Here is a 57,671-nt window from a genome sequence, read left to right as displayed (position 1 = left end):
ACAAAGTGCGGTCAAAAAACGTTGTATTTTTCCGATCGCACTTTTTTCACATTTTGCGTTACTTTTCGTTAGGCTAAACCGTAACGCACCAATAGAGGGTTTAATGATGAAATAGAGCTTTACGCAAAGATCAACGCACCCTACCCAAATAAATATTAGAAAAAGTCCGCTTAATCTCTAAAATTATTAAACTGGAACGGTTGTCCGAGTTCTGCGTTTTTTACTAATTGAATCACGGTTTGTAAATCATCACGTGATTTACCGGTTACACGCACTTGATCGCCTTGAATTTGGGTTTGAACTTTGATTTTGGCATCTTTCACTAATTTTGTGATTTTTTTTGCCGTCTCGGTTTCAATCCCTTGTTTGAGCTTAATTTCTTTCGTGTAAAGTTTACCGTGGTGTTCGCTTTCCGTTGGAATATCCAATGAGGCATGTTCAATCCCTCGTTTTACAAAAGCAGCGATTAAGATCTCAATCAATTGTTCAAGTTGGAACTCGGATTCGGTAGTCACTTTTACCGTTTCATTTTTTTCGTTAAGTTCGATGATGGCTTCGACTCCTCTGAAATCATAGCGGGTGCTTAAAACGCGGTTTGCATTTTCTACCGCATTACGTACTTCATGCATCGTAATTTCAGAGACAATATCAAAAGACGGCATAATGTTTCTCCCATTAAATAGTTAAATTTTATCGTTTGCACTTAGAAGACATAAAAGTGCGGTCAAGTCGGCGAAGTTTACCACAATTTGAGCTTGCTGTTGTACTTTCGGTTTGGCGTGAAAAGCGACGCCTAAACCCGCAACGTTCATCATCGCCAAGTCATTTGCGCCGTCTCCGATGGCAATCGTATTTTGGGGCTTGATTTTGTATTCATCACGTAAACGTTGAAGCGTATCGGCTTTGTATGGTGCATCGACAACTTCGCCTTTCACTAAGCCTGTCAATTTACCGTCCACAATATCGAATTGATTTGAAACGGCAAAATCCAGCTTCAACAATGTTTTTAAATAATCCGCAAAATAGGTGAAACCACCGGAGGCAATAGCGGTCTTCCAACCATATTGTTGCAAGGTTTGAATCGTTTCAACCAAGCCCGGCATTAATGGCAATGAGGATCGAACCGTTTGTAAAATGCTTTCAGGCGCATCTTTTAATGTGGCGACACGGCGGCGCAAACTTTGTTCAAAATCTAATTCACCACGCATTGCACTTTCTGTGATTGCCGAAACCGATTCGCCGGTGCCGGCAAGTTTTGCAATTTCATCAATACATTCAATTTGAATGGCGGTGGAATCCATATCCATTACCAATAGGCCTTTTTCTGATAATTTTGCATCAAAATCGAGAAGGGCAATGTCTAATCCAAGTTCGTGTGCGCTTGAAAGGCACGTTTCTTGCCATTCGCCTTTCAATAATACCACGGTATTTTGAGCCACGTTCCATACGTCAAAACATTGGAAATTTTGACCGCACTTTTGTTGAAATTCGGAAAGTGCGGTTAGATTTAAAGTTTTACCGTAAAGAATGAAAGCATCTTTGGTCGAAAGAATTGTTTCATTTGGCAAAAGTGCGGTCGGAAATGAGGAATATTTTTGCGTAATGCTTGCAAGGTTTTGAATTTGCATAGAAAATCCTGTAAATTGTAAAACTTGAAACTATTCTAGCCGATTTAATGGCTAATTGGGGAAAATAACTTGCGTTTAACCAAAGAAAAACTGACAAAATCGCTTATGCTTGCGCTAATCATCCTTCTTAGTTCGGGGGCATTGAGTGTGATTTTGTTCGGGGTGCAACAGTTTAAGATAGGCTCACAACTTGCCGGTATAAGTCAGGTTTCCAATTTATCCCATATTTTAGTACGTCAGCAGACAAATTTATTTTCCGTTTTATTGGTGAATAATGCGCAGTCTGAAAAACTAAGGGAAAATCTTGATAATTTGGTGCAAGAACATTTTGTCCTCGATGCTTCAATTTATGATGCGCAGGGAAAATTATTAGCACAAAGTACCGGTTCTGAAAATTTGCGAACGCATTTAGGACTCGCAGAGGAAGGCGAGAGAGAGAAGAACCGCCGACAAATTGTTGAGCCGATTTATTCAAATTTCGGTATTAAAGGCTTTTTACGTGTAACCTTTGATGCACAGTATGCCCAATCTTCCCAAAGTAAAATCAATCAAATTTTCAGCCGACTTTACGGAGAGTTAATCATTGTGTTTTTACTTGGCATCGTGTTGGCAAGTTCCGTCCATTATTTTATAAGTCATTATCGCCGTGCTTACCGTGTATCGCACGAGCCAAAAAGAGCGGTCAATTTACCGATTAAATCAAACAGCCAACGTTATCATTTAAGACGCCGTAGAACATAATTTACGATAGATCAAAACTATTACATAAAAATTGAATTAATTACCTCTGCCTTGCAGTAAATAGGGTAGAATAGCCGAAGCGATTTTTTCACACAGGAGAACAATATGGCAACTCGTAGACAATTAGCCAACGCAATTCGTTTTTTATCAATGGATGCCGTGCAAAAAGCAAAATCCGGTCACCCGGGAGCGCCTATGGGCATGGCAGATATCGCCGAAGTTTTATGGCGTGATTTTTTAAAACATAATCCGACCAATCCGAAATGGGCGGATCGTGACCGTTTCGTGTTGTCTAACGGACACGGCTCTATGTTGATTTACAGCCTATTGCACCTAACAGGCTATGATTTATCCATTGAAGATTTAAAACAATTCCGCCAATTGCATTCTAAAACACCGGGCCACCCGGAATACGGTTATGCGCCGGGTGTAGAAACCACGACAGGCCCGTTAGGTCAAGGTATCACTAATGCAGTAGGTATGGCGATTGCCGAGAAAACCCTTGCCGGTCAATTTAACCGTGAAGGGCATGATATTGTAGATCACTATACTTATGTGTTCTTAGGTGACGGTTGTTTAATGGAAGGCGTTTCACACGAAGCTTGTTCTTTAGCGGGAACACTCGGTTTAGGTAAATTAATCGCTTTCTATGATGACAATAATATTTCTATTGACGGTCATGTTGACGGCTGGTTTAGCGATGATACCGCAGCACGTTTTGAGGCTTATGGCTGGCAGGTGATCCGCAATGTCGATGGTCACGATGCGGAACAAATTCGTGCAGCAACCATATTAGCACAAGCGGAAAAAGAAAAACCGACTTTAATTATTTGCAAAACAATCATTGGTTTTGGTTCACCGAATAAATCAGGCTCACACGATTCCCACGGTGCGCCGCTCGGTGATGAAGAAATCGCTTTAACACGTAAAGCCTTGAATTGGGATTACGCACCATTTGAAATCCCTGCCGAATACTATGCACAATGGGATGCAAAAGTAAAAGGTGCGGAAGCGGAAAAATCTTGGGAAGAGAAATTTTCTGCCTACGAAAAAGCCTATCCTGAATTGGCTGCGGAATTTAAACGTCGCGTAACAGGCGAATTACCGGCGACTTGGGCGGCTGAATCCAAAGCCTTTATTGAAAAATTACAAGCTAATCCGGCAAGTATTGCAAGCCGTAAAGCCTCCCAAAATGCGATTGAAGCTTATGCCCGCCTATTACCTGAATTTTTAGGCGGTTCTGCGGATTTAGCAAGTTCTAACTTAACGTTATGGAGCGGCTCAAAACCAATTCGCGCACACGAAAATGTTGACGGTAACTACGTCAACTACGGTGTACGTGAATTTGGTATGTCCGCCATAATGAACGGTATCGCATTACACGGTGGTTTTATTCCTTACGGCGCAACTTTCTTAATGTTCTATGAATACGCTCACAATGCGGTGCGTATGGCGGCGTTAATGAAACAACGTGCATTATTTGTATATACTCACGATTCAATCGGCTTAGGTGAAGACGGTCCGACCCACCAACCGGTGGAACAAACCGCTTCGTTACGTTTGATCCCAAATCTTGAAACATGGCGTCCTTGTGATCAAGTTGAATCGGCAATTGCATGGCAACAAGCGGTTGAGCGTAAAGAGGGGCCAAGTGCCTTGATTTTCACCCGCCAAAACTTAGCGCAAATGGACCGCACTTCCGAGCAATTGGCAAATGTAGCACGTGGTGCATATATCCTGAAAGATTGTGTCGGCACACCGGATCTAATCTTAATAGCAACCGGCTCAGAAGTTGAACTTGCCGTGAAATCCGCCGAAGTGTTAAGTGCGGAAGGGAAAAATGTACGTGTGGTTTCTATGCCAAGTACGAATCGTTTTGATAAACAAGATGCGGCTTACCGCGAAAGCGTATTGCCGTCATCAGTGACAAAACGTATTGCAATCGAAGCCGGTATTTCGGATTTCTGGTACAAATACGTGGGCTTTAACGGTCGTATCGTGGGAATGAACGGCTTCGGCGAATCCGCACCGGCTGAGCAATTATTTAAATTGTTCGGCTTTACCGTAGATAACATCGTAGCCACAGCAAAAGAAATTCTTTAATATCTGATATATATTTATCCCGTTGTAACGCTATTGATACTTCGGGATAAATATGACTTTGTAAGTGCGCTCGTTTTGTTTAGCGTTTTTCCAAAATCGGTTTTAAGAACCGAGCGGTATGCGACCCGGCGACCCGAGCCACTTCTTCCGGTGTACCGGTGGCAATAATTTGTCCGCCGCCACTTCCCCCTTCAGGACCGAGATCAACAATCCAATCTGCGGTTTTAATCACATCCAAGTTATGTTCGATCACCACAATGGTATTACCTTGATTACGCAGGCGATGTAACACTTCAAGAAGTTGTTTAATATCCGCAAAATGTAAGCCTGTTGTCGGTTCATCCAAAATATACAGTGTTTTGCCGGTATCGCGCTTAGAAAGTTCTGTCGCCAATTTCACGCGTTGCGCTTCACCACCGGAAAGGGTGGTTGAAGACTGACCTAATCGAATATAAGACAATCCTACGTCCATCAAGGTTTGCAACTTACGAGCAATCATTGGAATAGCATCAAAAAATTCGCGAGCCTCCTCTACGGTCATATCCAACACTTGATGAATCGTTTTACCTTTGTAGCGAATTTCCAACGTTTCGCGGTTATAACGTTTTCCTTTACATTGATCACAAGGTACATACACATCCGGTAAAAAGTGCATTTCTACTTTCAGTACACCATCCCCCTGACAAGCCTCACAACGCCCGCCTCGCACGTTAAAGCTAAAGCGTCCGGGGTTGTAACCACGCGCACGAGCCTCCGGCACACCGGCAAATAATTCACGAATAGGTGTGAATAAACCGGTGTAAGTGGCTGGGTTAGAACGTGGCGTTCGACCGATTGGGCTTTGATTAATGTCGATCACTTTATCGAAATGTTCCAAACCTTCAATGGATTTATAAGGCGCATAATCCGTTTTATCCGCGCGATTTAACGCGTTTTGCGCCAATGGGAACAAAGTATCGTTTATCAAGGTCGATTTGCCCGATCCCGATACCCCTGTGATACAGGTAAATAAGCCGACCGGAATGTCTAAATTCACATTTTTTAAATTATTACCCGATGCGCCTTTCAGTTTCAGCCATTTTTTCTTATCAAGTGCGGTACGTTTTTGCGGAATTTCAATTTGCTCTTCGCCCGATAAAAATTTTCCCGTAATAGAACTTGGGTTCGCCATAATTTCTTGCGCGTTACCTTGTGCAATCACTTGCCCGCCATGCACGCCCGCTCCCGGACCGATATCAATAATATGATCAGCCGCTCGAATGGCATCTTCGTCATGTTCTACCACAATCACCGTGTTGCCGAGGTTACGTAAATGAAGCAAGGTATTCAATAAACGTTCATTATCCCGTTGATGTAAACCGATAGAGGGTTCATCCAATACATACATCACCCCCACTAAACCGGCACCGATTTGGCTGGCAAGACGAATGCGTTGTGCTTCGCCCCCCGATAAGGTTTCGGCGGAACGGGAAAGAGAAAGATAATTCAATCCCACATTGACTAAGAATTGCAAACGTTCACGAATTTCTTTCAAAATTTTCTCAGCAATTTGTGCTTTTTGCCCGGTTAAAGAAAGTGCGGTGAAAAATTCCAACGTTTCTCCAATACTCTTTTCCGAAATCATTGGCAGGTTTGTCGACCCGATATACACGTTGCGCGCTTCCGGCCGTAAACGGGAACCACCACAGTCTGCACAAGAACGGTTGCTGATATTTTTTGCCAATTCTTCACGTACAGACATAGATTCCGTTTCTTTATAACGGCGTGCCATATTATTTAAGATACCTTCAAAGGCGTGCTTACGAATCACAACATCACCGCGATCATTCATATACTGAAACTCTATTTCTTCTTTGCCGGAACCGTGCATAATAATCTGACGGATTTTCTTCGGTAGCGTTTCATAAGGAACTTCTATATCAAAATCATAATGTTTGGCTAGCGAAGTCAGCATTTGATAATAATAAAAATTACGGCGATCCCAACCTTTTACCGCCCCTCCTGCAAGGGAAATACTTGGATTTTGAACCACCCGTTCTTCATCAAAATACTGTTGTACCCCCAAGCCATCACAAGTCGGACAAGCTCCCGCCGGATTGTTGAAAGAGAACAAACGCGGTTCTAATTCCGGTACGGAATAACCACAATGAGGGCAAGCAAAATTCGCCGAAAAGACAAATTCCTCCGCCTTCGGATTATCCATATCCGCGACAACCGCCGTCCCCCCGGAAAGCTCCAACGCCGTTTCAAAAGATTCGGCTAAACGCGTTGCTAAATCTGACCGCACTTTAAAGCGATCCACCACCACTTCAATCGTATGTTTTTTCTGTAATTCAAGTTTCGGCGGATCCGACAAATCACAAATTTCACCGTCAATGCGCGCCCGAATATAACCTTGTGCGGCAATATTTTCTAAGAGCTTAATATGTTCACCTTTACGATTTTTCACCACCGGCGCAAGCAGCATCATTTTTGATTCTTCAGGTAAACTCAGCACTTTATCCACCATTTGGCTAATGGTTTGTGCCGTTAAAGGGACATCGTGATTCGGACAGCGCGGCTCCCCTACCCGTGCAAATAACAAGCGCAAATAATCATAAATCTCTGTGATCGTTCCCACTGTTGAACGAGGGTTGTGCGAGGTGGATTTTTGCTCAATAGAAATTGCCGGCGACAAGCCTTCAATAGAATCGACATCCGGTTTTTCCATTAAGGATAAAAACTGGCGGGCATAGGCAGAGAGGGATTCTACGTAACGGCGTTGTCCTTCCGCATAAAGAGTATCAAAAGCAAGGGAAGATTTACCGGATCCGGATAAACCGGTAATAACTATAAGTTTATCGCGAGGAATGGTTAAATTGATGTTTTTTAGATTGTGAGTTCGCGCCCCACGAATATCGATATTTTCCATAAAACAACTTGTCTGATTTAAATTTTTTGTAAAATTGCGAGCATTATCGCACATTTAAACATCTGTGCAAATATCCAGTTAAAATTTATAGATCTTTTCCAAAATTTCAGGCAAAATAACCGCACTTTTTTAATGATGAAAATGAGGTTTTTTTATGGCTGGAGTAAATAAGGTCATCATCGTGGGTCATTTAGGTAATGACCCGGAAGTTCGCACTATGCCAAATGGTGATGCCGTGGCAAACATTAGCGTAGCAACAAGTGAAAGTTGGAATGACCGCAACACCGGCGAACGTCGTGAAATAACGGAATGGCATCGTATTGTATTTTATCGCCGCCAAGCTGAAATCTGCGGTGAATACTTACGCAAAGGCTCACAAGTTTATGTTGAAGGGCGTTTACGCACCCGTAAATGGCAGGATCAAAACGGTCAAGATCGCTACACCACAGAAATTCAAGGTGATGTGATGCAAATGCTAGGCGGACGTAATCAAAACGCAGGTGGCTACGGCGCACCGGATATGGGACAAAGTACTCCGCAACCAGCTTACCAAGCGCGTTCAAACAATAACTATCAATCATCCCGCCCTGCCCAACAGCAACCGGCCCCACAAGCCGAGCCGCCAATGGACGGCTTTGATGATGATATTCCGTTCTAAATTCATATAAAAACCATAGAACACGAAGAGATGCCTCACAGCAAGAGACATCTCTTTTTATATTATGAATACGAGGACGGTATATCTACATAAAATTCAGTAATGTAGCAATCGCACAGATATTATTTTTGAGTGGACGTAGAGACACTATGCTTGGCGTCCGCTAATGTTAAATGATAAACAAACAGGATAAATTTTCTACACAAAATACGCTGCGCCTACAATTATATTATTTCAATTTTATGTATTTGTAACAACACCGCTAAAATCAACCGCACTTTTGTGTTTTAAAGATGAATATTTCCATCATAAACGTGCGTTGCCTCGCCCGTCATATAAAGCGGATGCCCTTCCCCTTCCCATTCAATCAGTAAGCTACCACCGGGGAGATCAACTTGTACTTTGTGATCTAATAAACTCTGCATCATACCTACGGCTGCGGCTGCGCAAGCTCCACTACCGCAGGCTTGGGTTTCTCCAGCACCACGTTCGTAAACACGTAGTTTAATATGATTACGGTTTACGACTTGCATAAAGCCGGCATTAACACGTTCGGGGAAACGTTCGTGGCTTTCCAACAGCGCGCCTAACTGTGTGACATTTGCCGTGCGAATATCTTCTACTTGAAGCACGCAATGCGGATTTCCCATAGAAACCGCGCCACATAAAACCGTTTGAATGTCAGTACGCAAAATATAGTTTTTCTCGAATTTATTCGCAGTGAAAGGAATTTTTGCCGGTTCCCATATCGGTTCGCCCATATTGACACGAATTTTTCCATCTTCTTTCACCGTTAAAATCATTTTGCCTTTTTGTGTGCTAACAGCAATATCTTGTTTATTCGTTAAGCCTTTTAGCGTAACAAAACGGGCGAAACAACGCGCACCGTTACCACATTGCGCCACTTCGCTACCATCTGCATTAAAAATTCGATAGTGAAAATCTAAATCGGGATCGTAAGGCGGTTCGACAATCAAAAGTTGATCAAAACCAATACCACGATGACGATCTGCAAGGCGTTTGATGGTTTCCGGGGGGAAATAAACATTTTGTGTAATGGCATCCACCACCACGAAATCATTACCTAAACCATGCATTTTGGAAAATTGCATTTCCTATCCTTAAATTCCTAAAAAATGATTGCTCGGCATTATAGTAAGCAATAGATCGAATGGCAAATTAGCTTGAAACCCCGGAAAAATGGAAGAAAGTGCGGTCAATTTTAACCGCACTTTTAATGAGGCTTAAGGTTTTACATCCACGCATTATTACGAATAATCCCCACCGCAATACCTTCAATTTCAAAATGGGGCTGTTCTTCAAGATTTACGACTATCGGCTGAAATTCTTCATTTTCTGCGTGAAGATAAACGATGGAACCTTTTCGTTCCAAGCGTTTCACCGTTACTTCATCTTCAATACGTGCCACCACAATTTGTCCATTGCGCACATCTTTTGTGCTATGGACGGCAAGAAGATCACCATCTAAAATACCAATATTCTTCATGGATTGACCATAAACTTTAAGCAGAAAATCGGCCTGCGGTTTGAACATATCGGCATCAACACGGTAGGTTCCTTCGATATGTTGTTCTGCAAGAATAGGTTCTCCCGCAGCCACTCTGCCGATTAATGGCAATCCTTCCTGCTCCTCAATTCTGTCTTCATCTAATAGAATGCGAATACCACGCGATGCACCGGCAATAATCTCAATCGCACCTTTACGTGCCAGTGCTTTCAAATGCTCTTCCGCCGCATTCGGCGATTTAAAACCCAACTCGCGAGAAATTTCTGCACGCGTCGGCGGCATACCTGTCGTTTCTAAGTGCCGTTTTAGTAAATCCAGCACTTCTTGTTGTCTGGTTGTTAATGGTCTCATATCCACCCCTGTTGTTATACACAGAAACCCTGTCATTATATACAGAACTCTCTATGTTGCAACCGTTATTTGTCGCTCATACGAAATTTTAGAGGGTTGTAAGCGGTCTTATATGATAATATTATGGAAGTGTTTGATAACAAAAGAGAACCTATATTATGTCGAATATCGTGAATGCCTATCGTAAATTGTTAGAATTTCCTTTATCGTTCTTAGTAAAAAACAATCCCATTCCTGCCAATCCGGCTGAAGAACTTCAACTTAACCTTTCTCAACCGATTGTTTATGTATTGCCTTACACTTCTCAAACGGATTTCGTCATTTTCCGCCGTAACTGTTTGAATGTAGGCTTACCTGATCCGGCTCAAAAAAATGATATACAGGGCGTGAGTTTGCCTCGTTACGTATATTTAGATGAAGGTCGCCGCTTTTTTAAATCAAAAGGGGCAAAAGACGAAACCGTTCAAGTATTTAATAAATATCTAGAATTACACCGCACTTTTGAAGACTTAGATGTACAATTGGTACCGGTTTCCGTACTTTGGGGACGTTCACCCGGACACGAAAATAAAGCGGCACTACCGAATTTGCGCTTACTGAACGGCGTACAAAAAACCTTTGCTGCGATTTGGTTTGGGCGTGATACCTTCGTGCGTTTTTCTCAAGCGGTTTCATTACGTTATATGGCGAACGAACACGGATCGGATGAAAAAATGGCACAAAAATTAGCACGAGTGGCGAAAATGCACTTTGCAAGACAACGCATTTCAGCCACCGGTCCACGATTACCGAACCGTGAAGCAATGTTCAATAAATTATTGCAATCTAGAGCCATTCAAGCTGCCATTGTAGATGAAGTAAAAAATAAAAATATCAGCCGAGAAAAAGCGGAGAAAGAAGCCTATAAAATTTTGGATGAAATCGCCGCAGACGTGAGCCACTCAAGTCTTCGTGCGGCGGATCGTTTTTTACGTTGGCTATGGAATAAATTATATTCCGGTATTGATGTGCAAAATGCCGATCGCGTACGCAAATTGGCACTTGAAGGTCATGAAATTGTCTATGTGCCTTGTCACCGTAGTCATATCGACTATTTACTGCTTTCTTACGTGCTTTATCACCAAGGCTTAGTACCGCCGCACATTGCCGCAGGGATTAACTTGAATTTCTGGCCGGTCGGTCGTCTTTTCCGCAGTTGGGGGGCGTTCTTTATCCGCCGTACTTTCAAAGGAAATCGACTTTATTCTGCGATTTTCCGCGAGTATTTAGCGGAATTATTTCACCGCGGTTATTCCGTGGAATATTTCATTGAAGGGGGACGTTCACGCACCGGTCGTTTACTTGCACCGAAAACGGGAATGATGTCGATGACTTTACAGGCGCTCCAACATAATCAAAGTCGCCCGATTTCTGTCGTACCGGTATATGTGGGTTATGAACACGTATTAGAAGTAGATACTTACGCAAAAGAATTACGGGGTGCGGAGAAAGAAAAAGAAAATGCCGGATTAGTCATTCGCGTGATTAAAAAATTGCGCAATTTAGGTCAAGGGTTCGTCAACTTCGGTGAACCGATTACATTATCAAACTATCTCAACCAGAATTTTCCGGATTGGAAAGAAGAGAGTGAGGACAAGCCCCAATGGTTTAATCAAGCCGTGGATGCCATTTCCAATCAAGTGATGGTGAATATCAATAAAGCTGCTGCAGTAAATTCGATGAACCTCGTAGGAACAGCATTACTCTCTTCCCGCCAACGCGCACTCTCTCGCGAACAATTACTTGAACAGTTAAGCAGCTATCAACAAATGTTACGACAAGCACCGTATTCCGAAGATATGGTGATCCCGTCGGATACACCTAATAAAATGTTGGAACATGTATTAAGCCTTGATCGCGTAGGCGTGTTGGTTGAAAAAGATAATTTCGGCGAAATCGTCCGTCTTGAACGAACTTCCGCCGTGTTGATGACTTACTATCGTAATAATATTCAGCACTCTTTTGTATTACCGTCTTTAGTTGCAAGCATTGTGCTACATTACGAAGCCATTCAAAAAGATTTGATGTCAGATGCCGTAAGTAAAATTTATCCTTTCTTAAAAGGCGAATTATTCTTACATTTCAATCAAGAAGAATTAAAAACACAAATCAGCAAAATTATTGCGGAATTTACCCGCCAAGAAGTCATTCATACAAACGACAATTTACTTTCCATCAACCGATCAAAAGTACGCATTTTACAGCTTTGGTCTGCCGGCGTGCGCGAGATTTTGCAACGTTACTACATCACCGTAACTATCCTACAAAAAGATCCGAAAATTTCACGTAGCGCGCTGGAAAAAGAAAGTCAATTAGTGGCTCAACGTCTTTCCGTATTACATGGTATTAATGCACCGGAGTTCTTTGATAAAGCCGTATTCTCCGCCTTTATTGCCAATTTAAAAGATGAGGGGTATTTCGATGAAGAAGGAAACGGCAATCTTACCAATTTAGCCGAACTTTCCGCTATTCTTGAATATCTCATTTCCACAGAAATCAGCCTCACCATCAAAGGCACGGCGGAGAAGGCGGAAGAAATCAAATAAGTAGAAAAGTGCGGTTAAAATTTTCGCTGTTACGTAACACTTGCACAAATCTTTGTAGGTGCTGTTAGGCGAGGATGAAAGGGTGCGTTACGCAAAGCTAGCGCACCCACCCCCGATAAATATCAAATATCAAATTCTCTTTGTGCAACTGATACATAATACCGAAGATTTTGTGAGATTTTAACCGCACTTTTTTTTACGACACACCTATCCTAACACGACATCCAAAATCATCATTAATGAAAACCCTAACATTAAACTCAATGTAGCAAGATCCGTATTGCCGTTACTTTGTGACTCCGGAATCAATTCTTCGACAACAACGAAAATCATTGCGCCGGCAGCAAAAGCGAGAGCATAAGGCAAAATTGATGTCATAGAAATAACGAACAATGCGCCGATAACTGCGCCAATCGGTTCAACAATCGCCGAAAAAGCACCATAAGCGAAAGCTTTCATTCTGCTATGCCCCTCAGCCCGCAAGGGCATCGAGAGTGCCGAGCCTTCAGGCACATTTTGCAATCCCATACCAATCGCAAGACCGATTGCACTTAAAGTAAGCGGTAACGTATCGGCTCCCTCACCAAGCGTAGCGACTGCACCGAATGCCACACCGATTGCCAATCCTTCGGGAATATTGTGAATAGTGATCGCTAAGAAAAGCAACATTGATTTAGAAAGTCTATGGCGTGTCTGCATTCCTTCCGCTTCTTCAATAGGTTTGCTTAAATGCAAATGAGGAACCAAATAGTCAAGGGTCCGTAAAAATAATCCGCCGATTAAGAAGCCAATTAATGTCGGTAACCAATACCATTCGCTTGAACTTTGTTTAGCAAAATCAAAGGAAGGTTCAAGTAATGACCAAACCGAGGCCGCAATCATCACTCCGGCGGCAAACCCCATCATACTATCAAGTAATTTTTGGTTTACCTGTTTGAAAAAAAAGACAAAGGCTGAACCAAAGATTGTACAAAACCATGTAAATAAGCCTGCTATTAATGCTTGGAAAACCGGATTTAGCGATAAAAAATAATCAAAAATAACATTCATATCATTTCCCCACAAAAAACGTGGCAACTATACCTTTGCACGAAAGAAAGCTCAATCTGTTAATCTGATAGGCAATGATAAAAAAATAAGGTTTTTTGACCGCACTTTCGCCATTTCTAAAATAAATCTTCCTCAAAGGTTGAAAACTAGGGCGATTTATTGCGATAATCTCAGGGATTTTTTGGGTGATCTTTTGGCGGACTTCGTGGTTTTGCTTAACTTTTTAAAAAGATCAATTTGAGTAAATTTATCGTTAGAAAAAAACAATGGCTGAAAAACGTAATATTTTTTTAGTGGGGCCTATGGGTGCGGGAAAAAGCACTATCGGTCGTCAATTAGCACAACAACTGAATATGGATTTTGTGGATTCCGATGCTGTAATCGAGGAACGGGCAGGTGCGGATATTAGTTGGATTTTTGATTTAGAAGGCGAAGAAGGTTTTCGCAAACGTGAAGAACGTATCATTAATGAACTGACCCAGCTGCAAGGTATCGTACTTTCTACCGGCGGTGGGGCGGTAATGTCGAAAGATAACCGCAATTATTTATCTGCCCGTGGTATTGTGATTTATTTAGAAACAACGGTGGATAAGCAATTCCAACGTACTCAACGTGATAAAAAACGCCCTCTTTTACAAGGGGTCGATGATCCGCGTCAAGTATTGGAAGATTTAGCAAAAATTCGTAATCCTTTATATGAAGAAATTGCCGATATGACACTTCCTACCGATGAACAAAATGCCAAAGTAATGGTAAACCAAATCGTAGATTTAATTGATAATATAAACGGATTAAATAGCTCAATCTAAGGATCAATAATGCTGTGTGTCAATGTGGAATTACAAGAACGTAGTTATCCGATTTTAATCGATAGCGGTCTGCTGCAAGATGAACGTAATTACCCTGTGAAACCGGGTGAACGCGTGATGATTGTATCAAATCCCACCATTGCACAGTTTTATTTAGAAACCGTTACACAAGCCCTTGAAAAACGGGGTTGTTCGGTTGATCACGTTTTACTACCGGATGGCGAAAAATACAAAACATTGGAATCTTTAAACCTGATTTTTACCGCACTTTTAAAGGAAAATCACGGGAGAGATACCACTATTATCGCCTTAGGCGGCGGTGTCATCGGTGATGTTGCAGGGTTTGCCGCAGCAAGTTATCAACGTGGCGTGCGTTTGATTCAAATTCCGACGACATTACTTTCTCAGGTCGATTCCTCCGTCGGTGGCAAAACAGCGGTCAATCACGAGCTCGGTAAAAATATGATCGGTGCCTTTTATCAGCCTTCTGCCGTATTGATTGATACGCTTACGCTCAATACATTGCCAAAACGTGAAGTCAATGCAGGTTTGGCGGAGGTGATCAAATATGGTGCGATTCTTGATAATGAATTTTTCGTATGGTTGGAAAAGCATATTGATGAGCTTGTTGCATTAAAACAAGAAGCCTTGCAACATTGCATTGCACGTTGCTGCCAAATTAAAGCGGATGTTGTAGCGCGCGATGAAAAAGAAAAAGGTGATCGTGCTTTACTAAATCTCGGGCATACTTTCGGTCATGCCATTGAAACGCACCTTGGCTATGGAAACTGGCTACACGGCGAAGCGGTTTCTACGGGAATGATGATGGCGGCTGCGCTTTCGGAAGAATTAGGTAATATTTCCGTAGCGGAAGTATCCCGTTTAGAAAAATTACTTGCTCGCGCTAACCTGCCTACGCTATCACCGGATACAATGCAACCGGAAGATTATTTACCACATATGATGCGTGATAAAAAAGTTCTCGCCGGTAGATTGCGTTTAGTGCTTCTTAAATCACTCGGTCAAGCCTATGTAGCAACAGACACCGATCATACTCTTGTGTTAAGTGCGATTCGCCGCTGCACTCAAACGCATTAAGATGTTACGTCCGAAGAAACAAATTAAGCCCAGAATTAAACATCGTCCGTTTTTAAAATGGGCGGGGGGGAAATTTCGTTTAACGGACGACATCAACAAAGCCTTTCCAAAGAAAAAACAATGTTTAATCGAACCCTTTGTCGGCGCAGGGGCTGTTTTTCTTAACTCCAATTTTGAACGCTATATTCTGGCGGATATTAATCCTGATTTAATTAATTTATTTAATATTGTGAAAGAAAATGTGGATAGCTATATCCAAGCCTGTAAGCCGATTTTCTTTGACCCAAATGCTAACACCCCCGGTTATTATTACAGCAAAAGACTACAATTCAACCAATCACAAGATCCTTTTGAACGTGCGGTCATTTTTCTTTATTTAAACCGTTTCGGCTTTAACGGATTATGCCGTTACAACAGTAAGAATGAGTTTAACGTTCCTTTCGGCGCATACAAATCCCATTATTTTCCTGAAGACGAGCTTCGTTATTTTGCACACAAAGCACAAAGTGCGGTCTTTTTATGCGGTGATTTTCAACAAACATTTGACTTGGCGGATAGAAATTCCGTCATTTATTGCGATCCGCCTTACGCTCCACTACAACAAGAAACAAATTTTACCGGCTATGCGGGCAATGAGTTTGGTTTGAATCATCAACGTGCTTTAGCGGAAATGGCAAGAAAAGCGCAAAAAGAAAAGCAAGTTCCGGTACTAATTTCCAACCACGATACCAAGTTCACACGTGAAATTTATAAAGGGGCAAAATTCAAGCGCGTAAAAGTTCAGCGTTCCATTAGCCAAAATTCGGAAAAGCGTGTGAAAGTGAAGGAGTTGATTGCGATTTTTAAAGCGTGATTTTTACAAATTCCGGATTTATTTTCACATCCAATTTTTCCACTTGTGGGTAATCCTCCCGAATCAACTTTAATAATGCGGTTTGGTGAAACAAAATGCCTTGGCGTACAACGGCATTTGCCACTTCAATAAATAATACGTTACCGCTTACACGGCCTACTCGAAATAAACCTTTAAATTCCGGAGGAAAAGAACGATTGAATTTTTGATTCAATTCATGAGTAGCGAGTCCCTCTTTCATCATTTTGGCAAAAGAAGAATGTTCCATCACATCCACAATATTCAGTGCTTTTTGATAACGCTTCGCCTTGTTTTCCATAAAATAGCCCCAATAAATGACATCAGTTTAGATTTTCGCTACAATACACGCAATTTTTACACAAAACAACGAGATGATGATTTCAGGTAAAAGCAAACCGAATTTTTGGTCGCGACTACTTTTAAGTATGATCGCGATCTTTGCTTTACCTAATGCACAAAACTTAGAAAATCAGTCTGCGGAAAATTACTCATCTCAGGTATCCGTTCAACAAGCGTTGGAAACGGCAAAAGTCGTACGAGAAATACAACGCCAAAGTTTCCAACAATCCGCTATCCCCCACTCCAAGGAAAAACATCTTGAAATTCAACCGCACTTTATTGCGAATGTATTGAATCTTCAAGCCCCTATTCGCGCAGGGCCTTTGTTTATTTAATTTCCACTTTCCGTAGTTTGTGTGAATTTAACAGATTCACACAAAATAGTATTTTTGTGTGCGTGAAATATAACCGTTTCGCTCGCACCGCCCGATTTAACCTATTATTTTAAAAGAGAAATTATGAGCATTTTAACGAAGATTTTTGGTAGCCGTAACGACCGTATTTTGCGTAGACTTAAAAAACAAGTCGTAAAAATCAACAAATTAGAACCTGAATTTGAAGCCCTAGCCGATGAACAACTTCGCGCGAAAACCGATGAGTTTCGCGCTCGTCTAAAATCCGGTGAAACCTTACAAGATATTTTACCGGAAGCTTTTGCCACAGTTCGTGAAGCAAGTAAACGTGTTTTGGGTATGCGTCATTTTGACGTGCAACTTATCGGCGGTATGGTGCTGACTAATCGTTGCATTGCGGAAATGCGAACAGGTGAAGGTAAAACCTTAACCGCAACATTGCCTTGCTATTTAATCGCCCTTGAAGGAAAAGGCGTTCACGTGGTAACCGTGAACGATTACCTCGCCCGCCGAGATGCCGAAACGAATCGCCCGTTATTTGAATTTTTAGGAATGAGCGTAGGGGTGAATATTCCGGGTTTACCTCCGGAAGCCAAACGTGCAGCTTATGCGGCGGATATTACTTACGCGACAAACAGCGAACTCGGATTTGATTACCTGCGTGATAATTTGGCACATTCGAAAGAAGAACGTTTCCAACGTTCTTTAGGCTATGCCTTAGTGGATGAAGTGGATTCTATTTTAATTGATGAAGCCCGTACGCCATTGATTATTTCAGGTCAGGCGGAAGATAGTTCCGGACTTTACCTTGCAGTGAATAAATTGATCCCGAATTTGATCAAACAAGAGAAAGAAGATACGGAAGAATATCAAGGTGAAGGGGATTTCACCCTTGATCTTAAATCCAAGCAAGCACATTTAACCGAACGCGGTCAAGAAAAGGTTGAAAATTGGTTGGTAGAACAAGGGTTAATGCCGGAAGGCGATTCCCTCTATTCGCCTGGGCGTATCGTGTTACTCCACCATGTAATGGCAGCATTACGCGCCCACACTTTGTTTGAACGCGATGTGGATTATATCGTCAAAGACGGGGAAATCGTTATTGTAGATGAACACACCGGCCGTACAATGGCAGGACGCCGTTGGTCTGACGGATTGCATCAAGCCATTGAAGCCAAAGAAGGCGTAGATATTAAGAGTGAAAACCAAACCGTCGCCTCAATTTCTTACCAAAACTATTTCCGTCTATACGATAAATTGGCGGGAATGACAGGGACGGCGGATACCGAAGCCTTTGAATTTCAACAAATTTATGGTTTAGAAACCGTAGTGATTCCAACCAATCGCCCAATGATTCGTGATGATCGTACGGATTTAATGTTTGAAAGCGAAGAATACAAATTTAATGCGATCATTGAAGATATTAAAGATTGTGTTGCCCGTCAGCAACCGGTGCTGGTCGGTACGATTTCCGTTGAAAAATCCGAAGAATTATCTAAAGCCTTAGATAAGGCAGGTATTAAACACAACGTATTGAATGCAAAATTCCACCAACAAGAAGCGGAAATCGTCGCGGAAGCCGGTTATCCGGGGGCAGTGACTATCGCAACCAATATGGCGGGGCGTGGTACGGATATTATTCTTGGGGGAAACTGGAAAGCTCAAGCGGCAAAATTGGAAAATCCTACCCAGCAACAAATTGATGCTTTAAAAGCTGAATGGGAGAAAAACCACGAAATCGTGATGAAAGCGGGCGGTCTGCATATTATCGGTACCGAGCGTCACGAATCGCGCCGTATTGACAACCAATTACGTGGACGTTCGGGTCGTCAAGGGGATCCGGGTTCGTCCCGTTTCTATTTGTCTTTAGAAGACGGTTTAATGCGTATTTACCTGAATGAAGGTAAACTCAACTTAATGCGCAAGGCCTTTACCGTACCGGGTGAAGCGATGGAATCCAAAATGTTGGCAAAAGTCATTGCCTCCGCGCAAGCAAAAGTAGAAGCATTCCATTTTGATGGGCGTAAAAACCTACTCGAATATGATGATGTGGCAAATGATCAACGCCACGCAATTTACGAGCAACGCAATCACTTATTGGATAACGATGATATTTCCGACACCATTAAAGCGATTCGCCACGATGTATTCAATTCCGTGATTGACCAATATATTCCACCGCATTCCTTAGAAGAACAATGGGATATAAAAGGGCTTGAAGAACGTTTGATGCAAGAATTCGGTATGGAATTACCGATTGCGCATTGGTTAGAAGAGGATAGCAATCTTCACGAAGAAAACTTACGTGATCGCATTGTCGAAATCGCAGAAGAAGAATATCAAGAAAAAGAAACCCTCGCCGGAGAAGAAACGATGCGCAACTTTGAAAAAGGCGTAATGTTGCAAACGCTTGATGAACTTTGGAAAGAGCATTTGGCGGCAATGGACTATTTACGTCAAGGCATTCACTTGCGCGGTTATGCACAAAAAGATCCGAAACAGGAATATAAAAAAGAATCTTTCCGTATGTTTACGGAGATGTTGGATTCCTTGAAACATCATGTTATTACAACATTAACCCGTGTACGCGTACGCACTCAGGAAGAAATGGAAGAAGCAGAACGTGCACGTCAAGAGATGGCGACACGTGAAAGCCAATCTCATCAACCTATTGGGGAAAACGGTGAGCCGATACAAAACGAGGAAGATTATTCTCATCGTCATATCGGTCGTAATGAGCCTTGTCCTTGCGGTTCCGGCAAGAAATATAAACATTGTCACGGTAACCGTGCCAAATATAATTAATGAAGCGAAAGTGCGGTTATTTTTGACCGCACTTTTAGCTGTCAATGACAATCATATCCCTCTACATTTGGATTAAAAATGGATAAGAAAATTATACAAGTTGCCGCCGGTATTATTCGTAATGAATTTGGACAAATTTATTTAACCCAGCGTTTAGAAGGACAAGATTTCGCCCAATCTCTTGAATTTCCGGGGGGGAAAGTTGATGCTGGTGAAACGCCGGAACAGGCCTTAAAACGGGAATTAGAAGAAGAAATCGGTATTGTGGTGCTAAATGCAAAACTTTATGAACGCTTTCAGTTTGAATACCCGACTAAAATTATTTCGTTCTTTTTTTATGTTGTTGAAGAATGGATTGGCGAACCCTTCGGGCGTGAAGGGCAAGAGGGATTTTGGATTGAGCAAAATGCATTAGATGCGGGGTTATTTCCACCGGCAAATGCAAAACTTATCCAGCGTTTAATTGCCGAATCGGTCTGATTTATAAACAAATTTTTACAGATAAATCCGCTAATCTGTGCCACACATCATCACTAAATTCTTGTTTAGCGAGGCGTTCTATATTTGCTAATTCTTGAATTATCACGTACAGCTTTTGATAGGTTAAGCGTTGCACTGCGCTTAAAAAGAAGGGGCGGCGATTTTGCCAAATTTTCAAGCGATCAAACTCCGCCTTTATCTGTTGAACCGGCAAAGCATCCGTTATGTGAATCCGTTGTTGAGGCTTGGTAAGTTCCAATAATGTAAAAAGCTCGCGTTGTAATGTGCGCAATAAAATGATCGGTTGCACGTCCTCTGCCTGCAAACCGTTTAAAATTCGTTTAGCGCGATTTACCTTACCGACAAGAAGTGCATCAATCCATTGAAAAGGGGTAAAAACGGAGGATTGTTCTACCACCGCAATCACACGATTGTAATTAAGTTTATGATCAGGGTGAAGTAAATCCAGCAGTTGTAAGGCTTGTTTTAGGGCGAGCAGATTATTTTCATAGCTATAACAAAGTTGTTGGATAGCTTCATCATCGGCTTGTAGCCCCATGGTTTGGACTCGATTTTTTACCCAACGAGGAAGACTCTCAACACTAGGTGTTTGGCAGTTCACCAATAATGCATTCGGTTCATACTGATTTAATGTGCTAAACCAAGCCTGTTTTTCTGTGGTTTTAGCCAACTTTGGCATTGTCAGAACCAGTAGCACATCTTCATTTAATACAGCTGTTAATTCTTGAAGATTTTTTTGCAAAAGTGCGGTCAAATTTTCCGGCAAATTGAGAACAAGCAATTGCTTATTGAAAAATAAGCCCATTGACTGACAACTTTCGATAAGTTGCGCCCAATCTGTTTGGCTATCAATTTGTAGACTGTTTTTTTCATCAAATCCCTGCTGCTTAGCCGCCTGATAAATCATTTCCTCACTTTCACTGAGCAACAATGGATCCTGCCCCACCAAGAAATAAACCTTGGCTAACCGTTGGGAAAGATGATGAATGAGTTGCTCAGGGAAAATGCGATTCATTATTTACCTTTTACTTGTTGCTGCAACGCCACCATTTTTGTGATCAGTTGGCGTGCGGCTTGATCGCGCATGTCGTTCCAAATTACATCACGCTCTGCCGATTTTGCAAGCGCGGCACGTGAGTTATCAAAGAAAGTGCGGTTCACTTTCGCATTGATTGGATAAGTATCCCCATTGGTTAAACGTACGCTGGCTTCCACTTCTAAAAGCAAGAGTTTTTCAGCCTCCCTTCCACGTTTAAAAATAGAAGCGACTTGATCGCTTGTCGTTTGTTTATTAATACGTAATACCGGTACACCCTGTGTTGCGTTGACAAGTTTTACATCATTCGCTTGCAGCTGACGACGCATTGTCATCGACATTTCACTATAAGGATCGCTACTTTCAAAGGCAATCGTACGTAATTCCTGAGGAATTAATGCTCCATTTTGAAAATGCCAACCGCAGGCTGAAAGGAAAACGATACCGGAAATGAATACTAATTTTTTGATTGAGTTGAGCATAAAAATTTCCTTTAAAATTCGGTATTATGTTGCAAATGTACAAAGCTGAAATAACTTGAATTGTCGGGTGCGTTAAGCTTTGCGTAACGAATCTATTTCAAACTGTTGGTGCTTACGGCTTCGCCTAACACACCCTACAATATTTAACGTTCTACAATGTTTAACGCTCTACAATGATTTGTTCAACTATTACATAATACCTTTAAAATTAGCCGCACTTTTATCTCTTTGTGGAACTAAAGGCGATGTATGATTACGCCTTCTCTCACAATAAGTGCGGTCATTTTATGGATTATTGTGGTTTTACCACGACATTTAACAATTTACCTGCAACATAAATCACTTTCACTATTTGCTGACCATCAGTAAATTTCTTCACGTTGTCATCAGCAAAAGCAACGCTTTTCACGGTTTCTTCATCAGCATCTGCCGCAACCGTTACTTTACCCCGCACTTTACCGTTTACTTGCACAACAATCAGTTTTTCATCTTCCACCATCGCAGATTCATCGACTTTCACCCATTCTGCGGTGTCGATATGGCTTTCATTACCTAATGCCTGCCATAATTCAAAACAGATGTGCGGTGTAATCGGATAAAGCATACGCACAACGGCACTCAATGCTTCAGCCATTACGGTACGATCCTGTTCGCTTTCCAACGGGGCTTTAGTGAGTTTATTCATCAATTCCATAATCGCTGCAATAGCAGTATTGAAGGTTTGACGGCGACCAATATCATCACTCACTTTCGCAATAGTCTTGTGAACCTCACGGCGAAGGGATTTTTGAGCCGCTGAAAGTGCGGTTATTTCTAGGGCTGTTTTTGCCGGATTTTGTTGATATTGATAGACCAGATTCCATACCCGTCCTAAGAAACGTTTTGCCCCTTCCACGCCGGATTCTTGCCACTCAAGGGTCATTTCCGCCGGGGAAGCAAACATCATAAACAAGCGAACGGTATCCGCACCATATTTTTCCACCATCTCTTGCGGATCAATACCGTTGTTTTTTGATTTCGACATTTTGGTCATACCGGTGTGAACCAATTCACGCCCTTCCTGATCCGTTGCTTTGATGATACGCCCCTTTTCATCACGTTCAAGACTAACCTGTGTCGGACTAACCCAAATACGTTCGTTGGTCGGGCTGGTGTAATAGAACGCATCGGCAAGTACCATTCCCTGACATAGTAATTTCGTTGCCGGTTCATCACTTGTTACAAAACCCGCATCACGCAAAAGTTTGTGGAAGAAACGGAAGTATAATAGGTGCATCGTTGCATGCTCGATACCACCGATATATTGATCCACCGGTAACCAATAATTCGCTTCCTCTTTGTCTAACATCGCTTCGGCAAATTTCGGTGAGGTATAACGGGCGTAATACCAAGAGGATTCCATAAAGGTGTCGAAAGTATCGGTTTCTTTCAATGCAGGCGCACCGTTAAATGTGGTTTTCGCCCAATTTGGATCCGCCTTAATCGGGCTTTTCACACCATCCATTACGACATCTTCAGGTAAGATGATTGGTAAATCGTCTAAAGGCGCAGGCACAACATCGCCATTTTCAAGCGTAAGCATCGGGATTGGCGCTCCCCAATAACGTTGGCGGGAAACACCCCAATCACGCAAGCGGTAATTGACTTGGCGTTTACCCACACCTAATTTTTCTAATTTATCGGCAATGCCATTGAATGCCTCAGCAAAATCCGCACCGTCAAATTCAGCGGAATTAATTAACCTACCGTGTTCGGTAAAGGCTTGCTTACTTAAATCAATTTCTTGATCTGCAAGTGGGACAATCACTTGTTTTATCGGTAATAAATATTTTTGCGCAAATTCATAATCGCGCTGATCGTGCGCCGGTACTGCCATCACCGCTCCGGTTCCATAGTGCATTAGCACAAAGTTGGCCACCCAAATCGGTAGTTTTTCACCGGTTAGCGGATGAACGGCAAACAAGCCTGTCGCCATTCCTTTTTTCTCCATCGTTGCAAGATCCGCTTCAGCAACTTTGGTATTTTTGGCTTCTTGAATAAATGCCGCTAATTCCGGGTTATTTTTTGCCGCAAAACCGGCTAGAGGATGCGCTGCCGCAATACCTAAATAGCTTACGCCATAGAAAGTATCCGGACGTGTGGTATAAACCGATAATTTTTCATTTATCTCAGCAACATCAAAAGTGATTTCTACCCCTTCAGAACGACCGATCCAATTGCGTTGCATGGTTTTTACCATATCCGGCCATTGCGGAAGATTGTCTAAACCGCCTAGTAATTGTTCTGCATAATCTGTGATTTTAATAAACCATTGCGGAATTTCTTTTTGTTCCACCGGAGTATCACAACGCCAGCAGCAACCTTCGTGTACTTGCTCGTTGGCAAGCACGGTTTCATCATTCGGGCACCAGTTTACGGTTGAGGTTTTTTTATACACTAAACCTTTTTTGTACAGCTCGGTGAAGAACCATTGTTCCCATTTGTAGTATTCCGGTTTGCAGGTAGCGATTTCACGATCCCAGTCAAAACCAAAACCTAAAAGTTGAAGTTGTTTCTTCATATAGGCAATGTTTTCGTATGTCCATTTGGCGGGGGCGGTTTTATTTTTAACCGCCGCCCCCTCCGCCGGTAGGCCGAAAGCATCCCAACCGAAAGGTTGTAACACGTTTTTGCCTAACATACGTTGATAGCGTGATATCACATCACCAATGGTGTAGTTACGCACGTGTCCCATATGTAAGCGGCCTGATGGATACGGAAACATTGAAAGACAGTAATATTTTTCTTTGGATTCGTCTTTGATGGCTTTAAAAACTTTATTTTCTGCCCAGTATTGCTGAACTTTCGGTTCGATGATATCGGGACGATATTGTTCTTGCATAAAATCACCTTAAATTTTGACCGCACTTCGGCGGGCTTTTACATTATAAAATGTGGCATAGGATACCGTAAAACGGCGTAAATTAACAGGGAGAGAGACGAAAGTGCGGTGATTTTTTTGTTTGTTTTACAAGAGATTTTCGATTTCTTTCGGGATTAATTTCGGATTAGGAATCCAAATTTGTTTATGACGATTTAGTTCCCCTTTTTCAAGTACGATACTACTTTTCGGTACTTTGAAAGCTTTACTTAAAAATTTCAATAAATGAGCGTTGGCTTGTCCGTCTACCGGCGGCGCAGTGATCGTAATTTTAAGTTCATTATCATAAAGTCCTACAATATGATCTTTACTGGCTTTAGGCTGTAAAAAAATTTTTAGCCGAATGCCGTCCGTTGTTTGTTCAATCGCTGACATGATTTATTCCGTAAACAAAAGCCACGAAAATCGTGGCTAGAAAGTTTTATATTTTGCTTTAGCCTGCAATGAGCCAAAGTCCTTGCAGCATATCAATCATAAAATTATTGATAAATAACAAGATGAAAACAATCACCATCGGTGAAAAATCAATGACACCGATTGTCGGTAAAATCTTTCTCACAGGGCGAAGCAAAGGCTCTGAAAGTTGGTAAAGGGCATAGATAATCGGGCTGTTGCCACGGTTAAACCAACTTGAAATTGCACCTGCAAATAATACGTAGAAAATGGCCACACCGACAGTTTTTAAAATGCTGAGTACGCCTAAAACCAGCATCACATCAATGACTAAGCCGAAATAAAGCGCAGCTTTTAATATGCCAAGCACAAAAATAAGTAAAAATGCGGCGGTATCAATATTTTTGATAACCGGTGCGATTTTACGAATAGGTTTGAGTAGCGGCTCCGTTGCTTTTACCGCAAATTGTGAAAGCGGGTTGTAATAATCCACACGCGCAAATTGTAACCACGCACGTAAAACAAGCACAAGTGCATAAAGATTAATCAGAGAACCGATAAATAATGCGGTTTGGGATAATTCCATTATAGCCATCCTTTTCGTCTAAAATAAATATATGGGGTTAGCGCCGCTGCAATCATTAAACCGATTGCCATCGGGTAACCGTATTTAAAATGCAGTTCCGGCATAAATTCGAAGTTCATTCCATAAGTGGATGCCACAAGTGTTGCCGGTAGGAACATAACGGAAACCACTGAGAAGAATTTCATGATTTTATTCTGTTCGATATTAATGTAACCCATTGCCGCTTGCATAAGAAAATTTACTTTTTGGAATAAAGATTCATTGTGCGGCTGTAACGATTCAATATCTCGTAAGATTTCACGCGCTTGTTCCAACTGGTTCGCAGGCAAACGGGTTTTACGCACAAGGAAACCTAGGGCGCGTTGGGTATCCATCAAACATAAACGCACTTTCGAGCTGGTGTCTTCTTGTTCCGTTAAGGTGTTTAACGCCTCATCAAAAGCCTCATCTTGTGTACCGTTTAAGATAACGCGGCTTAATTCTTCCAAATCGGCATACACATTTTCAATAACATCGGCAAGTTGCTCGATTTTGGTTTCAAATAAATCTAACAATACCTCGTAAGCATTGCATTCTAGCAAACGTTGACTACGTGAACGCATACGATATAAACGGAACGCAGGTAATTCACGATCACGCAGCGTAAATAAGCGACCGTCACGAACCGTAAACGCCACACTGGCAAGATCCGCGAAGTTTTGTTCATCTTCGCAATAAAAGAATGAGTGAAGATGTAAACCGTCTTCATCTTCAAAGAAACGTGCTGATGCTTCAATATCTTCTAATTCAAGGAAAGAAGCGAGACTTTGCCCTAAACCTTCCTGTAACATTTCACGTTCTTCACCGGTCGGCTCTAATAAATCAAGCCAAATGGCAGAACTGAGATTTTCCATTTCATCTAGACGTGTAAGGCGTGCATCATTAATGGCAAATGCGTTTATCATTGGTCATACTCCTTTTAGGATTATGAAGAGCCAACCGTGAACAAAAAAGAAATCGAACGAAATCCGCACAACAAAAGTGCGGTCGGTTTTCTACCTGTTTTTATATGGGGTTCGTTCAATAAAAGATGCCGAAGAAAGGTAATGATTTACCAGCGAACTCTCGCTGATAAACGGCGAGAGTCTAAAGTGATATTCGGTATCGACTATGACTGTCCAAAGTGTGTGTCCTTCTAATTAAAAATCGCGCGAATGTTACGCTTGAAAGGCGCATTCGTCAAGTTTTTATAGGGATAAAATGGGGCGACACCGCCCCTATTGAAATTAGCTGAAATTAGCGACTGTATCGGTTAATCGCTTGACTTATCTCTTGATCTTGATAAATGTTGTTCACAATATCTTTGAAGGTTTCACCCAATACTTTTTGAATTTCATCATTATCGGCATTAAATGCGCCCGATTGCGAACGGGTCGCATTAAAGACTTTGTTGTAATTTCCGGCTGAGCCCTGCACAAGTACATTGACTTGAATTTTCGCGTTTAAGTGATAACGTAAATTGCCCTGATCAACATGAGTAAAAAAGTCTTGAATTTGAACGGTAACGCCGGCATTTGAATTGTTGGTTTGTCCAATGCGAAATCCTTTACTTATCAAGTTTTGTTGCATCACTTGTTGAAATAATTGTGTAACGCTTGGAGAAGCATTGAGCTTAACCAAGTCACCGTTTTTTACATAAAAGGAAACATCGGGTTGAGTGCGCAGATCGTTTACCGTGACATATACAACCGCCGTTTGGTTCACATTCATTGATGCCGTTGGTGCCGGAGGCGTAAATGTTAAGGTGTTTGACGGAGCTTGGCAGCCTGCAAGAAAAAGCACTGTCGTAACACCTGCCAAGAACGTTTTGATTTTGTTGGTAAGTTTCATAATTTCCTCAATTAATAGCTCTAATCTGTGCTATTCTTGCAAACTTGAGGGCCAATGTATAGCCTTATCTACAAAATTTTATTGGAGATTGATGATGTCAAAACAGCAAGAATTGCTAGATAAAATTCACGCCGAATTTCAACCGCACTTTGCTAGCGTAGAAAATGAAAGCCATATGCATAGTTCGGGCAAAGGGGTCGATTCCCATTTTAAATTGGTCATTGTAAGTGATGCTTTCACCGGTGTGAGCAAAGTACAGCGCCATCAAAAATTATATCAATTATTTTCCGATGATTTAAAAAATGGCATTCACGCATTGGCTCTTCATCTTTACACAAAGGAAGAATGGGAAAAACAGGGGGAGTCCTTCCCTATTTCACCCAATTGTATGGGCGTAGGACAATAAGTTTATGCCCTTTCCGATTTCTAGTCCTTTAGGTGTATTTTCTTAAAAAGTTCACAATTTTTTCACAAAAAGTGTGGGTTAAAGTGGAATGAAAAGTCAATTTTCGCTAGAATGAAGCGCTTTAGATTTTATATTTCTAATTTTTTGACAAGCTTATTATTTTGCTTGTTGAAAAATTGAGCCGATTTGAGTTTTTTATTTATGTGTCAGTTGTTAATGTTTTGATGATTAAAACATTCTCTGTCACGCTCAAACACGAGATTGCATTTAAGTTTGCTTATTTGCAATCATATTTTTAACCTTGAAAAGTAGTGCAAACAATATGATTACAATTAAAAAAGGCTTGGATCTTCCTATCGCAGGAAAACCGGCACAAGTAATCCACAACGGTAATGTTGTGAATCAGGTTGCGATTCTTGGTGAGGAGTATGTGGGGATGCGTCCTTCTATGAAGGTGCGCGAAGGTGATACTGTTAAGAAAGGTCAAGTGCTTTTTGAAGACAAAAAAAATCCGGGTGTGATTTTCACATCCCCTGCAAGCGGTACTATCACAGCAATTAATCGTGGCGAAAAACGTGTATTACAGTCTGTGGTAATTGACGTAAAAGGTGATGAAAAAATCACTTTTGCAAAATATAATGCAGATGAACTCAATACGCTTTCTTCCGAGCAAGTAAAACAAAACCTTGTAGAATCAGGTTTATGGACTGCATTGCGTACTCGTCCGTTCAGCAAAATTCCTGCGATTGAAAGCGAACCTTCTTCTATCTTCGTAAATGCGATGGATACGAACCCGTTAGCTGCCGATCCCGAAGTAGTATTAAAAGAGCATTGGCAAGATTTTACTAACGGTTTAACCGTGCTAGGCCGTTTATTCCCTGCCAAGCCGTTGCGTTTATGTAAAGCCGGAGACACAAATATTCCAACCGTGGATTTATCAAATCTTGAAATTCACGATTTCGGCGGTGTACACCCGGCAGGCCTTGTTGGAACACATATTCACTTTATTGATCCCGTCGGTGCACAAAAAACCGTATGGCATATCAATTATCAAGATGTCATTGCTATCGGTAAATTATTCACGAGCGGTGAACTTTACGTAGAACGTGTCATTTCACTTGCCGGTCCGCAAGTAAATAATCCGCGTTTAGTGCGTACGGTAATCGGTGCAAATCTTTCTCAATTGACTAAAGATGAATTAAGTGCGGGTGAAAATCGAGTTATTTCCGGTTCCGTGCTTTGCGGTAACACGGCAAAAGGTGCGCACGACTATTTAGGTCGTTACGCATTGCAGGTGTCTGTGATTGCAGAAGGTAATGAGAAAGAGTTTTTCGGTTGGATCACACCGCAACCAAATAAATATTCCATTACTCGTACCGTATTGGGTCATTTCGGTAAAAAATTATTCAACTTCACCACCTCAGAAAACGGCGGTGAACGTGCGATGGTGCCAATCGGCAATTATGAACGCGTAATGCCATTGGATATTTTACCAACCTTATTGTTACGTGATTTAATCGCAGGTGATACCGATGGCGCTCAAGCATTAGGTTGTTTAGAGCTGGATGAAGAGGATTTAGCACTTTGTTCATTCGTTTGCCCGGGCAAATATGAATACGGTTCAATCTTGCGTCAAGTGTTAGATAAGATTGAGAAGGAAGGTTAAAAATGGGTTTAAAAAATCTTTTTGAAAAAATGGAACCCGCGTTTTTGCCCGGCGGTAAATACAGCAAGCTTTATCCGATCTTTGAATCGATTTACACCTTGCTCTATACACCGGGTACGGTAACGCATAAAAACACGCACGTTCGTGATGCGTTAGACTCAAAACGTATGATGATCACGGTTTTCCTCGCATTATTCCCTGCGATTTTCTATGGGATGTACAATGTGGGTAACCAAGCGATTCCTGCGTTAAATCAATTAGGTAATTTGGAACAATTAATCGCAAACGACTGGCATTATGCGCTCGCAAACGGTTTTGGCTTGGATCTAAGTATGAATGCGGGCTGGGGCAGCAAAATGGCATTAGGTGCGATTTTCTTCCTACCGATCTACTTAGTCGTGTTCACCGTTTGTACGGTTTGGGAATTATTATTCTCTGTCGTACGTGGTCACGAGGTAAATGAAGGGATGTTCGTTTCTACCATTCTTTTCGCTTTAATCGTTCCGCCGACATTGCCATTGTGGCAAGCCGCTTTAGGTATCAGTTTCGGTATTGTTGTTGCAAAAGAAATCTTTGGTGGCGTTGGTCGTAACTTTATGAACCCTGCACTTGCAGGTCGCGCTTTCCTGTTCTTTGCTTATCCGGCACAAATTTCCGGTGATTTGGTATGGACTGCCGCAGACGGTTTCTCTGGTGCTACCGCACTTTCACAATGGTCTCAAGGCGGTCAAGGTGCTTTACAACATGCAGTAAGCGGCACACCTATCACTTGGATGGATGCGTTTATCGGTAATATTCCGGGCTCAATGGGTGAGGTATCTACATTAGCCATTTTAATCGGTGGCGCAATCATCGTATTCACCCGTATTGCAGCGTGGCGTATTATCGCCGGTGTAATGATCGGTATGATTGCAACTTCAACCCTATTTAATCTTATCGGTTCCGAAACCAACCAAATGTTCTCAATGCCTTGGCACTGGCACCTTGTTTTAGGTGGTTTTGCATTGGGTATGGTGTTTATGGCAACCGATCCTGTTTCCGCTTCTTTTACTAACATCGGTAAATGGTGGTACGGCGCATTAATCGGTGTAATGGCGGTGCTAATTCGTACTGTAAACCCGGCATATCCGGAAGGTATGATGTTAGCGATTTTATTTGCAAACCTATTTGCACCGATTTTTGACTACCTCGTAGTTCAAGCAAATATCAAACGTCGGAGAGCGAGAACAAATGGCTAAGTTTAATAAAGACAGTGTAGGCGGCACAATTCTTGTTGTGTTGCTGTTGAGTTTAGTTTGTTCCGTTATTGTTGCCGGTTCTGCGGTAATGTTAAAACCAGCGCAAGAAGAACAAAAATTACTCGATAAACAAAAAAATATCTTAAACGTAGCAGGCCTTTTACAAGAAAAAACAGATGTAAAAGAAACCTATGCGAAGTTTATTGAACCACGCTTTGTTGATTTAAACAGCGGTGAGTATGTTCAGCAAGCCGACGAAAGCTTACAAGCAATCCCGGCTGATGAAGATAAAGCACGAATCCGTGCTCGTGCTAAAACTGCGGAAGTCTATCTTGTAAAAAATGAACAAGGTCAAACTCAACAAGTGATTTTACCAATTTACGGTACCGGTTTATGGTCTGTAATGTACGGTTTAGTTTCTGTTCAACCGGACGGCAATACCATTAACGGTATCACTTACTACCAACACGGCGAAACGCCGGGGTTAGGCGGTGAAATTGAAAATCCGAACTGGGCAGGTTTATTTAAAGGCAAAAAATTATTTGATGAGCAACATAAACCGGCAATTCGCATTGTGAAAGGTCAAGCACCGAAAGATGAGCACAGTATTGACGGTTTATCCGGTGCAACCTTAACCGGCAATGGTGTTCAAGGTACGTTTGACTATTGGTTCAGTGCTAACGGCTTTAGTAAATATCTTGAAAAACTTCAAACAGGAGCAAACTAATGTCTGGAAAAACAAATTTAAAAGATCTGTTGTTAGCCCCTGTGGTGAAAAACAATCCTATTGCGTTACAAATTCTTGGCATTTGTTCTGCCTTGGCAGTAACAACAAAATTAGAAACCGCATTTGTAATGGCAATTGCCGTAACCTTAGTAACGGGCTTATCAAACTTCTTTGTTTCATTAATCCGTAACTATATTCCAAACAGCATTCGTATTATCGTGCAACTTGCAATTATTGCTTCATTGGTAATCGTGGTTGACCAAATTTTGAAAGCCTATGCTTATGGTTTATCTAAACAGCTTTCAGTTTTCGTTGGTTTGATTATTACTAACTGTATCGTAATGGGTCGTGCTGAAGCTTATGCAATGAAATCACCGCCACTTGAAAGTTTTGTGGACGGTATCGGTAACGGTTTAGGTTATGGCGCAATGTTGATTATTGTCGCCTTTTTCCGTGAACTTATCGGTTCCGGCAAACTATTCGGCATCACTATTTTTGAAACGATTCAAAATGGTGGTTGGTACCAAGCAAACGGTTTATTCCTACTTGCACCAAGTGCATTCTTTATCATTGGGTTTGTGATCTGGGGATTAAGAACCTGGAAACCGGAGCAACAGGAGAAATAATCAATGGAACATTATATTAGCCTCTTTGTAAAGGCCGTCTTCATTGAAAATATGGCACTATCCTTTTTCTTAGGAATGTGTACTTTCTTGGCGGTATCAAAAAAGGTTTCCACCGCATTCGGTTTAGGAATAGCAGTTACTTTCGTTTTAGGGATTGCGGTTCCCGTCAACCAATTAATTTATGCAAATGTATTGAAAGAAAATGCGTTAATTGAAGGTGTGGATTTATCATTCTTAAACTTCATTACCTTTATCGGTGTTATCGCAGGTTTAGTACAAATCTTAGAAATGGTATTAGACAAATTTATGCCGTCACTATACAACGCATTAGGGATCTTCTTACCTCTTATCGCAGTAAACTGTGCGATTTTTGGTGGCGTGTCTTTCATGGTTCAACGTGATTACAACTTCCCTGAATCAATCGTCTATGGTTTCGGTTCCGGTTTAGGTTGGATGCTTGCTATCGTAGCTCTTGCCGGTTTAACGGAAAAAATGAAATATGCGGATATTCCGGCAGGCTTAAAAGGATTGGGTATTACCTTTATTTCTGTTGGCTTAATGGCGTTGGGCTTTATGTCCTTCTCCGGTATTCAATTATAAGGAGTGTAATCAATGAGCGATTCAGTAATTCTTGCACTCGGTATTGCCGCATTTACGGTTATCGTATTGGTGTTAGTCGCAATCATCTTATTTGCGAAATCAAAACTTGTGGATTCAGGTGATATTACCATCGGTATCAATGAAGATCCTGAAAAAGCGATCACCCTACCTGCCGGCGGTAAATTATTAGGCGCATTAGCAAGCAAAGGGATCTTCGTGTCTTCTGCTTGCGGCGGCGGTGGCTCTTGCGGTCAATGTGTAGTAAAAGTAAAAAGCGGCGGTGGCGAAATCCTCCCGACCGAACTTTCTCACATCAATAAACGCGAAGCTAAGGAAGGTTATCGTTTAGCTTGTCAGGTAAACGTGAAAGGCAATATGGAAGTAGAACTTCCGGAAGAAATCTTTGGTGTAAAAAAATGGGAATGTACCGTTATTTCCAACGACAATAAAGCCACTTTTATCAAAGAACTTAAATTGGCGATTCCTGAAGGCGAAGAAGTTCCGTTCCGTGCCGGTGGTTATATTCAAATTGAAGCTGAACCACACGTAGTGAACTACAAGGACTTCGATATTCCAGAAGAATACCATGAAGACTGGGATAAATATGACTTATGGCGCTATGTGTCGAAAGTGGACGAACATATTATCCGTGCTTATTCAATGGCTTCATATCCGGAAGAGAAAGGCATCATTATGCTTAATGTGCGTATTGCAACGCCTCCTCCACGTCAACCGGATGCACCTCCGGGTCAAATGTCGTCTTACATTTGGTCATTAAAAGCCGGTGATAAAGTAACGATTTCCGGTCCGTTCGGTGAGTTCTTCGCGAAAGATACCGATGCGGAAATGGTCTTTATCGGTGGTGGTGCTGGTATGGCACCGATGCGTTCCCATATATTTGATCAATTAAAACGTTTACATTCTAAACGTAAAATTTCGTTCTGGTATGGCGCACGTTCTAAACGTGAAATGTTCTACGTTGAGGACTTTGATCAGCTTCAAGCCGAGAATCCGAACTTCACTTGGCACGTTGCCTTATCTGACCCGTTACCGGAAGATAACTGGGATGGCTACACAGGCTTTATTCACAATGTGCTTTATGAAAACTATCTGAAAAATCACGAAGCACCTGAAGACTGTGAATACTATATGTGCGGACCTCCGGTAATGAACGCTGCGGTAATTAAGATGCTGAAAGACTTAGGCGTTGAAGATGAAAACATCTTATTAGATGATTTCGGCGGTTGATTTTAGTTAATCAAAACGTCATAAAAATTGACCGCACTTTATAAAGTGCGGTCAAAATTTAAAGCGTTTTATAGAATGAGCAAGTACGTTTCATTATCATAATGATTACAGGCAAGCTGATTGAAAAGTCAGTTTGCCTGTAATTCGTCTATTAGGAAAAACAAATGAAAAAAATATTAATCGGATTTGTTACTATTGCCTTAATGTTTACCCTTTCAGCCTGTAAAAAAGATCCTGAAATGATTTCTCTCAGCGGTAAAACAATGGGAACAACTTATCATGTCAAGTATATTGACGACGGATCCGTTAATGAAAATCCACAAAACACTCATAAACAGATTGAAGCTATCTTAAAAGATGTGAACGCGAAAATGTCCACTTACATCAAAGATTCCGAATTAAGCCGCTTCAATCAAAATACTCAAGTAAACACTTCCATCGAAATTTCTCAAGACCTTGCTACAGTACTTGCCGAAGCGATTCGTTTAAATAAAGTAACTGAAGGATCACTTGATGTAACAATTGGCCCGATAGTGAACTTATGGGGATTCGGACCAGAAAAACGCCCTGAACGACAACCTACCCCGGAACAATTGGCAGAACGTCAAGCTTGGGTTGGCATTGATAAAATTACACTTGATCTCAGCGGTGAAAAACCAACATTAAGCAAGTCTGTGCCCCAAGTCTATATTGATCTTTCTTCTATTGCGAAAGGTTTTGGTGTTGATCAAGTCGCAGATAAACTTGAACAATTAAATGTACAGCATTATATGGTGGAAATCGGCGGCGAAATTCGGACTAAAGGCAAAAATGCAGAAGGTAAATCATGGCGGATCGCCATTGAAAAACCGACTATGACAGGTGAAAGAGCAGTCGAAAGTGTGATTGGTTTAAATAATATGGCAATGGCGACATCAGGTGATTATCGTATTTATTTTGAAGAAAACGGAAAACGTTTTGCTCACGAAATTGATCCGAAAACAGGTTACCCGATTCAACATCATTTGGCATCAATCACCGTGTTAGCACCTACTTCGATGACAGCAGACGGTCTATCAACGGGCTTATTTGTGCTTGGAGAAGATAAGGCACTGGAAATAGCCGAAAAAAATGATCTTGCCATTTACTTAATTATCAAAACAGATCATGGCTTTGAAACTAAAATGTCATCGGCATTTAAAAAATTAACGGAAACAAAGGAATAATCACTATGCAAACTTTATTTTTTACGCTTCTCGCATTCATTGCTATCATTTTATTGATGTCTATCGGATTCATTATCAAAAAGCAGAGTTTGAAAGGTAGCTGTGGCGGCCTATCGACACTTGGTATTGCCAAAGCCTGCGATTGTGATAAGCCATGTGATACGCTTCAATCAAAACTTGATGCAGGTGATGAACAAGCCAAAGCCGAATATGAACAAAAATTTACGAAGAAAAATGAGGATTCGCCATTCTACGAAGTAAAATAAATTCAGATTAATAAAATATTTCAAAGGGGGACTGTGTTGCAAGAAGTTCGTTGGAAACAACGTTTTCAAAATTATCAAAAATCAGTAACCTATTTATCTAATGAAGTTACACAATACGGTAATACTGAGATTGAAGTCATTAAAAAAGGCATAATCCAAAGCTTTGAAATTTGCCATGAGCTTGCTTGGAAACTTATGCAGGATATTTTGAAAGAAGAAGGAGAAACTGAACTTTTAGGCTCTAAATCTGCAACACGTCTCGCTTTTAATCGAGGGCTGATTACTCATGGTGAGACTTAGTTAGATAGATAGAATAATAGAGTCAGAAATTAGGAGCAAAATATTTATGGGAAAGATTAATAAATTAGTTGGTTCACCTTGGCATATAAGTTATCTTTCTAAATCCCCAGATGATCTACGCCGCCATCAAAGACGTTGTAAGCATTTTGATAATAAATATTGCTGTTTACGAAGAATAAGATGTTTTAGCTCTGCTCATTGTGATTATTATTCTGAAAAAATTGATATTCAAGTGAATACTGAAATAAAGAAAGCAGCTAAACCTAAACTTCAATTAAAAACAGATACATTTAATCCAAATAGCTATCTCATAGGGGAAAAAATAATACATAAAAAGTTTGGGCTAGGCTTAGTGATTGGTGTACAAGGGCACTCTATCATTGTGGAATTCAAGGGATTTCAGACTAAAATTTTAGATTTTGAAATATGCTCTAGAGAAGAGCTTATTTCTTTTCCTCAAAAATGAAATTAATAAATATGAAGTCAATTACTTACGAAAATAATTTTCCAGTTCTTTCAAAAGAACAACTCGCCGAAAACGCAACCAAAAAAGTGATTTGCGGAATGTCAGGCGGCGTAGATTCATCAGTTTCCGCTTTTATTCTTCAACAACAAGGCTACCAAGTGGAAGGCTTGTTTATGAAGAATTGGGAAGAAGATGACGATACGGATTATTGTACCGCCGCCGCTGACTTAGCCGATGCCCAAGCCGTATGCGACAAGCTCGGTATAAAATTACATAAAATCAATTTTGCCGCAGAATATTGGGATAATGTGTTTGAGCATTTCTTAACGGAATATAAAGCCGGTCGTACACCAAATCCCGATATTCTTTGCAATAAAGAAATCAAATTCAAAGCCTTTCTAGAATATGCGGCGGAAGATCTTGGCGCAAACTATATTGCAACAGGGCATTATGTACGCCGCACAGGTGATGATACTAACGCAAAATTATTACGCGGATTGGACGCCAACAAGGATCAAAGTTATTTCTTATACACCTTGAGCCATAAACAAGTAGGGCAAAGCCTATTCCCTGTCGGGGAAATAGAAAAACCAATCGTGCGTGCAATTGCGGAAGAGTTAGGATTAATCACGGCAAAGAAAAAGGACTCCACCGGTATTTGCTTTATCGGTGAACGTAAATTTAAAGATTTCCTCGCACGTTATCTACCGGCACAACCGGGTAACATTCGCACCGTAGAGGGTGAAGTGATCGGTCGTCACGATGGCTTAATGTATCACACATTGGGACAACGCAAAGGTTTAGGCATTGGCGGTTTAAAAAATGCCGGCGATGAAGCTTGGTATGTGGTGGATAAAGATGTAGAAAATAACGAATTAATCGTTGCACAAGGACAGGCTCACCCCCGTTTATTTTCCAACGGATTAATTGCGAAACAACTCCACTGGGTTGAGCGTCAACCGATTCGCCGGCCATTACGTTGCACGGTCAAAACCCGTTATCGCCAAACGGATATTCCTTGTGTCATTGAACCTATTGATGATGAGACCATTCGAGTAGCCTTTGATGAACCGCAAGCAGCGGTAACACCGGGTCAATCCGCCGTGTTTTATCTTGATGAAGTCTGTTTAGGCGGTGGCATTATCGAAGAAAGAATCAGTTAATTTGTTTTTCTTCAACAAGTGCGGTTAAAAAATCCGGCATTAGCACAAATCACTGTAGGGTAGCGTTAGGCGAAGCCGTGATGCGCCAATAGATTAAACGGTGCGTTACGCAAAGCTCAACGCACCCGCCCCAAATAAATATTGGATGTAGAATTCTCCTTGTGCGATTGGATACATAATACCGAAAAAATCCAATGTTTTTTAACCGCACTTTTATCCTAAATATCTACTAATTTGAAATAATCCATATTTTTTGATATAGTTTTCACAATTTTCAGAAACAATCTCTCAATTCCTACTGAGTGTTTCCATCAAAATCGCACTTCTATGTGCTGTCATCGCAGTGGCTCCACTGCACACTTTTTTGCCTGAGGGCAATGTGAATTAAATCGATTTTTTAAATTTATCTACTTAATTTTTAAGGGGAAAGGGTTTGTCTTTATCTCAATTTATAGAAAAGCGAACGTCATTTAATCCTTTTGTGATTGGTTTGACGTTATTTTTTGTTTTGTTATTGATGTTGATGATTTTAATTGCACCGACACAAACGCAATCACTTTTAAACCAAGCAAAAGCTGGTATTTTTGCGCATTTTAGTTGGTTTTACGTTTTAGCATTTTCAGTATTTTTAAGTTTTCTTCTCATTTTATCAGTGAGTAACTTAGGAAATATTAAGCTCGGTAATGATGAAGAAGAACCTGAATTTGGTTTTCTTTCTTGGTTAGCGATGCTTTTTGCCGCCGGTATGGGCGTGGGATTAATGTTTTTCGGTGTGGCAGAACCGCTAACCCATTATCTTTCCGAAATTACGACCGGTGCTGCGGAACATAAACAGCAAGAAGCCCTGTTACACACCCTATTTCACTGGGGAATTCACGCTTGGGCTGTTTATGGAATGATCGCGTTAGCCTTAGCCTATTTTGGTTTCCGCTATAAATTACCCTTAGCATTACGCTCTTGTTTCTACCCATTATTCAAAGATCGTATCAATGGCAAAATCGGCGATATTATCGATATTATGGCGTTACTTGCCACTCTGTTCGGTATTATTACCACATTAGGTTTTGGCGCATCTCAATTAGGTGCAGGGTTACATCAAATAGGTTGGATCAGTGAAAATAACTTCAGCTTACAAATTATTGTTATTGTTGCTGTAATGAGCCTAGCGATTTTCTCTGCTATTTCAGGGGTAGGAAAAGGCGTAAAAATGCTAAGCCAATTAAATCTCAGCTTAGCGTTCTCGCTGCTTATTTTCGTATTATTAACCGGACCAACGCTTTATCTGCTTTCTGCATTTAGCGACAATATCGGCACTTATCTCAGCAATTTAGTGCAACTTAGCTTTAAAACCTATGTATATGAACAAGAACATACCGATTGGTTCAGCAGCTGGACGATCCTTTACTGGGCGTGGTGGTGTTCTTGGGCGCCATTTGTCGGTTTATTCATCGCGCGTATTTCCAAAGGGCGAACAATTCGCGAATTTATTTTTGGCGTGCTAATCATTCCTAGTTTATTCGGTATTCTCTGGTTTACCGTATTTGGTAATACGGCGATTTGGTTAAATGACGGAGCCGCATCTGGGTCGCTCGGTGAAATGATTTCATCACCTGAAATTTTACTCTTCAAATTCTTAAATTATCTGCCTTTACCAACTATCACAGGTTTGGTGAGTTTAATTGTTATCGCTTTATTTTTTATCACTTCGGCAGACTCGGGGATTTATGTATTAAATAACATCGCCTCACGTGATAAAAGTATCACTTCGCCACGATGGCAAGCGGTGATGTGGGGCGTATTAATGTCTGTGGTTGCAATCGTTTTAATGCAATCGGGCGGTTTAGCCAATCTTCAAACGATGACCTTAATCGTGGCATTACCTTTTGCCCTTTTAATGTTGCTCATGTGTTTCAGTTTGTGGAAAGGGTTAAATGCCGATAAAAAATATTTTGCGACCAAAGTGAACCCAACCAGTATTTTTTGGACAGGAGAAAAATGGAAAGAACGCTTAGAGCAGATGATGAATCAAACCCAAGAGAAAGACATTCTCCGTTTTTTAAAACATACCGCCCTGCCTGCTATGCGTGAGCTACGCCAAGAACTGACTGGCAAATATAACTTAAGCGTTCAGGTGAATACTTTATTTGAGCAAGATGAACCGGCGGTTGAATTGATCATCCAAAAAGAATCAATGCGTGATTTTATGTATGGAATTAAATCCGTAGGGCATAAAGTTTCAAAACAATTAATTAATGATGAAAACTTGCCGCATATTCAACATAGCACCACTTATGAGCCATATTCTTATTTCTTCGATGGGCGCATAGGATACGATGTGCAATATATGGATCAGGATGAACTCATCGCTGATATATTGAAGCAATATGAACGCTATTTAAGTTTACTTGATGATGTTGGGCAAGAATTAATGGCACACGAACAAACCGAATTAGCGGAATAGTTTGTCAGTACAGGAGTATTCTTCTATACTTTTGCGCCTTCAACATGACAAAATTTAGGAATTTAATATGCAGACAAATGCCCTTGATAATTTAAAATCCATTGCAAAAAATAATAAACGGCGATTATTTATCACTTTCTTTTTCGTAACGCTTGAGAATATCTTATTTCTAACCTACCCGCTGTTTGGTAGCTTTGCCGTTAATGCGATGATGCAAGGTGATATTTGGCTGTCGCTCACTTATTCGTTAGTGGTCTTGGTTATTTGGGGTATTGGTGCAACACGTCGAGCGATAGATACTCGAGCTTTCGCCCGTATTTATGCAGAACTTGCCGTACCGGTGGTACTTAATCAGCGAGAAAAAGGTTTAGATACCTCTGCGATTACCGCTCGCGTGGCGTTATCTCGCCAATTCGTTGATTTTTTCGAACAACACCTCCCTACGCTAATCATGTCGAGTTTTTCGATTATCGGGGCGGCACTAATGTTATTACTGATTGAATTTTGGTCGGGAGTGACAGCTTTCGCTATTTTATTCTTTTTCATGATCTTGTTGCCAAAATACGCCAAAACGAACGATTTACTCTATTTAAAACTGAATAATCGCTTAGAAAAAGAAGTACAAATGATTGAAAAAAGTGACCCCTATCAGCTTGATAAACACTATGACTTGTTAGCAAAATTACGTATTCGTTTATCCAACCGAGAAGCAATGGGGTATTTATGGATTGGTGTCTCAGCTGCGATTTTATTCGGCGTGACCGTGGTGCAACTTGCTACCACGCAAGGCGTACAAGCCGGACATATTTATGCTGTCATCACCTACCTTTGGACTTTCGCCATGAGCCTTGACGATGCCCCGAGATTGCTGGAAGAGTTTTCCAACCTCAAAGACATCGGTAAGCGGGTGGAAGTCTAAATACAAGCGGTCGTAAATAGTGAAAAATTTACTTGTTGGATAATTAAAACTATATTGAAGATTTAGCGGAGGCTAGTCATATTCAAAACGGTGCGAGGCTACATCGCTTTATTGATAGCACAACAGATCGGCGCGAGAATTTCTTAAATCCGTTACTTGCCAAGGATTTAGGGCGATTTAAAGGGATTGTGTCGAATATTGTGATTGTCCATATTATCGCAAAAAATTTTACCCGCTTGTTTAAGCAAGTACTTGTACAGGTTGAAGCTGAAATCTTGGCGAACATTACTCAATATCAACCGATTTTCCCACAAGAATTTCTGTCGCTATTTAATTGGTTGACACAAAATAGCGCACTATCTCATTATTCTGAGTTAGATTTTTTAACTGAGCGTGTATTTACCAGTATGGCACAGCGTATCACACGTGGCGAAGTACTATATTCAGCGGAGGATGTGCTTAAAAAACACTATGCAAAACTTGAAGTGTTGGCGATACAAGAATTTATCTACACCAAAGATGAAAGTATCCGCAAATATTTAGCCTTTAATAACATTGGCTAATTTTGCGGAACATTAAAATTTTAAGGAATTTGACCGCACTTTTAATGCTTCAAACAAAACTCCACAAAAGCTTTTAACACAGCAGAAGGATGTTTATGCGACGGGTAAATCAAATGAACATTGTGCCGCTTTTTCGGCTGATTTGTAAAAATTTCAACTAATTCGCCCGCTTGGAGTGCTTCTTGCACGGCATAAGGCGGCAAAATACCAATTGCCAAACCTTGCAATACATAATGAAGCACCACTTGCAAATCATTGCTGGTAAAACTCATCGTCAGAGGTGGAATAGGGGCGGTAAAAATGTTCAGCGAGCCGACCGAACAGCTATTCCCCCAAGTGGCATAGCGGAAATGAGCGAGATCTGGCAATGTTTCTGGCTTGTCAAACTGGGCAATAAATTCAGGCGTGGCAACCAATGCTGAACCAACTTCTATTATCTTTTTGGCAATCACATTATCGGTGTGCAAATCCCCTAACCGAAACGCCACATCAATGCCATCGGTCGGCGAAAAAATCACTAATGCGACCGCTTACCGAGCAATGTACTTCTACATTCGAATATTGCTTTTGAAACGCCGCAATATAACCCCATGCCGGAATAAAAAACGGTGGCGTAGCAATGCGTAATTTGCCTCTTAATTCCTTCTCATCGGAGTGAAGCGTGCACTCCCTAACAACATATCAATGCTTAAATAGCTCTGTTCATAAAACTTCTGCCCCGCAAGAGTTGGCGTTACACCCATTTTAGCACGTTCTAATAACTGCGTATTAAGCTGATTTTCTAACTCTCGAATATTACGACTAATGGTCACAATCGGAATTTGTAACTTTTCCGCCGCTTTAGAAAAACTGCCCGCTTGCACCACACCGACAAACATTCTTACTGCATTTAGATCCATTTTATTTTCTCATTTTTGGAATGACTTTCATTGATCTTAATGTTTTTATGATTAAGCAATAAATGTAACTGTTACCACCAAATTGAATCTTTTGTGGCTATGGAAATGTCTCGACTGCCTTATCTATGGAAAATCATTTGCTGAAAACAAACTAGTGTCTTTTGAAACTAAGTCATTTGAAGATATTTTCAAATTTGAAAATATACTCTTATCTTAAGTTTAAGTTTAAGTTTAAGTTTAAGTTTAAGTTTGTAAAAATACTAATAAAATCATATCATTAAAATAATTTCATTTTTTTCAGACCAACTGAAAACCTCATTTTGATTTTAAATTAAGTAGGAGAAAAATATGAACTTTACTTCTCGTATTCCCTCAATTTTAGGCATCAAATACCCTATCGTACAAGGCGCAATGAGCTGACTAACGCTGAATTTGTCGCAGCAATCCGCAATGCTGGCAGTTTAGGTATGCTTGGACCTCACGCAGGGCAAACTACCAATTCAAGCTCAAACGAAGAAGTGGTTGAGCGTATGCGTGCGGAAATCCGCAAGGTTAAAACCTTGACCGACAAACCATTCGCTGTACCTGTGATGATTTCTGAAAATCCGGCGATGGTTCCGTTAATGCGTGATCTTATTTTGGAAGAAAAAGTGCCGGTGGTACTGATCAATGTGGCGTTAGATCCCGAATTATTTACTGCTTTCAAACAAGCCGGTATCAAGATTATCTATCGTGCTTTCAACCCAACGATTGCCTCAAGCCTTGAAGCGGAAGGTTTGGGGGCGGATGTGCTTGTAGTAACCGATTTTGATGAAAGCGGTAGTGTGCCAAGCCAAACAATGGGAACGTTTTCTGTGATTAGCCATATCACTGATGCACTAAAAATCCCCGTTATGGCAGCAGGAGGAATCAGTGAAATTCGTGGTGTGAGAGCAACTTTCGTTCTCGGGGCGGAAGGTATTTACCTCGGCACAGCATTTTTAGTCACCCACGAAAGCCCAACCGCTGGAAATGTAAAACAACTTTTAGTCGAAAGTAGTGCCGAAGATCTCCTCATTTACCGCACACAAACACTCAATTCTTATTATCGCTCATTGCCAACCAAACTGGTGAAGAAAATGGTTGAGGAAGACAACCGTGATCCTGAACGTGGCGTAAAAGCCTCAGCTCTCATGCAAGGTACGGTCGGTATGCGTAAAGGTATGTTAGAAGGCGATTTGGAAAACGGCTACATTTCTGTCGGCAACGGCATTACCTACATTAAAGAAATCTGCTCGGTGCAAGCTTTGATTGATGATTTGATGAGAGACTTTATCTAAAAAAATACCCCAAAGGCTACCAACTTTTGGGGTTAATTGTGATTAAACTACAAATCTGTAATTTGCCATGTCTAAAACCCAATTTTTAAAAGATATAACCGCCATTTTATCCGCTTTATGCTTAGGATAAACCACAAAATAACACAGCTTAGACGGATACTCATATTCAGGATATAAGCGTATCAATCGCCCACTTTGTAAGTCTTGTTGGGCCATGACACTTCTTGCCAATGCCACGCCTTGTCCGTCTATGGCGAATTGTAAAACCGCCGATGAACTGTTGATTTTTAGACCATAAAAAATGGTGGGCGTGGGCAAGCCGACAAATTCAAACCATTTTGCCCAACTCATAAAACCTTGTGCTTCATCAAGCGTGGTGTCATGAATAAGTGTTGCCCCAAGCAAATGTTCAATATCAAATAAAGAAAATCTTTTGGCAAACTCGGGCGAACACACAGGGAAAATCTGTTCATCCATGAGTTTTGTCGCAATCAGACCAGCCCAATCCCCCATACCGTATCGAATACCCACATCAATACCCAGTATACCAAAATCGCTATGACGGCTATCCGTATGCAAACGTACATCAATATCAGGGTACTGATGTTGAAAATCTTCCAAACGTGGCAACAGCCATTTACTCGCCAATGCTGGACTGACGGTAATGGTAAGCTGTTTATCATCGGTGGGCGTTAATTTGGTAAACCCCTGCTCCAAACGAGCAAAGCCTGCCTGAATATCCGGCAACGCATTTTTGGCGGTATCGGTTAGGGTAAGCCGTACTTGTCCACCTTTAATTCCACCCACTCGACGATGGAATAAAGGCACGCCCAAAGCGTCTTCTAGACTTTTAACAAGCTGTCCTACTGCCGCAGGAGTAACGAATAATTCATCACTTGCCAAACTAAAACTTTGGTGGCGAGCAGTGGTTTCAAAGGCTTTTAGGGCTTTTAGATAGGGAGTAATGTTTTTCACTGTTCAAATTCTTCTCTATTTTCCCAAAAATAAATGCTCGTCAAATCTTCTTTTCGTGAAGAAAATTTTCTATATTTATCTTCATGCAACACCATTCTTAATAACCAACCGACATCTTTTCTTGCCAAGTCATAAGCTTCATCACAGCTTTTACCATTTTTAATATGTTTATGCCAAACATCATGCAATGGTGTATCACGCCAATCGGTATTGACACCACCAAATAAATTTCGCACGGAAAATGGCTCATCAACTTTATTTTTTACCCAACAATAAACCGATCCCTTGATAAAAGCCTTTGCTAAATTAACTTGCTCGTCTGTCAAACCACGAACTTGTCTGATTTCTAAATCATCTAAAAGCATAAAATCCCCCCAAACAAAATAAAGATTTTCTTTATTAGAATCCAATTTTATCTCGTTTGTACCATACCATCAATATCCGCATAATACGGCCATCGCAACACAGTCTTGCGTTTAATCAATTTAAGAAATTATTTAGGAGTTCAAATGTACAATTTTTCAAATAAAGTGGCAATCGTAACAGGCGGCGGTTCCGGCATGGGATTGGAAATCGCTAAACGTTTAGTGCAAGCAGGAGCAAAAGTCGTGATTGGCGGTCGCAATGAAGCGAAGTTACAAACTGCGGCAAACGAGATTGATGCAAGCGGTGCAAATGTCCGCATTTTTGCCGGCGACATCGCTAAACCTGCCACAGCCAAAGGCTTGGTAGCAACGGCTGAACGTGAATTTGGTGGCGTGGATATTTTGATTAACAATGCAGGCGTATTTAATCCCAAACCATTCTTGGACGTGGATGAGAGCGAGTATGATTGGTTCTTGGATACCATTTTAAAAGGCAAATTCTTTATGGCACAGGCAGCCGCCAAAGCCATGAAAAAACGTGGTGGCGGTGCGATTGTGCAAACAGGTTCGCTGTGGGCATTAGAAGCGATTAGTGCGACACCGTCTGCGGCGTATTCGGTGGCGAATGCAGGCGTTCACGCTTTAACCAAAAACTTGGCGATTGAGCTTGCCAAAGACAATATTCGCATTAACACCGTTGCCCCTGCGGTCGTGGAAACGCCTATTTACAATACATTTATGAGTGATGAGCAAGTAAAAGAAACCTTGCCGACTTTCAACAACTTCCACCCACTTGGCAGAAACGGTACCCCGACTGATATCGCCGAAGCGATGTTGTTCTTTGCCAGTGATAACGCAAACTGGATTACTGGCACAATCTTGCCTGTGGACGGCGGTGTAATGGCTGGACGTTAATCGCCTAATAAAAGTGCGGTCAGTTTTACAAAAGATTTTGCAAAACTGACCGCTTGTACTTTTTTTAAGTGTGGGGAAAGACAATGAAAAACTATCACACCATTATCATCGGTCGGTTTGGCGGGGCTGTATGCGGCATATCGTTTGCAAGAACAGGGCATTCACGATTTTCTTGTGTTAGAAGCCAATCACGAATTAGGTGGGCGGGTGCAGGCAACAGCAGGCGGTTTTGATTTAGGGGCAACTTGGTTTTGGGCGGATTTTCAACCTAAACTGGTGGCATTGATCGATAAACTTAATCTTAACCGCTTTACCCAATACGACCAAGGCGATATGTTAATTGAGCGAGCGTTGAATAATGTTCAGCGTATTCGTGGCTTTGTGTCATCGCCCCAATCTTGGCGACTGGAAGGCGGAATATCCCGCTTGATTGATGCCTTAAAGCGGTCAATTTCTTTGGATAAATTACAAATGAACCAAAAGGTCATCAAAGTTGAACATCAAGGCGAGCAAAGTGTAGTGCATACACAATCAGGCGAGCATTTTATCGCTCTAAATGTGTTGCTTGCATTACCGCCACGCTTGGCAGCTCAAATTCAATTTAGCCCAGCTCTGCCTGAAACAGTATGGCAACGTTGGCAAAATACGCCGACGTGGATGGCACCGCACGCCAAGTATATTGCGGTCTATGATCGTCCGTTTTGGCGTGAGCAGAATTTATCGGGGGCGGCATTTAGTCAAGTAGGAGCATTGAGCGAAATCCACGATATTTCAATGCCTAATGGCAAATCTGCTTTATTCGGCTTTTTTGCCGTACCTGCACAAACACGAGCGAATGTGGATGATGACACGCTAAAAGCCCATTGCCGTGCCGAATTAGTGCGTTTATTCGGCGAGCAAGCGGGTAATCCTGAGCAAGAAATTATCAAGGACTGGGCGAAAGATCCGTTAATCGCCACAGCGATAGACACTAATCCGAATATCAACCACCCTTTCGCAGGGCAAAATGGCATTACCCAAGGCGATTGGCAGAATAATCTGTGGGGTGTGGCAACAGAGTGGTCGCCGAATTTTGGTGGCTATCTTGCAGGGGCGATTGAAGCGGTGGATATTGCCTTAACAGCATTATTGGGAGAGAAAAAATGAAAACTTATATTGCATTTCAAGCGATTGACGACGAATTGAAGGAAGTTCGCCTACCGATCCCAACCCCAGAGAGCGAACAGGTGTTAATTAAAGTGGAGGCTTGTGGTATTTGCGGGGCGGATAAAAGCGATGTGGCAAATGCCAAAGTGCCAAGAGTAGTCGGACACGAAGTTATCGGACGAATTGTAGCGGTCGGCGAGAATATGCCGAAACGCTGGTTTGTCGGACAACGAGTTGGCGTAGGGCGATTGGGCGGGCATTGTAACGAGTGCGACACCTGTCGTAGCGGTGCATTTAACCTTTGCCCTCATCAGGCTATTATCGGTGCAACGGCTGACGGTGGCTATGCCGAATATATGTTGGCAAGGCACACAGGGCTTGTGTCCGTGCCTAATGAATTAGATGCCGTACAATCTGCCCCCTTACTTTGTGCAGGTTTGGCAACCTTTAATGCCTTAAAAAAGAGTGGGGCGGAAGCGGGCGATTTAGTGGCGATAGTCGGAGTGGGCGGATTAGGGCATTTGGCGGTGCAATATGCCGCTAAAATGGGCTTTGAAGTAGTGGCTATCGGTAGAAAACCCGAACTTGCCGAGCATATAAAAGCATTGGGGGGAGATCATTATTTCACTGGCGATGATGTCGTCCAACAATTACAAAATTTAGGCGGTGCAAAAGCGATCATCAGTACCATAAATCACGCAGACACCGTTGCCGAAATCGCCAAAGCCCTTGCCCCACAAGGAAAATTGGTGATACTTGGGGCTGATAAAACGCCATTGGCGTTATCTATCGGACAACTTGTGGGCGGCGAACGGAGCGTGATAGGTTCATTAACAGGCACACCACTGGAAAATGAAAAAACGCTGAAATTCAGCCGACTAAGCCATATTCAAGCACAAATTGAACGCTATCCGTTAAGCCAGGCAAAAACCGCTTTTGAACGAATGAGAGATGGTGAAGTAAGATTTAGAGCGGTATTAGAAATGAGATAAAAACGTAAGCGATCGAAATTCGCAAATTTTCTGCAGATTTTAACCGCTTGTCTCTAAATATGCTATTTCCCCAACACCTCAATCAAGAAATCTGCTACTTCTCGCACTCGGGTGGATTGGCGGACGTCTTGGTGCATAATCAAATAAAGCGGTGTGGTTAAAGCTTCCATTTGTTCCACTCTCGTGAAGTCAGGATTTTTCGCATAAACCGTCGGCAATAAGCCAATGCCGAGCTGTTGCTGGATGGCGGATTGAACCAGCAGAAAATCGTTGCTCGAAAAGCGAACTGGCTTGCCTTGCAGCTGCTGATGAACCCATTGCACTCTTTTGCCGTTTAGACTTAATCCGAGATACTGCCAGTCCGCTTCAGGCGTGTGGGCGAGATAATCTCGGTGGGCGTACCAATGATAAGTCACATCACACAAGCGGCGGGCAACCAAATCATTTTGCTCGGGTGGCACGATTCGCAAGGCGATGTCCGCTTGGCGTTGATGTAGGCTACTTTGGCTGACATCGCTGACCAGCACCAACCGAATATGCTGAAAACGGCGGTAAAACTCGCCAAGCAAAGGGGCAAGCAAGCCGTTAGCGACAAAAGGTGGCACGGAAATCAACACTTCCGTCAAGGCTTGACGGCTGTCTTGGGCGGCTTGGGTAAATTGCTGAATGTTGAATTGCAATTTTTTCGCCTCGCCATAAAGCCGTTCGCCGTCTGCGGTCAGTAAATAGCGTTTGTTAATGCGGTCGAACAAATGCAAGCCAAGCTGTTTTTCCAACCGCTCGATACGGCGTGAAACCGTGCTGTGTTCCACTTCCAACGCATTCGCCGTTGCCGTGAGCGTCTGTTTTTCCACTAATTGCAGAAAGTAGTGAATGTCGTTCCAGTCTAAATTTGTCATCTTTTATTGTGCATAAATAAACAATGATTTGCATTTTACCCCTATTTTCACACAAAAACCAAGGATAAAATGTACACATCAATTCGTTAAACTGTTTAAAACTTAATCTCACAAGGAGAAAATGATGCCAGTATTTCACGCACACGTTCCAGCAGGAAAATTCAACAGCGAACAAAAAGCCGCATTGGCGGATGCCTTTGTTTTAGCATTGCACGAATCGCTCAACACGCCAATGGATGACCGTTTTGTGATTATCAGCGAGCATAAGGAAGATGAACTTTTCATTCACCCAACTTTCCCCAATATGAATCGCACCGACAAGCGAATGGTTGTTACAGTGGACGTTAGCACGTCTCGTACAGTGGAGGAAAAACGCAAGTTGGTAGAACTCGTGACCAAATATGCGGTGGAAAAAGTGGGTATCGGGCAAGATGATATTTCGTTATTGATTTACGCCTTACCGTTGGAAAATATGAGCTTTGGCGGTGGTAAAATTATGATTGATGATGCCGAAGCAATGGCAAAAAGAACCCTGTAAGGCAAGGAGAATTTCGATGAAAAAAACCAATATTTTGACCGCACTTGTGGCAGCAACACTCGGCTTAACCGCTTTACCGACAATGGCACAACCTGCTTACACCCCAGCGAAAAATGCGGTGAAAATGCAGAAAACCCAAGTGCCGGGCTATTTCCGTGTAATGGTCGGTGATTTTGAAGTCACCGCGCTGTATGACGGGTTGGGTAATCTTGATATGTCGCTAATGGAAAAATTCACCACGTTCAGCAAAGTGGAACTTGATGCAATGCTCGATCACGAATTTGCCCCACGCACCCATTTGGGCGGTTTGGAAGGTACGATCATCGGCTTTTTGGTGAACACAGGCGATAATCTGATTTTGATTGATGCGGGCAAAGGCGAGGTGGAAGCCCCGATTTTCCTTGATAAAAAAGGGCGTTTGATGGACAGCCTGAAAGCGTCTGGCTACCAACCTGAGCAAATCGACATCATTCTGCCAACCCATATGCACGCCGACCACCTAAATGGCGTGGTGGCAGAAGGCAAAATGGCGTTCCCAAATGCAACCATTTACTTGCCAAACCAAGAAAAAGCGTTTTGGCTAGATGCGGACATTTCGCAACTTCCGCAAGAAATTCAACCGCTTGTACAGCTGGCTCGCTCGGCGGTCGCACCGTACCAAAAAGCGGATAAAGTGAAATTCTACAACGCTGGCGATGAAGTGTTCCCGAATGTAAAATCTATCCCGCTTTTCGGACATACGCCGGGGCATAGCGGGTTTGAATTTAGCTCAAAAGGTGAAACCTTATTGGTATGGGGCGATTTAATGCACAACCACGCCGTGCAAATGGCTCACCCAGAAGTGGCGATTGAGTTTGATGCGAATGCCGATGCCGCTCGTAAAACTCGTCAAGAAATGTTACCGAAAATTGCCGCTCAAAAACCGTTGATCGCAGGCGCACATTTACCATTCCCGGGCTTGGGTCATTTACAAGCGGAAAAAGACAGCAACAGCTACCGCTGGATTCCAGTGCAATATCGCCCATTTGACCAACATTAATTTGAAGGAAAGCAAGATGAAAGCAGCATATCAACCCCTTTTTCAACCTTTTACGCTCAACAACGGCGTAGAAATTAAAAACCGCCTAGCGGTTGCGCCGATGACCCACTTCGGTGCGAACCAAGATGGCAGTTTCGGCGAACAAGAACGCCAATTTATTGACGGCAGAGCGACCGAGTTCGGGCTATTTATCACGGCGGCGACGTTGGTGGCGATTGAAGGCAAAACGTTCCCGGGGCAACCTTATGCAATTAGCTCGCACAACTTGCCACGCCTGACTCAGCTTGCAGATTTAATCAAATCTCAAGGGGCGAAAGCGATTTTACAAATTCACCACGGCGGTATTCGTGCCTCTGATTATAATCAGACGGCGGAACCTGTTGCTCCTACGGCAATGAACAATGCGAAAGCATTGGCGGAAAGCGAAATCGAGCAAATTATCAAAGCCTTCGGACAAGCGACCGAATTGGCGATTCAAGCGGGCTTTGACGGCGTGGAAATCCACGGGGCGAATGACTATTTGCTACAACAATTCTACTCGGCAAAAACCAACCAACGCCAAGACCAATGGGGCGGTAGCTTAGAAAATCGCCTGCGTTTCCCTCTAGCGGTGGTCGATGCGGTGTTTGCTGCAAGAACGCAACACAATCGCCCAGATTTCATCATCGGCTACCGTTTCTCGCCGGAAGAACCGGGCGATAACGGTTTAACAATGGCGGATACGTTCAACCTGATTGATGCGTTGGTGGAAAAACCGTTGCAATATCTGCATATGTCACTGTGGGATTTCTACAAAAAAGCACGCCGTGGGGCGAACACCAATCTCACTCGTATGCAACTGGTACACGAACGCCTAAACGGCAGATTACCGCTGATTGGCGTGGGCAACCTGTTTACCGCTGACCAACTCGCACAAGCACTCGGTACAGGCTGGGCGGAATTTTTGGCAGTGGGCAAAGCGGTAATGATGAACCCGAACTTCGCCACGCTCATCAAAACAGGACGAGAAGACGAAATCCAAACCACCATTGACCCAGAACGCCAAGCCGACTACCGCTACCCAGAATTACTCTGGCAACAGCAATTACAAGGCCCGTCTTGGCTCCCACCACTCAAAGGCAGCGACTGGCAACCGAGAGATGTGTAGGGTTGTAGGGTGTAAGATAAATAGACAAGCGGTCAAAATTCGCAAGAAATTTGCAGATTTTGACCGCTTGTTTTTTTTAATTGCTATTTGAGTAAGCAAAAATTTTAATTTTTCTTTATGAATTTTCTGTAATTCATTACCTTGCTCAACTAACTCAAATATATTTATTTAAAAATAAAAAACACAAAGAAAATGCTATAATAACAAGCAAATTAACCGATTTTTCAGGGATCTTATGCAACAAGAAATCATACGTTCATCAGCTGTAGAATATTTGACCTTTATCGCTGCGACGGGCGACATCAGTGTCAATGCAGTTTATGCCGATGAAAATATCTGGCTGTCGCAAAAAATGATGGCGGAGTTGTACGGAATAAAATCACACACAGTTACTTATCATTTGCAAAAAATATTTTCAGGCAATGAGTTAGATGAAAAATCAGTTACTCGAAAATTTCGAGTAACTGCCGATGACGGCAAAAACTACCAAACTAATCACTACAACCTTGCCGCCATTATCGCCGTCGGCTACAAAACCAATTCCGAACGGGCGGTGCAGTTTCGCAAATGGGCGACGCAAATCATCGAATCCTTTATAATCAAAGGTTTTGCGATGGACGACGAACGCCTGAAAAACGACGGTACGGTTTTGGGCAAAAAATACTTCGAAGAACAACTCGCCCGCATCCGTGAAATCCGCCTGTCGGAACGCAAGTTCTACCAAAAAATCACCGATATTTATGCCACTTCCATTGACTACGACCGCAACGCCACTACCACCAAACGCTTTTTCGCCACCGTACAAAACAAGCTGCATTGGGCGATTCACGGGCAAACTGCTGCCGAAGTGGTTTACCACAGAGCAAATGCCGATAAAATATGGGGTTAACCACTTGGAAAGACGCGCCGCACGGCAAAATCCAGCAATTTGACGTAACCGTCACCAAAAACTACCTGACCGAAAGCGAAATGGCACAACTGCAACGCCTCGTTTCCGCCTATTTGGACATCGCCGAAGACATGGCAACCCGCCAAATCCCGATGACCATGGCGGATTGGGAAGCGCATCTCAACCGCTTTTTAGAATTTACCGACCGCACGGTTTTGCAAGACGCAGGAGAAATCACCGCCGAAATCGCCAAAACCCACGCATTGAGCAATTTTGAGATAATATCGGGTGGTGCAGGATAGATTGTTTGAGAGTGATTTTGATCGGTTTTTGGATGAAAAGAGATAAAATCAAGAGTATTTAAAAAGATTTCAGATGACCTTGTTTTTTAGTCAGCAAATACCAATTTACAAAAAGTTCATATTTATACTTATGGAGCTTTAACAATGTACTCAACACCTAAACACAAAGTCTTTCTTAGTTTCCACCATGCGGATGAGAAGGAAGTTAGAGCCTTTGAAAAACAATTTGAAAATGTAGATACGTTTGTTTCAAGGACGGTGCAGGATGGCGACATAGATCCTAATAATAAAACTGAAACAACCAGACGAATCATTCGTGATAAATATATTTCGGATTCAACAGTTACTATCGTTCTTATCGGTGCTGAAACTTGGAAGCGTAAGCACGTTGACTGGGAAATTGGCTATAGCCTAACCAGTACATCACAAAATACACGTTCAGGGCTGATTGGAATTTTGTTGCCAAGTTATAACGGTCATGATTTCTTTTGTAATGCAGAATATACCGAAAATCATAGTAGATATACTCCCTGTACTATTCCTCCACGCTTATATGACAACATCCAAAGTGGTTATGCAAAAATTTACTCTTGCCCCTTTAGTTCATATGACTTAAAGCAATGGATTGATGAAGCATTTCAAACTCGCAAACAAAATAATCATAACAACAATCGTGATTATTTTGGTCATAATAGACCTGAATATCAGACTCACTGGACTGATTAATAACATTGAAGGAGCAGAAAAATGTCTGAAATAATTACACCACCGCTTGCCGCACATTTTGTTTGGCATCCAAATGATAGCGAAGCAATCAATCCGATTATCCAAAAATTCCGTCGTTATCTGACGCGGGATATTGATAGACCGTTTTCCCGTGAATTGAATATTCCGACATTTTTATACAGCTCTCGTCAACCCTCCGAACCGCCTGCGAATGCGCCTAAAAATCTTGCGAAGTCTAATGTTGTTTTCTTATTTCTCAGTACCCAAACGCTGATTAATGAGAAATGGAAAGAATATGTTGATTCATTTGCAAATAAAAAAGGGATATATATCGTTCCTGTTGCTATCGATCATACCAGCTTAAATCATGTTTCCTCAGGCCGTCTGAAAAATTTAAATTTCATTCGAGCATTCGATTGGCCTACATTGTTGCACGAGGATCATGGCATACTGACTTTGTCGCATGAATTATACCGTTTCGGTCTGAATAATATTAATACTGATGATGTGGGTAAGAACTCATCCATAAAACTTTTCTTAAGCCATGCAAAAAAAGGAGATACAGGATTAAGGCATGCAGAAGCAATTAAACGCTTTTTAGATAATTCCAATATGCAGCGTTTTTTTGATGCGAATGAAATTTCACCAGCATTTAGATTTGATGAAGAAATTGAAAAACATATCCGTCAATCAACAGTGGTTGCTATTACTAGCGATACCTATTCATCACGCTATTGGTGTCAGCGAGAAATCCTTTGTGCTAAAAAGGAACGTCGCCCTATTGTTGTCGTCAACAGTCTTGAAAATTATGAAGACAGGGTTTTTCCTGCCGCAGCAAATGTTCCTTGTGTGCACGTTTCTGCCGAGCCGTTACAAGAAAAAGATATTTTGCGTATTTTAATTGCTGCCTTGTTGGAAACTATTCGCTTTAATCATGCACACCAATTATTAAATTATTACAAAACACAAGGTTGGATCGATAAGACCGCAGAAACGTTTGCCCGCCCTCCCGAAATCCAACAGCTTGTAGATTTATTGGAAACAAAACAAAAATCAGAGCTTGAACAATTACATGTTTGTTACCCTGAGCCACCGTTATATAAGGAAGAAACGGATTGGACAGAACATTTCGGAATCAAGATTTCCACACCGCTTTGGTCAACGGAAGAAGATAGTTTCCCTGCTTTAAGGGTCGGATTGTCTGTTTCTGATTATGAAACGGACGGTTATGAGCAACAGCATCTAGATTTAGATGAATTAAAACGGTTTTCTCAGTCTGTATCACGTCATCTTTTAGCGCGCCAAAATACATTAATTTATGGTGGAGATTTAAGAGATGATGGATTTACTCAGTTTATTTTGGAGGAAGCGACAGTTTTAAGAGATCGGTTGCAGGTTGAAAAACTGTATGTTGAAAACCATTTGGCTTGGCCACTATATACGGAATCAAAAAACACAGAGTGGGCAGGAAAATATTTTGGCTTGCTCGAGCTAAAAAAACATACTATTCCTGCTGATGTTATTGATAAAGTAAAAGATACAGATAGCTTTCTCCCCCATAACTGTGCTGAAAATAAATATATTTGGTCTCGCTGTTTAACCGAAATGCGACAAAAATCTATTGAATCATCAGATGCGAGAATTTTTGCAGGGGGAAAACTACAAGGCTATCTAGGGAAAATGCCCGGTGTGCTAGAAGAATTTTTGTTGGCTAATGAACAAGAGAAGCCTATTTATCTTGTTGGTGGTTTAGGTGGCTTGGTAGGTACTCTCTGCCAATCCATCCTAGAGAAGAAGATAGCAGAGCCATTCAGTGAACAATGGCAAATTCAACATAATAGCGGCTATGTTGAATTGCAAAAGATTGCCAAGCAATTAAAATTTCAGGCAAATTATTCCGCTATCCAACAGCAAATTGAGATGCTAGATACTGAAATTTTAGCAAAACGTGCAGGGCTATCGTCAGGGGACTATATACGATTAATGAAAACATCATTTATTGATGAATGTGTACATTTGATATTGAAAGGTCTTAAAAATATTAAGGGGAATAAAGATGACGAAGCATAAAGTTTTTATTAGCTATCATCATGAAAATGATCAATGGGCTAAAGAAGAACTACTAAAATTTAATGAAGAACATCAGATTTTTATCGATGGCTCAGTAGATACTGGTGATATAGATGATAAAGGTATGGCTGATGAAGTAATTAGAGAAAAAATTAGGGATGAATATCTAAAAGATACTACGGTAACAATCCTTTTAGTAGGTAAGGAAACTAAAAATCGTAAGCATATTGATTGGGAATTATATTCCAGCATGCGAGATGGGAAAATCAATAAGAAATCAGGAATTTTAGTTATACAGCTACCTTCAACGAAACCAGAATATATAACTGCTGCTCATGGATATGATGAGAAAAAGAAATTATATCCAGATACTGAAAATTGGATAAGCATTGATTCTCGAGCAGAATATGAAAGACGTTATCCATATTTACCTGAGCGTATCATTGATAATTTACTTGCAAAAAATGTAAAAATATCAGTAACTAAATGGGATGATTTAGATGCTGAAAAATTGCAGTTATTAATAGATTTAACTTTTAAAGATAAAGAATCATGCCAATACGATTTTAGTAGGCAGATGAGACATAATAATTCCTAGGAGAAAAATGAACTTATTTACTTATGTTTTTGAAAATGATTATTTAAATAGAGTACCTGTAGCTAATTTCATCAAGGATATTTTAAATAACTTTACTACTGATGAGATAACGAATGTAGGAATCTGGGTTAATAACAATCCTTGGAGATTTGAATTCTTCACTTTTGTGACTATGGATAGTAATTTTATTAGTAAGGAATCCTTTGATAATTGGTTGGAAAATAACCATTCTTTAAAATCCATATTACATAATGTATTTATTGGTGATTTATCTATTTCAGGAAACATTGCAACGTTTGTATCTGCTGAAGATCCAATATTTACCGAACTGTTTAATTCTTCATTTTTATTCAATGAAGAATATGCTAAGTATATATCTTGTTTATCTCCTGAACAAATAGAAAAACAATTAACAAAATGCTCTCAAAAAAAATTTGAGGCTGATAAGCCACAATATCAATCAGTTAAAAAGCAAATTCCTGCTGTTTTTATCAGCTATGCTTCAGATGATAACGACCTTGCTATAAAGGTAAGTAACTATCTTTGCGCAAAAGAAATTCCCATTTGGCTAGACAGAAACGAAATTAAAGAGAAAGAGCTAAGAGATAATGAATTGATTTTAAAAAAATTATGTAGTGGATTAGAACTTTGTAAAGTAGCTATATTCATTCTAACGAATAATTTCTTTCAAAAATATTGGACAAAAAAAGAACTGGAAATATGCCGACAATTAGAAAAGAAAATTATATTGTTAGATAATAATCATTTTGCTGATATTCCATTATATAAAGAAATTATTTCTCAATATGAATATATTAAGATAGATAATATTGATAAATTCATTCAAATTTATCAACAAGTATAATATGAATGATTGTAGTTGATAAATTTTCTAGATTCAAAAACATCAGATTTAAGAAGTCTATCTAAAAATAGATTTAAATATTAAAAAATGCCGTCTGAAACTGAAATTTCAGACGGCATTAATATTTCAAAGTGCGGTTGGATTTTGCGAAGTTTTTACGAACCTTTGAAATTTTCAGACGGCATTTAGTTAGCCTGAATATATTTCGCCATTATCGTTCTGTTACTTTTCAACATTTCTTTAGGTCTCCCTTCAAAAACCACTTCTCCCCCCAGCAATCCACCTTGTTCGCCCATTTCAATCACCCAATCCGCCTGTGCAATCAATTCGGGGCGGTGTTCGATGATGATGACGCTGTTGCCTTGTTGCACCATTTTTTGCAGCAGGGCGGTTAGCGTGGCGATGTCTTGGTAATGCAAGCCTGTGGACGGTTCGTCCAAAATGTAGATATTGCCTTTTTTGCAGAGTTCGCTGGCAAGTTTCAGGCGTTGGTTTTCGCCGCCCGACATCGTG

At 41.4% G+C, this 57,671-nt stretch carries 56 protein-coding genes and 2 pseudogenes (1 of these 58 only partly in view); 37 read left to right on the top strand and 21 right to left on the bottom strand.

From position 1 onward, the window contains the following. Positions 1-170 precede the first annotated feature (170 nt). A complete protein-coding gene (locus tag IHV77_RS08510) occupies positions 171-662 on the bottom strand; it encodes a YajQ family cyclic di-GMP-binding protein (RefSeq protein ID WP_194811541.1) in 492 nt (163 codons plus the stop codon). 21 nt (positions 663-683) lie between these two features. Further along, positions 684-1,628, bottom strand: a complete 945-nt coding sequence (gene serB, locus IHV77_RS08505; protein WP_194811540.1) for a phosphoserine phosphatase — start codon at positions 1,626-1,628, stop codon at positions 684-686. A gap of 69 nt (positions 1,629-1,697) precedes the next feature. On the opposite strand from serB, the gene IHV77_RS08500 reads away from it, so the two are divergent. Further along, the gene (locus IHV77_RS08500) at positions 1,698-2,369 is read left to right on the top strand and encodes a YtjB family periplasmic protein (RefSeq protein ID WP_194811539.1); all 672 of its coding nucleotides are present in this window, start codon (positions 1,698-1,700) and stop codon (positions 2,367-2,369) included. A 105-nt stretch (positions 2,370-2,474) separates the two neighbouring features. Then, positions 2,475-4,472, top strand: coding sequence for a transketolase (tkt, locus tag IHV77_RS08495; protein ID WP_194811538.1), 1,998 nt, complete (start codon positions 2,475-2,477; stop codon positions 4,470-4,472). 79 nt (positions 4,473-4,551) lie between these two features. Here the strand turns inward: tkt and uvrA are convergent, their stop codons facing one another. Further along, positions 4,552-7,383 carry an excinuclease ABC subunit UvrA gene (uvrA, locus tag IHV77_RS08490; RefSeq protein WP_194811537.1) on the bottom strand — a complete coding sequence of 944 codons (2,832 nt, stop codon included), beginning with the start codon at positions 7,381-7,383 and terminating at the stop codon, positions 4,552-4,554. A 154-nt stretch (positions 7,384-7,537) separates the two neighbouring features. Between uvrA and IHV77_RS08485 the strand changes: the two genes are divergently transcribed. Then, on the top strand, positions 7,538-8,041 hold the full coding sequence (locus IHV77_RS08485; RefSeq protein WP_194811536.1) for a single-stranded DNA-binding protein: 504 nt from the start codon (positions 7,538-7,540) through the stop codon (positions 8,039-8,041). Positions 8,042-8,328: 287 nt separating this feature from the next. On the opposite strand, the gene dapF is transcribed toward IHV77_RS08485, so the two are convergent. Next, complete coding sequence (gene dapF, locus IHV77_RS08480; protein WP_194811535.1) at positions 8,329-9,153, bottom strand: diaminopimelate epimerase; 825 nt, start codon at positions 9,151-9,153, stop codon at positions 8,329-8,331. Positions 9,154-9,293: 140 nt separating this feature from the next. After that, complete coding sequence (gene lexA, locus IHV77_RS08475) at positions 9,294-9,920, bottom strand: transcriptional repressor LexA (protein WP_194811534.1); 627 nt, start codon at positions 9,918-9,920, stop codon at positions 9,294-9,296. Positions 9,921-10,078: 158 nt separating this feature from the next. Between lexA and plsB the strand changes: the two genes are divergently transcribed. Further along, positions 10,079-12,505 carry a glycerol-3-phosphate 1-O-acyltransferase PlsB gene (plsB, locus tag IHV77_RS08470; protein WP_194811533.1) on the top strand — a complete coding sequence of 809 codons (2,427 nt, stop codon included), beginning with the start codon at positions 10,079-10,081 and terminating at the stop codon, positions 12,503-12,505. A 207-nt stretch (positions 12,506-12,712) separates the two neighbouring features. Here the strand turns inward: plsB and IHV77_RS08465 are convergent, their stop codons facing one another. Continuing rightward, complete coding sequence (locus IHV77_RS08465; RefSeq protein ID WP_194813265.1) at positions 12,713-13,546, bottom strand: ZIP family metal transporter; 834 nt, start codon at positions 13,544-13,546, stop codon at positions 12,713-12,715. A 275-nt stretch (positions 13,547-13,821) separates the two neighbouring features. Between IHV77_RS08465 and aroK the strand changes: the two genes are divergently transcribed. From aroK to IHV77_RS08450, 3 genes are read left to right on the top strand one after another with little or no spacing between them, the layout of a single operon-like run. Next, entirely contained in the window at positions 13,822-14,364 is a 543-nt protein-coding gene (gene aroK, locus IHV77_RS08460; RefSeq protein WP_194811532.1) for a shikimate kinase AroK, read from the top strand. Positions 14,365-14,373: 9 nt separating this feature from the next. Continuing rightward, positions 14,374-15,462 carry a 3-dehydroquinate synthase gene (gene aroB, locus IHV77_RS08455; protein WP_194811531.1) on the top strand — a complete coding sequence of 363 codons (1,089 nt, stop codon included), beginning with the start codon at positions 14,374-14,376 and terminating at the stop codon, positions 15,460-15,462. Between the two features lies 1 nt (position 15,463). Then, entirely contained in the window at positions 15,464-16,315 is an 852-nt protein-coding gene (locus IHV77_RS08450; RefSeq protein ID WP_194811530.1) for a Dam family site-specific DNA-(adenine-N6)-methyltransferase, read from the top strand. Here IHV77_RS08450 and IHV77_RS08445 read toward each other — a convergent pair. Continuing rightward, entirely contained in the window at positions 16,305-16,634 is a 330-nt protein-coding gene (locus IHV77_RS08445; protein WP_194811529.1) for a DciA family protein, read from the bottom strand. The two genes, IHV77_RS08450 and IHV77_RS08445, sit on opposite strands and share 11 nt — an antisense overlap. Positions 16,635-16,710: 76 nt before the next feature. On the opposite strand from IHV77_RS08445, the gene secM reads away from it, so the two are divergent. The 3 genes from secM (at position 16,711) to mutT (ending at position 20,313) form a co-directional block, all read left to right on the top strand. Continuing rightward, entirely contained in the window at positions 16,711-17,010 is a 300-nt protein-coding gene (gene secM / locus IHV77_RS08440) for a secA translation cis-regulator SecM (protein WP_194811528.1), read from the top strand. A gap of 123 nt (positions 17,011-17,133) precedes the next feature. Further along, positions 17,134-19,833 carry a preprotein translocase subunit SecA gene (gene secA, locus IHV77_RS08435; protein ID WP_194811527.1) on the top strand — a complete coding sequence of 900 codons (2,700 nt, stop codon included), beginning with the start codon at positions 17,134-17,136 and terminating at the stop codon, positions 19,831-19,833. 78 nt (positions 19,834-19,911) lie between these two features. Continuing rightward, a complete protein-coding gene (gene mutT / locus IHV77_RS08430) occupies positions 19,912-20,313 on the top strand; it encodes an 8-oxo-dGTP diphosphatase MutT (RefSeq protein WP_194811526.1) in 402 nt (133 codons plus the stop codon). A gap of 1 nt (position 20,314) precedes the next feature. Here the strand turns inward: mutT and holA are convergent, their stop codons facing one another. The 7 genes from holA to IHV77_RS08395 form a co-directional block, all read right to left on the bottom strand. Beyond that, positions 20,315-21,349, bottom strand: coding sequence for a DNA polymerase III subunit delta (gene holA / locus IHV77_RS08425; protein WP_194811525.1), 1,035 nt, complete (start codon positions 21,347-21,349; stop codon positions 20,315-20,317). Then, entirely contained in the window at positions 21,349-21,852 is a 504-nt protein-coding gene (locus tag IHV77_RS08420) for an LPS-assembly lipoprotein LptE (RefSeq protein ID WP_194811524.1), read from the bottom strand. Before IHV77_RS08420 ends, holA begins: the two co-directional genes overlap by 1 nt. 292 nt (positions 21,853-22,144) lie before the next feature. After that, positions 22,145-24,733, bottom strand: coding sequence for a leucine--tRNA ligase (gene leuS / locus IHV77_RS08415; RefSeq protein WP_194811523.1), 2,589 nt, complete (start codon positions 24,731-24,733; stop codon positions 22,145-22,147). A 126-nt stretch (positions 24,734-24,859) separates the two neighbouring features. After that, on the bottom strand, positions 24,860-25,147 hold the full coding sequence (yggU, locus tag IHV77_RS08410) for a DUF167 family protein YggU (RefSeq protein WP_194811522.1): 288 nt from the start codon (positions 25,145-25,147) through the stop codon (positions 24,860-24,862). Between the two features lie 58 nt (positions 25,148-25,205). Next, positions 25,206-25,751 (bottom strand): YggT family protein, encoded by a 546-nt coding sequence (locus IHV77_RS08405; RefSeq protein ID WP_194811521.1) that lies wholly within the window; start codon positions 25,749-25,751, stop codon positions 25,206-25,208. Next, positions 25,751-26,695: a magnesium/cobalt transporter CorA gene (gene corA / locus IHV77_RS08400; protein WP_194811520.1), complete on the bottom strand. Its 945-nt coding sequence runs from the start codon at positions 26,693-26,695 to the stop codon at positions 25,751-25,753. Before corA ends, IHV77_RS08405 begins: the two co-directional genes overlap by 1 nt. 331 nt (positions 26,696-27,026) lie before the next feature. Next, positions 27,027-27,620, bottom strand: a complete 594-nt coding sequence (locus IHV77_RS08395; RefSeq protein WP_194811519.1) for a YajG family lipoprotein — start codon at positions 27,618-27,620, stop codon at positions 27,027-27,029. A 94-nt stretch (positions 27,621-27,714) separates the two neighbouring features. Here IHV77_RS08395 and IHV77_RS08390 point away from each other — a divergent pair, with 94 nt between their 5' ends. The 15 genes from IHV77_RS08390 (at position 27,715) to IHV77_RS08320 (ending at position 41,474) form a co-directional block, all read left to right on the top strand. Then, positions 27,715-28,026: a BolA family protein gene (locus IHV77_RS08390; protein ID WP_194811518.1), complete on the top strand. Its 312-nt coding sequence runs from the start codon at positions 27,715-27,717 to the stop codon at positions 28,024-28,026. A gap of 322 nt (positions 28,027-28,348) precedes the next feature. Then, a complete protein-coding gene (locus IHV77_RS08385) occupies positions 28,349-29,692 on the top strand; it encodes a Na(+)-translocating NADH-quinone reductase subunit A (protein WP_194811517.1) in 1,344 nt (447 codons plus the stop codon). Between the two features lie 2 nt (positions 29,693-29,694). Further along, entirely contained in the window at positions 29,695-30,930 is a 1,236-nt protein-coding gene (locus IHV77_RS08380; RefSeq protein ID WP_194811516.1) for an NADH:ubiquinone reductase (Na(+)-transporting) subunit B, read from the top strand. Beyond that, positions 30,923-31,657: a Na(+)-translocating NADH-quinone reductase subunit C gene (locus tag IHV77_RS08375; RefSeq protein WP_194811515.1), complete on the top strand. Its 735-nt coding sequence runs from the start codon at positions 30,923-30,925 to the stop codon at positions 31,655-31,657. Before IHV77_RS08380 ends, IHV77_RS08375 begins: the two co-directional genes overlap by 8 nt. After that, positions 31,657-32,283, top strand: coding sequence for an NADH:ubiquinone reductase (Na(+)-transporting) subunit D (locus IHV77_RS08370; RefSeq protein ID WP_194811514.1), 627 nt, complete (start codon positions 31,657-31,659; stop codon positions 32,281-32,283). The genes IHV77_RS08375 and IHV77_RS08370 overlap by 1 nt, the downstream gene beginning before the upstream one ends. Before the next feature lie 3 nt (positions 32,284-32,286). After that, a complete protein-coding gene (gene nqrE / locus IHV77_RS08365; RefSeq protein ID WP_005631374.1) occupies positions 32,287-32,883 on the top strand; it encodes an NADH:ubiquinone reductase (Na(+)-transporting) subunit E in 597 nt (198 codons plus the stop codon). A 12-nt stretch (positions 32,884-32,895) separates the two neighbouring features. After that, positions 32,896-34,131 (top strand): NADH:ubiquinone reductase (Na(+)-transporting) subunit F, encoded by a 1,236-nt coding sequence (nqrF, locus tag IHV77_RS08360; RefSeq protein ID WP_194811513.1) that lies wholly within the window; start codon positions 32,896-32,898, stop codon positions 34,129-34,131. 164 nt (positions 34,132-34,295) lie between these two features. Next, on the top strand, positions 34,296-35,336 hold the full coding sequence (locus IHV77_RS08355) for an FAD:protein FMN transferase (protein WP_194811512.1): 1,041 nt from the start codon (positions 34,296-34,298) through the stop codon (positions 35,334-35,336). 5 nt (positions 35,337-35,341) lie between these two features. Continuing rightward, a complete protein-coding gene (nqrM, locus tag IHV77_RS08350; RefSeq protein ID WP_194811511.1) occupies positions 35,342-35,602 on the top strand; it encodes a (Na+)-NQR maturation NqrM in 261 nt (86 codons plus the stop codon). Between the two features lie 33 nt (positions 35,603-35,635). Continuing rightward, positions 35,636-35,902 carry a nucleotidyltransferase substrate binding protein gene (locus tag IHV77_RS08345; RefSeq protein WP_194811510.1) on the top strand — a complete coding sequence of 89 codons (267 nt, stop codon included), beginning with the start codon at positions 35,636-35,638 and terminating at the stop codon, positions 35,900-35,902. 46 nt (positions 35,903-35,948) lie between these two features. After that, complete coding sequence (locus tag IHV77_RS08340) at positions 35,949-36,368, top strand: hypothetical protein (protein ID WP_194811509.1); 420 nt, start codon at positions 35,949-35,951, stop codon at positions 36,366-36,368. Between the two features lie 11 nt (positions 36,369-36,379). After that, on the top strand, positions 36,380-37,531 hold the full coding sequence (gene mnmA / locus IHV77_RS08335) for a tRNA 2-thiouridine(34) synthase MnmA (protein WP_194811508.1): 1,152 nt from the start codon (positions 36,380-36,382) through the stop codon (positions 37,529-37,531). 433 nt (positions 37,532-37,964) lie between these two features. Further along, complete coding sequence (locus IHV77_RS08330; RefSeq protein WP_194811507.1) at positions 37,965-39,992, top strand: BCCT family transporter; 2,028 nt, start codon at positions 37,965-37,967, stop codon at positions 39,990-39,992. A gap of 67 nt (positions 39,993-40,059) precedes the next feature. Next, positions 40,060-40,911 (top strand): ABC transporter six-transmembrane domain-containing protein, encoded by an 852-nt coding sequence (locus IHV77_RS08325; RefSeq protein WP_194811506.1) that lies wholly within the window; start codon positions 40,060-40,062, stop codon positions 40,909-40,911. A gap of 53 nt (positions 40,912-40,964) precedes the next feature. Continuing rightward, complete coding sequence (locus IHV77_RS08320) at positions 40,965-41,474, top strand: ACP phosphodiesterase (RefSeq protein ID WP_194813264.1); 510 nt, start codon at positions 40,965-40,967, stop codon at positions 41,472-41,474. 41 nt (positions 41,475-41,515) lie between these two features. On the opposite strand, the gene IHV77_RS08315 is transcribed toward IHV77_RS08320, so the two are convergent. Both IHV77_RS08315 and IHV77_RS08310 read right to left on the bottom strand, forming a co-directional pair. Next, complete coding sequence (locus IHV77_RS08315; protein ID WP_194811505.1) at positions 41,516-41,992, bottom strand: LysR substrate-binding domain-containing protein; 477 nt, start codon at positions 41,990-41,992, stop codon at positions 41,516-41,518. Between the two features lie 117 nt (positions 41,993-42,109). Next, complete coding sequence (locus tag IHV77_RS08310; protein ID WP_194811504.1) at positions 42,110-42,373, bottom strand: LysR family transcriptional regulator; 264 nt, start codon at positions 42,371-42,373, stop codon at positions 42,110-42,112. A 348-nt stretch (positions 42,374-42,721) separates the two neighbouring features. Between IHV77_RS08310 and IHV77_RS08305 the strand changes: the two are divergent. Then, positions 42,722-43,692: pseudogene (locus IHV77_RS08305) on the top strand (NAD(P)H-dependent flavin oxidoreductase). Positions 43,693-43,734: 42 nt separating this feature from the next. On the opposite strand, the gene IHV77_RS08300 reads toward IHV77_RS08305, so the two are convergent. Both IHV77_RS08300 and IHV77_RS08295 read right to left on the bottom strand, forming a co-directional pair. After that, positions 43,735-44,667, bottom strand: a complete 933-nt coding sequence (locus IHV77_RS08300; RefSeq protein ID WP_194811503.1) for a LysR substrate-binding domain-containing protein — start codon at positions 44,665-44,667, stop codon at positions 43,735-43,737. Next, entirely contained in the window at positions 44,664-45,077 is a 414-nt protein-coding gene (locus tag IHV77_RS08295) for a hypothetical protein (RefSeq protein WP_228550004.1), read from the bottom strand. Before IHV77_RS08295 ends, IHV77_RS08300 begins: the two co-directional genes overlap by 4 nt. Before the next feature lie 99 nt (positions 45,078-45,176). On the opposite strand from IHV77_RS08295, the gene IHV77_RS08290 reads away from it, so the two are divergent. From IHV77_RS08290 to IHV77_RS08280, 3 genes are all read left to right on the top strand, one after another. After that, positions 45,177-45,947 (top strand): SDR family NAD(P)-dependent oxidoreductase, encoded by a 771-nt coding sequence (locus IHV77_RS08290; protein ID WP_194811502.1) that lies wholly within the window; start codon positions 45,177-45,179, stop codon positions 45,945-45,947. Between the two features lie 117 nt (positions 45,948-46,064). Next, positions 46,065-47,093 carry a flavin monoamine oxidase family protein gene (locus IHV77_RS08285; protein WP_228550003.1) on the top strand — a complete coding sequence of 343 codons (1,029 nt, stop codon included), beginning with the start codon at positions 46,065-46,067 and terminating at the stop codon, positions 47,091-47,093. Continuing rightward, positions 47,090-48,085, top strand: a complete 996-nt coding sequence (locus tag IHV77_RS08280) for an alcohol dehydrogenase catalytic domain-containing protein (RefSeq protein WP_194811501.1) — start codon at positions 47,090-47,092, stop codon at positions 48,083-48,085. The genes IHV77_RS08285 and IHV77_RS08280 overlap by 4 nt, the downstream gene beginning before the upstream one ends. Before the next feature lie 62 nt (positions 48,086-48,147). On the opposite strand, the gene IHV77_RS08275 is transcribed toward IHV77_RS08280, so the two are convergent. Further along, positions 48,148-48,984, bottom strand: coding sequence for a LysR family transcriptional regulator (locus IHV77_RS08275; protein WP_194811500.1), 837 nt, complete (start codon positions 48,982-48,984; stop codon positions 48,148-48,150). Positions 48,985-49,105: 121 nt separating this feature from the next. On the opposite strand from IHV77_RS08275, the gene IHV77_RS08270 reads away from it, so the two are divergent. From IHV77_RS08270 to IHV77_RS08235, 8 genes and pseudogenes are all read left to right on the top strand, one after another. Continuing rightward, positions 49,106-49,522 (top strand): tautomerase family protein, encoded by a 417-nt coding sequence (locus IHV77_RS08270; protein WP_228550002.1) that lies wholly within the window; start codon positions 49,106-49,108, stop codon positions 49,520-49,522. Between the two features lie 16 nt (positions 49,523-49,538). Continuing rightward, positions 49,539-50,561: an MBL fold metallo-hydrolase gene (locus IHV77_RS08265; RefSeq protein WP_194811499.1), complete on the top strand. Its 1,023-nt coding sequence runs from the start codon at positions 49,539-49,541 to the stop codon at positions 50,559-50,561. A gap of 16 nt (positions 50,562-50,577) precedes the next feature. Further along, positions 50,578-51,708, top strand: a complete 1,131-nt coding sequence (locus tag IHV77_RS08260) for an NADH-dependent flavin oxidoreductase (protein WP_194811498.1) — start codon at positions 50,578-50,580, stop codon at positions 51,706-51,708. Between the two features lie 235 nt (positions 51,709-51,943). Continuing rightward, a pseudogene (locus IHV77_RS08255) lies at positions 51,944-52,945 on the top strand (virulence RhuM family protein). A 98-nt stretch (positions 52,946-53,043) separates the two neighbouring features. Continuing rightward, the gene (locus tag IHV77_RS08250; RefSeq protein ID WP_194811497.1) at positions 53,044-53,625 is read left to right on the top strand and encodes a TIR domain-containing protein; all 582 of its coding nucleotides are present in this window, start codon (positions 53,044-53,046) and stop codon (positions 53,623-53,625) included. A 21-nt stretch (positions 53,626-53,646) separates the two neighbouring features. After that, entirely contained in the window at positions 53,647-55,695 is a 2,049-nt protein-coding gene (locus tag IHV77_RS08245) for a TIR domain-containing protein (protein ID WP_194811496.1), read from the top strand. Next, positions 55,682-56,293, top strand: a complete 612-nt coding sequence (locus IHV77_RS08240) for a TIR domain-containing protein (RefSeq protein WP_194811495.1) — start codon at positions 55,682-55,684, stop codon at positions 56,291-56,293. The genes IHV77_RS08245 and IHV77_RS08240 overlap by 14 nt, the downstream gene beginning before the upstream one ends. 7 nt (positions 56,294-56,300) lie before the next feature. Further along, positions 56,301-57,158 carry a toll/interleukin-1 receptor domain-containing protein gene (locus tag IHV77_RS08235; protein ID WP_194811494.1) on the top strand — a complete coding sequence of 286 codons (858 nt, stop codon included), beginning with the start codon at positions 56,301-56,303 and terminating at the stop codon, positions 57,156-57,158. Positions 57,159-57,343: 185 nt separating this feature from the next. On the opposite strand, the gene IHV77_RS11885 is transcribed toward IHV77_RS08235, so the two are convergent. Both IHV77_RS11885 and IHV77_RS11880 read right to left on the bottom strand, forming a co-directional pair. After that, positions 57,344-57,667 (bottom strand): ATP-binding cassette domain-containing protein, encoded by a 324-nt coding sequence (locus IHV77_RS11885; protein WP_232842168.1) that lies wholly within the window; start codon positions 57,665-57,667, stop codon positions 57,344-57,346. After that, positions 57,640-57,671: the final stretch of an ATP-binding cassette domain-containing protein gene (locus tag IHV77_RS11880; protein WP_228550000.1), read on the bottom strand. The gene runs 442 nt beyond the window's last position; 32 of the gene's 474 nt are visible here — the last part of the coding sequence; its start codon lies off the right edge, out of view; it ends in the stop codon at positions 57,640-57,642. The genes IHV77_RS11885 and IHV77_RS11880 overlap by 28 nt, the downstream gene beginning before the upstream one ends.

This window comes from Rodentibacter haemolyticus, from assembly GCF_015356115.1.
GTDB lineage: Bacteria > Pseudomonadota > Gammaproteobacteria > Enterobacterales > Pasteurellaceae > Rodentibacter > Rodentibacter haemolyticus.
The sequence above is the reverse complement of the archived record's forward strand: the minus strand, read 5'-3'. Positions and strand labels throughout refer to the sequence as shown.

Coding starts and splice junctions, on each gene's coding strand:
- IHV77_RS08510 (WP_194811541.1), bottom strand. CDS start 662: ATGCCGTCTTTTGATATTGTCTCTGAAATTACGATGCATGAAGTACGT.
- serB (WP_194811540.1), bottom strand. CDS start 1,628: ATGCAAATTCAAAACCTTGCAAGCATTACGCAAAAATATTCCTCATTT.
- tkt (WP_194811538.1), top strand. CDS start 2,475: ATGGCAACTCGTAGACAATTAGCCAACGCAATTCGTTTTTTATCAATG.
- uvrA (WP_194811537.1), bottom strand. CDS start 7,383: ATGGAAAATATCGATATTCGTGGGGCGCGAACTCACAATCTAAAAAAC.
- IHV77_RS08485 (WP_194811536.1), top strand. CDS start 7,538: ATGGCTGGAGTAAATAAGGTCATCATCGTGGGTCATTTAGGTAATGAC.
- dapF (WP_194811535.1), bottom strand. CDS start 9,153: ATGCAATTTTCCAAAATGCATGGTTTAGGTAATGATTTCGTGGTGGTG.
- lexA (WP_194811534.1), bottom strand. CDS start 9,920: ATGAGACCATTAACAACCAGACAACAAGAAGTGCTGGATTTACTAAAA.
- plsB (WP_194811533.1), top strand. CDS start 10,079: ATGTCGAATATCGTGAATGCCTATCGTAAATTGTTAGAATTTCCTTTA.
- aroK (WP_194811532.1), top strand. CDS start 13,822: ATGGCTGAAAAACGTAATATTTTTTTAGTGGGGCCTATGGGTGCGGGA.
- aroB (WP_194811531.1), top strand. CDS start 14,374: ATGCTGTGTGTCAATGTGGAATTACAAGAACGTAGTTATCCGATTTTA.
- IHV77_RS08450 (WP_194811530.1), top strand. CDS start 15,464: ATGTTACGTCCGAAGAAACAAATTAAGCCCAGAATTAAACATCGTCCG.
- IHV77_RS08445 (WP_194811529.1), bottom strand. CDS start 16,634: ATGGAAAACAAGGCGAAGCGTTATCAAAAAGCACTGAATATTGTGGAT.
- secM (WP_194811528.1), top strand. CDS start 16,711: ATGATTTCAGGTAAAAGCAAACCGAATTTTTGGTCGCGACTACTTTTA.
- secA (WP_194811527.1), top strand. CDS start 17,134: ATGAGCATTTTAACGAAGATTTTTGGTAGCCGTAACGACCGTATTTTG.
- mutT (WP_194811526.1), top strand. CDS start 19,912: ATGGATAAGAAAATTATACAAGTTGCCGCCGGTATTATTCGTAATGAA.
- holA (WP_194811525.1), bottom strand. CDS start 21,349: ATGAATCGCATTTTCCCTGAGCAACTCATTCATCATCTTTCCCAACGG.
- IHV77_RS08420 (WP_194811524.1), bottom strand. CDS start 21,852: ATGCTCAACTCAATCAAAAAATTAGTATTCATTTCCGGTATCGTTTTC.
- leuS (WP_194811523.1), bottom strand. CDS start 24,733: ATGCAAGAACAATATCGTCCCGATATCATCGAACCGAAAGTTCAGCAA.
- yggU (WP_194811522.1), bottom strand. CDS start 25,147: ATGTCAGCGATTGAACAAACAACGGACGGCATTCGGCTAAAAATTTTT.
- IHV77_RS08405 (WP_194811521.1), bottom strand. CDS start 25,751: ATGGAATTATCCCAAACCGCATTATTTATCGGTTCTCTGATTAATCTT.
- corA (WP_194811520.1), bottom strand. CDS start 26,695: ATGATAAACGCATTTGCCATTAATGATGCACGCCTTACACGTCTAGAT.
- IHV77_RS08395 (WP_194811519.1), bottom strand. CDS start 27,620: ATGAAACTTACCAACAAAATCAAAACGTTCTTGGCAGGTGTTACGACA.
- IHV77_RS08390 (WP_194811518.1), top strand. CDS start 27,715: ATGTCAAAACAGCAAGAATTGCTAGATAAAATTCACGCCGAATTTCAA.
- IHV77_RS08385 (WP_194811517.1), top strand. CDS start 28,349: ATGATTACAATTAAAAAAGGCTTGGATCTTCCTATCGCAGGAAAACCG.
- IHV77_RS08380 (WP_194811516.1), top strand. CDS start 29,695: ATGGGTTTAAAAAATCTTTTTGAAAAAATGGAACCCGCGTTTTTGCCC.
- IHV77_RS08375 (WP_194811515.1), top strand. CDS start 30,923: ATGGCTAAGTTTAATAAAGACAGTGTAGGCGGCACAATTCTTGTTGTG.
- IHV77_RS08370 (WP_194811514.1), top strand. CDS start 31,657: ATGTCTGGAAAAACAAATTTAAAAGATCTGTTGTTAGCCCCTGTGGTG.
- nqrE (WP_005631374.1), top strand. CDS start 32,287: ATGGAACATTATATTAGCCTCTTTGTAAAGGCCGTCTTCATTGAAAAT.
- nqrF (WP_194811513.1), top strand. CDS start 32,896: ATGAGCGATTCAGTAATTCTTGCACTCGGTATTGCCGCATTTACGGTT.
- IHV77_RS08355 (WP_194811512.1), top strand. CDS start 34,296: ATGAAAAAAATATTAATCGGATTTGTTACTATTGCCTTAATGTTTACC.
- nqrM (WP_194811511.1), top strand. CDS start 35,342: ATGCAAACTTTATTTTTTACGCTTCTCGCATTCATTGCTATCATTTTA.
- IHV77_RS08340 (WP_194811509.1), top strand. CDS start 35,949: ATGGGAAAGATTAATAAATTAGTTGGTTCACCTTGGCATATAAGTTAT.
- mnmA (WP_194811508.1), top strand. CDS start 36,380: ATGAAGTCAATTACTTACGAAAATAATTTTCCAGTTCTTTCAAAAGAA.
- IHV77_RS08325 (WP_194811506.1), top strand. CDS start 40,060: ATGCAGACAAATGCCCTTGATAATTTAAAATCCATTGCAAAAAATAAT.
- IHV77_RS08310 (WP_194811504.1), bottom strand. CDS start 42,373: ATGGATCTAAATGCAGTAAGAATGTTTGTCGGTGTGGTGCAAGCGGGC.
- IHV77_RS08290 (WP_194811502.1), top strand. CDS start 45,177: ATGTACAATTTTTCAAATAAAGTGGCAATCGTAACAGGCGGCGGTTCC.
- IHV77_RS08280 (WP_194811501.1), top strand. CDS start 47,090: ATGAAAACTTATATTGCATTTCAAGCGATTGACGACGAATTGAAGGAA.
- IHV77_RS08275 (WP_194811500.1), bottom strand. CDS start 48,984: ATGACAAATTTAGACTGGAACGACATTCACTACTTTCTGCAATTAGTG.
- IHV77_RS08270 (WP_228550002.1), top strand. CDS start 49,106: ATGATGCCAGTATTTCACGCACACGTTCCAGCAGGAAAATTCAACAGC.
- IHV77_RS08265 (WP_194811499.1), top strand. CDS start 49,539: ATGAAAAAAACCAATATTTTGACCGCACTTGTGGCAGCAACACTCGGC.
- IHV77_RS08260 (WP_194811498.1), top strand. CDS start 50,578: ATGAAAGCAGCATATCAACCCCTTTTTCAACCTTTTACGCTCAACAAC.
- IHV77_RS08250 (WP_194811497.1), top strand. CDS start 53,044: ATGTACTCAACACCTAAACACAAAGTCTTTCTTAGTTTCCACCATGCG.
- IHV77_RS08245 (WP_194811496.1), top strand. CDS start 53,647: ATGTCTGAAATAATTACACCACCGCTTGCCGCACATTTTGTTTGGCAT.
- IHV77_RS08240 (WP_194811495.1), top strand. CDS start 55,682: ATGACGAAGCATAAAGTTTTTATTAGCTATCATCATGAAAATGATCAA.
- IHV77_RS08235 (WP_194811494.1), top strand. CDS start 56,301: ATGAACTTATTTACTTATGTTTTTGAAAATGATTATTTAAATAGAGTA.
- IHV77_RS11885 (WP_232842168.1), bottom strand. CDS start 57,667: ATGTCGGGCGGCGAAAACCAACGCCTGAAACTTGCCAGCGAACTCTGC.